The organism is Rhizobium sp. CBN3, from assembly GCF_030518245.1.
Classification (GTDB): domain Bacteria; phylum Pseudomonadota; class Alphaproteobacteria; order Rhizobiales; family Rhizobiaceae; genus Rhizobium; species Rhizobium aethiopicum_A.
Map to the genome: position 1 here is coordinate 109807 of NZ_JAULSE010000010.1, position 52294 is coordinate 162100.

Sequence of the window (52294 nt, forward strand, 5' to 3'; positions counted from 1 at the left end):
GCGGTTGACGTTCCAGGTGCTGACGCCGTTCTTCAGCATCGCGTCGCGCGTCGCATAGTCCATCCAGTAGGCGCGATCACGAGGCGCGGAGATGCCTTCGACGATCAGGCCAGACTGGTTTCGCGAAACGTCGCCGTTCGCACCGCCGCCGAGCCATGCCGCAATGCGGCCCACCACGGCAGCGACCCAGATATAGCCCGGCTCGGCATTGCCGCCATCGGTAAAGCGCGGGACCATCGTCAGGTGCCAGGTGTCACGCGCAAGCGCGAAGGTGACCAGGTTCGTCGACGTGTCTGTCTTCGGATAGAAGGCGTGGCCGTAGAGCTGCTGGATATAGGACCAGCGGCCGGAGACCTCGCCGAGGAAGCTGTTCAGCAGGTCGAGGTTGGTGCCGTCGTCGAAGGCGGAAACGATGATCTCGAAAGGATCGTCGTTCATCGCAGCCAGGATATTGGCAAGCGACGGCGTACCGGCGCCGGCCGTCGTGGTCGCGAACGTGAAGAGGCCGACGAAGGCATTCACGGTATCGAGCACCGGGACGAAAATATCGAGGCCACTGGCATAAGTCCCCTTATGCCGTGCCGTCAGCGTCACGACATTGGTCGCGGCCGTGGCGGTGAACGGCAGCGACATGCCCGTCAGCCGGTTGTAATAGCCGTTGATGGCGGCGGCGAGCGCGGTCGCAACCGCGTTTGCGGTCATACCAGCGGCAAGCTCCAGCGAGATGGACTCCCCGGCGATCTGCAGGATGCCCTGCCCGCCGGCCGCCGGCGGCGCGCCGACGGTGATCGTGCGGATCTCGGCGGTCCCGCTATCGGCGACGCGGCCGATCCAGATTTCCTGCGACGGCGCATTGCGCCTGGCTGCAATGAACATCGCTTCCAGCATCGAGCCGGCGCCGGCGAGCGACCGCGCATCGGTACGGGTGTTGCAGATGGCGATCTGCCCTTCGGCAAGCTTGCCGACCGCCAGGCCATGCGCCAGGATGATCATCCGGGTTTCGCTCTGGAACTGCCCGCCCGACTGTGTATCGAAGGCGAAGATCGGCGCGGTCAGGTTGGCTGGAATGTTCGAAGCCATTTACTTCGTCCTCTTGGCTGTGGGTTTCTGTTCGGGATCGTCCGAGGCCGGTTTCAGCTTGAGCGTGCCGTCGGCGACGAGGCGGGCCTCGTAGGGGCTGGCGAAATTCACCGTCCGCCCATCAGCCGGCCAGTCCGGCTGGTTGCCGGGCATGGGAATGCGCTCCCCCTTCTTGGCGGGGATGTAGATCTTTTCAGACATGGTCGTGATCTCCGGTCGTGACGACGGCTTCAGGTCTCGGGACCGTATGCATCCCCGCCCTCGAAGGGCGGCAGGACCTCGGCCGGGAAATGCGAGGCCAGCGCAGCAAGCTTGGCCTTGGCATAAGATTGGTCAGGCAGCGCCTCATAGAGGCGCCGTATCGGCTGCGGCAGCCCGCCGCCGGTCATGTCGAAATCGTCGTCGCGGATCTCGCAATGGAACCGCATCGTCACGCGCTGCCAGCGCAGCCCGAGGTTCGGCACGGCGAAGGTCTGAGCCTCAATCTTGACGATCCGCCGCACCAACGTCCGCCACAAGCCGCCGTCCTGGCTGCGCTCGAGGTGAAGGCGGACCTGCGCGCAGAGTGCTGCCAACACCAGGCGCGCATCCGAATCCGTCTCCGCCATCGCATCGACAAACTCGCCGTCGTCATCGTCCGCCACGACAGCGAGCTGCGCCACGACATCGAGCACCGCATCGGCCTCGGTATCGTCGGCCGCAGCCATCGGCCCGCGCAGCGCGACACCACTCTCTGCGGTGTGAAGTGTTAGCGTTGGCGTATAAGGCTTCGTCCGATCGAGATCCTCGACCGCGGCAGCCCTGCTGTCATAGACGAGCCGCCCCGCAAGCGTCGGAAACCCCGACCCGGCAAGGCTCGCCGCCGTCGGGCAAAGCACTTCGACGGCAGCAAGGCGCAGCGCCTCGGCAGCAAGCATTATTTATTCCTCACCAGATACCAGGCCGGTCGCGCCGACCCGTCTTTTTCACTGGCCTCGATCCGCCAGGTGACACCGCCGGCAGCAATCTCGATCACCAGATCGCCCCGCTTCGGCTGATAGGGCCACTCCGTCGTCAGTGCCGTCAGCACCGCGTCGTACGCGACCGTACCGTTCTTCACGCCGGGATCGCCGGGCAGATGCCGAGGCATCCGATCCGCCGGCGGCTCCAGGTCGATAGTGCCGAGGAAATCGAACGCCACTCGATCGGGATCGTCGGCGGTCTTGTGATTGACCGAAACGCCACCCGTCCGCGGCTGAATGCGGAGAGGCGTGTAGTCAAAAATCTCGGCGCAGGCTTCCTGAGTGAATGCCCGCGCCGCTTCCCAGTCGATCACTGATCAGCCCTTCAGATCCGCGAGAGCAGCCTTGGCAGCTTCGAGTTTCTGTTCAACGGAAGCCTTGGCGGCAAGATCGGCTCCGGCCGCGTCAAGCTCTCCCTGAGCATCCGCCACCGCCGTCTCGGCAGCAGCGATCTTCGCTGCTTTATCTTCCTTGGCAGCTTTCTTCCTGCTGCTGGCCTTGCCGCCACCATCTTCGCTATCGTCCGCGGTCGCATAGGCGAACTTATCGTCGATCAGGTGGCGACCGTAAGCTTCGGGAACCTCGATCGCCGTATGAGCGGGAACGGGAACGTCCTTCTTCGTTCCCAAGACCGACGCGGGAATGATGTTTCCGTTCGGAAATGCGATGCTGATCTTTCCAGACATTGGAGCTTCCTTTCCTGTTGCCGACAGCCTGTCCAACAGGCGGCGGGAAACAGGAAGCCGGCTTTTCACCGGCCTCCTTCATTTCATTTTGCTGGTCTGCGATCAGGTCAGCGTCAGCTTTCTCAGCACTTGGGGGCGCGTGCAGATCGAAATCGCGTTCATCTGCACTTGCATGTCGCGCCCCTTGCCGTCGGGCTTCTTGAACGTCTTCGCGTAGAACGGAAGGCCGATCGTATTCACGGTTTCCTCGTAGTCTGCCGGTCCGAACCGCGAGATGAACAGATCCGGTACGCCTTTTATGACGACACGTGCTTCGTTGGCGGCGATGTAGGGCGAGCCGAGATCGGAGGTTGCCTTCGCTCCGGTCCTGTACCGCTCCCAGGTAGCGCCACCCCATTCGAACGTGTTCGGGACGTCTTTTCGCAGGACATCCGCGCCGGTGTGGTAGAGGAAGGTGTCGGTGACGGATTTGTGTCTCCAGAGCGAGCGATGGAAATCGCGGCCCGTGAAGACGTGAATGCCATCGTACGCCTCATCCAGAGAGTCTTCGATGGAGTAGACGACGTCCTGCCAGAGCGAGCCGACATCGGTCGTCGTTACATCCAGCTCGAGCGATACGGCTGCCGGCACGGCGATGCCGAACAGATTGTAGAGATCGAGGAGAGTATCGCCGGCCTTCGAGGTGACGATACCCTTGATGGCGCCAACGCGCTGATGCTCAAGGGTCATTGTCAGATCCGCGGCGTGCCGCTGAGCCTTCGAGTTGACGCGCTCTTCGATGGTCTCCAGCATATCTTCGGTGCCGAAGGCGCGAACGCCCTGCACCTCGTCGGCATAGACGGCGTCATCGCGCTGATAGTGCGGAATGATGACAGGGACCTTCCTGCGATTTTCATCGCTCGTGGTCTCGCCCGGACCGCCGCGGGCTGAAGGCTCAACCAGGCCGAGCTTACCGTCCTTGAGTTCGATCGAGATATTGAGCGTCGAGACGCCATCCTCCTCGAAAATCCCGGTGGCCGACACCTGGCCGGGACGATACGGCTTGGCATTGACGGCGGCAGTCAGGCTTTCCAGGCTGAAAGGATCGCCGGTGTGTGCGTTTGGTGCAGTCATGTTGGCGCTCCTATCGTGCCTTGATGTTGACGGCGCGGAGCTGAGTAAGCTTCGCGGTCCGTTTGGTGGCGTCGCTGACGGACGAATGGAAGATGAGCATCGGGTCCTTCACCTCGGCGTCATTGGCGATGACGACGGTGTCGGGAACGTCGGCGCTGGTAGCGTCGACACCGTAAGCGAGGACGGCGATTGCCGTCTGCGATCCATCGGCCGCGGCATCAACCGCAGGCACGTACTTGCCACTGGCCGTGATCTTGGCGAGAACGGTGCCGGCGTCCAGCTTTCCGGAACCGGACAGGATCGTGACCACATCGCGCGACAGCGTGCGCGGGAGTTCGGTCAGAATGAAACCGAGATTCCTCGGCTTTTCGGTTGCAGTTGCCATTGATCAGGCCCCCTTCACGGTTGCGCGGCGAGCCGCGTAGATGGAGTTGCGATCCAGGTTGACTTTCGCAGCCCCGCCACCCGCCGCCTGCGGCTGCGCGAGACCAGCTGCAGAAAGGCGCTGCTGTTCGTAACTCGCCGCCTGCTGCTCAGCGCCGGCCGGAGGGGTTGCAGTTGCGGTCGATGCGGCCGACACATTCGCGGTGACGAACGCAATGACGGCTTCGGCCGCCATGTCGACGGACTGCGCGGCCAGGTCGAGAGCTGCTGCCATGCGCTTGCCGTCGCCCTTGATGCCGTCGGCGCCGAGGATCGCGGTCATGCGGTCCATGGCAGTCTTAAAGCCGTCGGCGCCACCCTTGGAGGTGGCAGCGGCGGCAATGGCTGCGGCCGCAGCACCTGCTGCGCCGGCCACTGTCTGGTTTTCAGACATGTTACCTCCTGTGGGGGTGGGAGCCTCGATATGAGGCGGCTGGGAACTGGATGCCGCAGCATCCGCATCGACATCGAGATCCTCGATGTCAGAGGGGAGCGCTCCGGTGCGGATCGCCGCCCGGATCGCCGAAATAAGGCTTGTCATGGGTTTCTCCTGCGGGGTCAGCCCCGGTTCACTTCCTTGACGAAGGCATCAAATGCCTCCAGCGGATCGCCGATCGCATCGACGAGACCGCGAGCCAAGGCTTCCTTGGCGTCGAAAGCTTCGGCTTCTGTCGCCAGAGCATTCGCTTTCGTAATGCGCCCTCGGCGCCCCTTTGCGACGGTTTCGGCAAACGCCTCCCGCATCACTTCGGCTTGCTTCTGCCAGCGTGCGGCAAGGTCCGGGTGCAGCTGCTCGTAAGGGTTCCCGTCCGCCTTCTTATTGCCGGCGCGGATGATCGTCAGTGCGACGCCCTGCTTCTCCAGCCAGCCGGAATAGTCGGCATGTATCATGATCACGCCGATCGAACCCGCCCCGCCGAACTCCGGCATGACAATCCCGCGGGTCTGCGATGGCAGCAGGTACCCAGCCGAATAGCCAAAGTCAGTCAGGATCGACAGCGTCGGCTTTTCCTTCGAGAGCTGCGCGATCGCCGCCGCCGTTTCAAAACCACCGTTCACCTCTCCGCCATAACTGTCGATCTCGAAGACGACGCCGCGGACAGACGATGCGCGCCGCGCCATGGCGATCTGCGCCTGCAGACCCTGGTAGGAAGTCTCCCCCGAGGCCGATCCGATCCATCCGCCCTTGTGTACCAATGACCCTTCGATCGGAATGATCGCAACATTGTCGACGACGTCGAACGGCAGGCGGTTGACCTGGGTAAAAGCTCGTTCGATGCGGTTACCGATCTTGCCCGCCAATGGCCGGCCATTGGCGCCGGCGACATGATCGACAGCACCACCCGGATTGGTGATGACGACGGTGTCCCCGGCGATCCGGGAGCCAAGCCCATAAAGAAAGGCCTCGGCCTTCCGCTCATCATACATCAGCGGTGTGCCGAACAGCCGCTGCGCGATTTGACCGTAGGCGAAGCTCATTGTCGTTTCCTTAGTAGCGCAATGACCAGCGACGCGAGACGCGGCACTGGCCATTCTTCTGGCGGCAGAGATCGTCAAGCCTGTTGATCTCCGCATCGAGGTCAGCAAGTGACGAAGACGCCACCTTGATCCTCTGGTGCATGACCGGCGAGCGGATCTCACTTTCTTCGACCTGCCCGCCCGAAATCCGCTTATACTTCACGCCACGAAGCGCCGTTGCCAATGCGCAAGGATCTTCGATATCGACAAGCACGCCGTCGATTTTGACCATAGTCGGCATCAGGCGTTCTCCTTGGTGGACGAACGGCTGTCCTTGTTGGCAGGTTCGCTCCCGGTTTTCCGGGCGAAAGGAGACGGCATGCCGGCGTCAAGATAGCGCTTGTGCCAGCGTGCGTTGCTCTCGAATACTTCCTCGGCATCCTGCCCGTTTGCCGAAGCCTCGGCGTCAATAGAGCTCGTGCCGTTCTGGATGCGCTCGCTCGCTGCCTTGGCAGCCTTCTCGTCGTCGGCCGTCGGCTTCGACGGCCCAAGGCAGAGCGCCCAAAGGATTGCATCACGATTGGCCTGAAACACTTCGACGCCGCCCTTGAACGGGATCTCGCCTTCGCCGATCATCTCGTCCAGCCAACTGGCATAAGGCACCAGCACGTGTGGTGCGGCGATCCTGTCCGTCCGCCGTACGGCGACGGGATGGATCGATGCGTTTTCCATCATCGTCGAGGCGTAGGTCGCGTTGGTATAATCGAGCGTATAGCCGCCATAGCTCATCCCGAGCGCTCGCGCCGTCTCCCGGTGAAGAGAGGCCATAAAAGGCTGATAGTCGCGCCCAGGCGTGCTTGGCGTTTTGAACTCCAGCCGTTCACCAGGCGCAAGATGTGAAATTCCGGCGCCGGCTCCGATCCTTATTTCCGATTCCGCAGCACGGTCGAGTTGCGCTTTGAAATAGTCGACGAAGTCGGACGCGATGTCTTCCGCCCCTGCTCCGCCTGCATCCTTTAGTGCTTCCAGCGCTTCGAATGCGTCCGCCGCCGGCCTGTCGCTGGTCAGCGTCGCGGCGTAGATCGTCTGCATGAAGTTCGTCTGAGCAGTGGCGTCGTCGGTATTCTCCGCCATCAGATATTTTCGGAACGTCGGGGCCATTGGCGTCACGCCGCGCACGTCCTCCGCCGAGAACGGATCAAAGGCGTGCATGACAAGCTGCCGTCCGTCCGCGTCGTGCGCCGCATAGTCCCGCTTTACGTCAATACCGGTCTCACGCTCTCTGAAACGATAGTGCGTTGCGCGACCGTTCGCGTCATGGATGATGCCCTGAAAGAGACCTTCCATCTCGTTGGTGTCCTGCACAAGCTTCGAGGGTGAAACCAGCAGGAATTTGGTACCGGACTTGATGCCGTAACGCCGACGCTGCGCACGCGTCATGAAGCTGACGATACCGAGACTTTCTCCGAACCCGAGCCAGTTGCGAAGGCCGATATCGGTCATCTGAGGGATCGTGAATTTCCCCCGGAAATCACACTCGCAGGCATTCCAAGCCCAAGCCTTAAATCGCGCCTTGACCAATCTCACCCACTCGGTCGCCTCGGCCTGATCATAACCGAACCGCGACAGATCTGGCTGTGGGTTGAGCGTCAGCTCGACACCGACGGTATCCGCGATAATCTGGTCGACCGCCCCGCGAAGACGTCCGCTATTGTGTAGCAGGTCTATTGCGAGACCGGCGGCCCGCCACCAGACACGACGCACCTCGTCCCGATGCTCGCGAAGCGAAGCTGGCCGCGAGGCAATGACGCCCGACGGCGTATCGCGCAGATAGCCAGCGCTGGTGCCAGCCTTCACACGGACGCGAGGCTTTACCGTCGTTTCTTCCATCGGTTCTCGGTTTCCGTTTTCTTCGCCGCCGGCGGAGTTGGGGCATTTTCAGCCGTGTCTGTGGCGGCTACTGCGACCGTTCGCACGACCCCGAAAAGGCCGTCCTCAAAGTCGAGTTGAGCGTCAGGCGGATGCGTTTCCCGCTCCAGCTCGAGGCGGTCCCATATCCGGTCGGGAAGGCCTCGGACCCCGTAGAGGATCGCGGCGACCTCTGCCTGGTTCATAGTGTCCAGCATTTCGTTGGCCTGAGCAGGATCCTTCTCCCACTTGTATTCCGTGAAGCCGTCTTTCCGCTTCTTCGGAACACGTCGCTCGGCCGTGAGCTGGCGGTAATATTCGTCTTCGAGGCCGGTCGGGAAACCGACATAGCCGCGATCGAGAGGATCTTCCTTCGAGACGTTGCGATATAGCGCCATCTTCAGGATGCTCGCGTTGAAGTTATAGAACCGCCGGGAATATTTGAGCAGCTTGCCCGTCCGGTTGTTCCGTTCCTTCTTCACCCGCGCCGTCAGTGGCGCGCTCTCGGTATTGCTGCCGCGGACCATGACGACGCGCGAGGCAGGGTGCCGTTTTGCCCACTCCCAGACTTCCTCAGTGTAGGCATTGCCATCGATCGCGACCTTGTCGGGTGCGATCTTCTGCCCATATCGGTTCGGCCAGGTCTGCACCGTCAGCGCGTCCAGCCGCTCCTGGCAGGTCTTGTCGGAGATGTGGCCAGGGATGACGCCGCAGTCGACAACCCAGCGCCGATATTCCCTTCCGAAAGCGACGAGCTGCCATTCGACGCGGTCCTGTTGGCAGTCGATGCCAAGGGTCAGGATCAGTCCGCCAGTCGGGATGCGGCCGCGCGCCTCTTCCGATCTCGCGCCGCGATCTCTGAGAACCTCCCAGGGCGGCGCCTCGCCGGCCGTCACATAGGCGATGCCGACTGTATCGTTGAGGAATGTTTGCTCCGAGGCGGGGTCGCCTCTGGCACTCAACCACTCTCGAGCAATACGCTCCCAGCTCTGAAGGACCGAATAGGCCGACCAGATGTAGAACGATCGGTGCTGTCGCTTTGCCTTCGGATTGTGAGCCCGGAACTCGAGGCGGCGCATCATCTGCGGCCGATGATGCTCCAGGATTTCGCAACCGCACTCGACGCATGTGAAATGGGCGTTCTCTGGCTTGTCCTCATCGAGGTTCGCCAGCATGTTTTGCCATTCCAGCACCTGGAAATGATCGCAGTGCGGGCAAGGCACATACGGGTATTCCTGGCTGCCGTCTTCGAAGTTCCTCGTGATCCTGCAGCCCGGCATGACGAGCGGCGTCGAGATCTTGAGGATCTTCGCGAACTCGTGCGCGCGAGACCGGCTGTCTGCCTGCGTTTCCGGATCGCCGCCGGAATTGTTCTCCCACTTTGACAGGTCATCCTGGACCTGTCGTTTCATCGTCACCTGCGACAGCGACGCCGGCGAGTTTGCGCCGGAAATCTGAATGGCGCCGCGGCCGTCGACGCGCTCCTTGTAGAGCACGGAATCGAGGCCGTCCCTGTTCTTCATCGGGAACAGCTTGGCGAGCGATGTCGTATTGCGAAGCATGGGAGCAAGCTTCATCTTGCTCCAGCGTTGCGCGTTATTTTCGGTCGGATGGACGTAGAGGAAATCCCCCGGGTCCATATCGATCGAGCCGCCGGTAAAAATATTGGCGACAACGGTACCGCCGATCTGTGCCGACTTCGCGATCGTCACGACGCGGCAAGGGTCTTCCGGCGAAAGCGCCCGAAGAACCTCATCGAAATAGGCGAAAAGGTTCCGATTGTAAGGCCCCGGATAGGGGCTCTCACGCTCGGAGAAGATGATATTCTGCTCGGCCCATCCGAGGTAGTCGACCTCGGGCGGCGGCGTCAGAACCTGAGCCATGACGTCATAGCCGACGCGCTGCGCGTTGGCGGTGTCGACGATGACTGAAGTCATGTCAGTTCAGGCTCTCGATATCCTCGGCGGCGATCTCGACAGACGCCGTCTCCGGCATCTCGATCGACATCGTCTTCATCTGCCGAGCGGCGGTTGCCCGGATCTGGCGGAACTGCTTCCGCAGCAAATGCAGGACGTCGCGCTGCGGCAGTTTGAATTCCGCCGCGACGGCGGACGCCAGGTCGGTCAACCCGCCCTCGAAAACCTGCAGCATGCCGGCCGCGATGCGGGTCATCTCGGCCCGCGACTGTTCCGTCTCGATCAACTGGCCGCGCGACTGCGCATCGGCGATGGCAGCGTTGCGGTTAACACGCCGGATCTGCTCCAGCTTCTGCTGCTTGATCTCATGATCAAGGCCGCCCGCGATGGGCAGCGTTACCGTACCAGTCGGCGACTGTTGCGGCGGAACCGAGATTTCCTGTTCCGCATCGAGCCTTGTGTCGATGCCGTTGCCGAGACGCTGCGACACATCGAGGCTGAGCCGCAGATCAGCCTTCGCACGATCGACATTGATCTTGGCGCGCTGGCCGGTACCGACGATGGCTGCAGCGCTGATCTGACCCGCCGCAATGAACTGTGAAACTCGCCCGGGCGAAACATTGATCATCGCCGCGAACTCGCTTTTCGAAACTTCCATCGCCTAAAGCTCGACCTTTAATCCTTTAGCCAGTTTTAGAAGTTTTAGGCTTCAGTTTTACTCTCAGACTGGCCAGATTTCGGGGTCGCCCCGGCCCGCAGGCGGCAGGATCGTCCATACGGTCCCTTGACCCGGGGGGGTACCCCCCCCGACCCCTCGCGGTCGCCCCCCCGCCTATCGGGGCAGGAGGCGGTCGATCTCGTGGAGGACGCGCGGGGCGAGGTGATCCTCGATCAGTTCCGACAGGACCTTGAGGAATTCCTCAGGGTTATTGGTCACGTCGTGCGCGGGGTTCGGCCCGAACAACTCTCTGATCGGCAGCCGCTTCTTTCCGACACGCTTCATGACGCCGCGGTGACCGCTCTCCATCTCGGCGATGAAGGCCGATCGATATGATCCGCGCGCCCTGACCTTCACCCCCTTTGCGTTCTGGGTCGCGCCCAGATCGTAGAGCGAAATCCATCCTGACTTTTCGACCACATCGATCGTGTTGCCGCCAGCGTTGAAGAACGCCTTGGTGAGCGCGGCCACCTTGCGGGTCGGAAGATCGGTACGCTCGGCACTGCGCTTGACGATCCGTGTCCGGGCCATGTCGCGCATGCGGCGCATGGCGCTGGCCATGGCCTTTGCCTTGATCTGGCCCGGCAGATTGTTAATCGCGCGGGAAAGCTGCAGGATCTCGCTGGCATCGATATGAAGCTCGGCGGTCACATCGCAGCCTCCAGAAATGCGAAACCCGCCGGGCCATCGCCTAGCGGGTTTTTTGAACCTTTTTCAGTGTTCTTAGGGTAGTCAAGCGCGTGCCGCATCTCAAGATGCGGTTTCGAATATTTTCTCAGCCGTTTTCAATGACTTGTGAAGATGTCTGCCGAATTTGAAGGCGCGCCCATGGCGCCCTATCCGGGGAAAAAGGCAGCAAATCATTCGCCTTGAGGCGGCCTGAGAGGTCGTTATGGAGGTGATGGAGCGCGTCCTGCCAGAGCTGCCAGTCCAATCGGGAGAGAATTGCGCCACGGATCGAGGTGGAAAGCTCGTGTTTGCGGTAGGCGCCCTTCATCGGGCGCTGTTTCTTCTTGTCAAAGCCGTCGGCCTCGTAGTGATAGATCCGGTTGAGCGCATCCCGGCCCTTCTTGGCGACGAACCATGCCGGCTTGCCCGACTTCATCACCATCCTCACCGTCGGCTGCTCGGCCGTCCAATCCGGCCCACGGCCGAGGATGGCGTGCCGGGTGACGAGATTGACGACATGGCGGCCGTTCAGTCGCTCGCCCTTCAGCCTCAGCGTCTCGTCGACGCTGGCGACCTCCGCCGCGATCAGGCCGAGATCGTCGTTCCACTCCGGGAATGGGTTCCAGACGCCGTCGCCGCTATAATCGAAGCTGCCGAACTCCTGCATGGCGCGGACGGCGTCGCCGACCTTCACCGCATCGGGATGTGGATCGGTTGCCGCCGAGACGTAATCCGGGATGACGCCATAGACGTTCGGATTGCGGTCGATCAGCGTTCCCAACGCCGCAACCTCGCTCATCATGTTCCAGGCGACGCTGAAGCCCCGTCCGGTATCAGCCATTGGCGCACCAACCTTGCACAGCTCTTGTGTGAAAGCCCAATTCAACAGCTGTTCAATAGATACCTTTTTCATCACTCTCAGCCTTTGGATAGTTTGGATAGTTGTTTGGATAGTTGTTTGGATAGTTTTATTGTTATTATTCAGGTGGTTAGATAGTTCGGATAGTTATCTCGCATTAAGGGAGTATTTTATTGAAACCCCTTTCCCCCGCTTTTTCACGCGTATAGGCGCGCAAAAACTATCCGAACTATCCAAGGCATTGATTTTCCTCCCCTCACCCCTCCGTAAACTCTCCAGAAACCTCCGAAAAACTATCCGAACTATCCGGCTTTGGAGCGTTAGCGATGGCACGGGTGGGGTTGCGGGGATCATTCGTACACCTCCGGCAAAGGCGCGTCGTCGTCGAAGCGACCGGGTGGCGGCTGCGGAATGTCGTCGTGACGAGGCTGTGGCACGTCTCGAAGGCGGATGCCGAGATAGAAGACGTTGCCGGACGTCTCCTTTTTGAATTTCTTCGACATCGCCCGCCCAAAGGCCGTGACGTTCATAGGCTTGCCGCCTTCGTCCTCGGTGAACCGGCAATAGGCCGCATAGAGGAATTTCGACTGCAGCGGCGGCGCGTCATCCTCCTTGACCACACAGCGCGCCACGAAGGCCGACGTTCGGTCCATATCGTCACGGTAGTCCTGCGTCGCAGCCTTGACCGCCTCGGGAATGACCAGGCCCTCGCGCAGATAGATGCGCACACCCTCGATCAGCCAGTTAAGGATGCCGGGATACTCCTGTCGGAAATATGCGATCATCTCGTCAAACGGCCTCCGCTCGGCCTCCGGCACCTTCACCGGCCAATGTACGACGGCCATGCGTCGCCATATGCCGTCGTCATTGCCGGTGATGCGGGGATAACCGTTCCCGCTCATCTGAACGACGAAGATCGGATCGAAATCCATATAGCCCTGAAACAGGTCGCGCGCCGTGATCGTCTCGCCACCAGTCAGCTCCTTGACCAGGTTCTCCTTCAAATCCTCGCCTTCTGGCAGCTCCTTGACGCGCAGCAGCCGGCGACCGAGCAGTCGGGCAAGGTCGGGCGAGGCACCGCCAGAGGATCCGCTCTCGCCGATCAAGCTCGTAGCCGGCAGGGTGACCGCCACCTCTCCCAGCAGCCGGCATAGCGTTTCCATGTAGACGGATTTACCATTGGCGCCGTCGCCATAGTGAAAGAACAGCTTCTGCACCGTCAGCCCGACCAGGCCGAGGCCTGACGATACTTGCACCAGCCGGCGAACATCGGCATCCGGCAGCATCGTCTCGAGGAATCTCATCCACCGGGGGCACTTTGCCTTAGGCTGGTAGTCGACCGGCACGACATGGGTGATAAGATCCTCACGCCGATGGCCGCGATGAACCTTCACATCCGCCTCGATGCAGACGTCGACCGTTTCCGGCACATTTGGCGTCTCGGCCGGGCTGACAAATTTGGGGTTCTTTCGTCGCTCCATCCGTGACTGAAAGCTGATCGTGGCATTGTGCACGGCAAAGCGCATGCGATCGGCGTTCAGATCGTCGGGCGAGCGGATGATATGCGGCGCAGCACAGGCGAGCGCCGCGTTCATGCGAGCGACGTTCTTCGATGATACCGCATGATCGAGCCGGCGCTTCACGCGTTTGGAAAAGGCATCGAGCGCCTTCTCGCGGCTGGCGATCAGCCGCCGCTTGGTGACATCGATCTCCTCACCGGCCGCTTCGGCATCGGCCGCTGCCTTTCCAGCATCGATCGCCTCCTGTTCCTTCTGGGTCGGCTTGATGTAGTGCCGCTCCAGCATGATGCGGTCGCCGAGCTGCTGGACGATCGCCAGTGATTTCGGGCCGCCATTGGCGATATCCCAATGGGTGCCAGTCCAGACGGCATAAAGCGCAGCCTTCGCCTTCTCCTGGCTGACGACAAGCAGATCGTCACCGAAGTGCTTCAGCAGTCTCTTACCGTTGTCCGTATCGGAATGGTCGAGACCGGCGCAATATTCGAGCGCCTGCTTAAGGGTATCGCCATCGTCGGGCGGCGCTGCGCCATCGTCGAGAGTTTCGGCATGGTCATCTGCGACGGGTGGGGTTTCGGGGTCGAGTTCGCCTCGCTGCACCATGGCAGCCTGGATGATCTCTTTGAGGCCATCCGGCATTTCAGTCGATACATTGTCAAGCACGCCCTATGCCTTTCCAGAAAGCAGGCTGGCGAAATCCGCGCCCTGCGGAGGCCACCAGATATTGATCGCTCGGCCGGGGCGAGACAGCCGGGCTTTTGCCCGGGTCATCGCGGCCGCGGTAAAAAGAAATTCGCTGTCGCCATCGGCGAGCAGCACGAGGCCGGTGACGTGATCCGGCACCTGGACGGCATCGGACGCATCCTGGCCTGGCTTCGGATGGGAATAGACCCTCACCTTCTGGCCATTGGCCGCGACATGCGTCTCACTCTTGCCGGCGCCGCGATCGGCCGGCCCTGCAAGATTGCCGAGATCGCCCGCCGCGAAATAGAAGGTGCCGGGATCGAAACGCTCGTAACCGGCAACAGCAGCCACGGTCTCGATTCCTTCGCCGCCCAGCCAGCGCCGCGCGCTCATGTCGCCGCAGACCGGGATCAGCCCGCCGCTCTTGGCGCCGCGCATCTTCTTGGTCGGCAGCCGCTCGCCCTTCTCGTCCATGCCGAGATCAGGGCGAAACTTCGGTGCACGGCCGAGGTCGATCCATGTCGAGTGGCTGCCGATGATCTTGCCGGCGAGATCGACGAAGGGCGCCACCATCGCATAGCCGGAATAGATCGATATCGGCCGCCCGAAATCGTCGAGGCCATGCCAGTAGCTGAGACGCGGGTTGAAGCGCAGGCATTCAAAAACAGCGTCCGCCATCTCGAAGCCGGCGCGAAGCCTCAGATATTCCCGCAGCGGCCGATCTTCGGCATGCGGCGCGATCGTGGCATGGAGATAGATACCGCGCGCCTTATCGATCTCACGCTGGCGATGCCGGTTCTGCTCTTCCTGTCGCGCCGCTTCCTTCGCCTCACGCTCGGCCTTCGCCTTCGCCATCCGCTCCAGCCGCGCCGCGCGCTCTTCATCCGTCTCGCGCTCGGCATCGTCGGGCAGCGGTTCGCCAAGGGCGGTTGCGCAGGCGTCGAGGAATTCGGCGCGCCGGCTGAGATCGAGGCCGTTGGCGAAGCCGACCAGGCCGATGCCGGTGCGCCCGCCAATGTTGCAGCCACGGCAGTTCCAAGCTCCCTTGACCAGATTTACCGAGAACCGATCCTTACCGCCGCAATGGGGGCAAGGCTGTCCTTTGTCGCCGCGTTTGATCTGCAGGCCGAGCCGGTCGACCGCTTCGGCGACCGTGACGCTTTGGGCGCGCTCTACGAATTCATCGATGATCGGATTGCTCATGTGACCCTCACACCAGCAGCGGCTGCACGGAACCGTCGGCGAAGACGGCGTCGAGGGGCGTGTCGGCGCGGGGTTCATCACCATCCCACTTGTCCGGCCAAGTCTTGAGCGCGATCAATTCCCGGATCCTCGCCTCTTCTTCCGGATTAAGGATGTCGACCAGCGGCCGGCCGAGACGGATCGCAGCCTCGTTGCATTCGGCCTGAATGGCGAGCACCCGATCGAGCGCGTAGAGGCGGGCCTCGAGCGTCAATGGTCCCATGCGCTGCGGATTGGCGGCGATGCTCCCGTCCTTCAGCCGCTCGACACCTGATTTGCGCAGACGGTTCTGCGGAAGCCGAAGCCAACGATAAAGCGGCTTAAGACCAAGCAGCGGCGCGAGATAAGACCAGCGCAGGATGCGGATGACGGTCTCCAGGCCGAGATCCTTGGCGGCAAGCGCGCAGCCTATGCAGCCGGTGCGGGCATTGATCTCTTCGGCCTCCTCGCCGCCATAGGCGTCGGCGACCATGGATGTTTCCCATGCGCCGTATTCTGCCATCGGCGCATAGATTTTCAGCCAGTCAAAGACATTGCAGACCCGCCAGTGCAGGAGCGGCGCAAGTGTTGCGATCCTGCCGCGAATTCCCTTGGCTTCTGGAAGCACCTGCTGATACCAGCCCTGCCCGCATTCGGCGCCATCCTTGCCGCACGACATGGCGATGCGACCGTCACGAATGGCACTTTCACCCTGCCGGACACCGGTAATCATCAGAATGGAGCCATCCAGCTCACCGATGCGACGCTCCAGCGCTGCCGTCATCGGATCGACCTTGATCTGGCGGGTGCACCAACGCAGCGTATTATTGTTCGGTGGCGGAATGCCGCGGCCGAGCATGTAAACATAAAACCGCTTGTCGAGCGGCGCCATTACCACTTCGCAATAGATGCCAATGGCTCTAAGGCGATCAAAGAGAAGATTGGCCGATATCGAAAGGGGCGTAAGCTCCATACGAGTGTCAGCGTACAGAACCGAGATTGATCTCGGCCGCGGAAGTCTACCGACCTCGATCAAGTGGAGAATCACAGTGACCGTCGACCAACTGTCCTTTCCACCCGAGAAAGCGAAAACCCAATGGTCATGCGCCGGCCCGTAGGCCTGCATGGACTGCAACGTCAGCTCGACAGCCTCGTCATAAACGAGGCGCGGGCCGCCGCCGAATAGTGTGGGCTGGTCGAAACGGCTGCTCATGCCGCCACCTTCCTTTCGGTGGCGACCAGGTGGTTGCAGTTTGCGGCAACCAACGCCTTAGCGACGGGCGGCGAGACAGAATTGCCGACGCACGAGACCTGCAGACTTTTCGAGAACGGCACCCACTCCGGTTCGCCCCCGCTCTCCGGCGCGGCCCAGCCGCCGTCGATCACGTAATCTCTCGGGAAGCCCTGCGCGTTGTACAGCTCCCGCGGCGTCAGCATGCGCATGCCTATATCGACGATGACGAGCGTGATGCCGTCGACCTCGAAGGTGACAAATTCCCGTTCGTCCCAGAGTCCATGCGCCCGCATAAAATCGGCGACTTCTCGTGCCCTCGCGGCCTGCTCTTCGGTGAAAGGAGGAATATCGACGACGGCTTCCACATGGCCGAATCTCGGCTTGGTCGTCAGCGTGTGGAAAGGCTCGGTTTCCGGCGTATCCTGATCAGAGCCGTAATAGGCATGGAGGTGCGGCGATACCATGGTCAGCCCCGCGCCGCCGGCAGTGATGACATGAACCGGCTTATCCACCTCGTTGTAAGGTTTGCCGGAATTGCGCATTGTCATGATGTGCGGCGCGACCGCCGTGAACTTTTCGCGCGCGCCGAATGTATGGGCTGGCTCGTCAGCCCTCTGCGCGTCCGACTTTCCGTACATCTTGGAAACGACCGGGGCGACGACGGCCGAGTGATTGGCAGCCGCCAGGATCGTGGGGTGCGGGGTCAGAGCGTCGCTATCGCGACGATCGGATCCCTTCATGCTCATCAGGTGAGCCGCGATCACTCCCTGCTGAGACCCGCTGGCAGTGGCTGTCGACAACGGCATGTCCGCCGGTCTGCCAGGATTGACACCGCCCTCACGGCGCTTGTCGTTGTTGTGCTGCGCCACGAATGCCGCCGCCATGCCGTTCTGGTCTTTCCTGCTCGCGGCGATCGTGTGCAGCGGCACGGTCGAGGGCCTAACAGACCCGCCGTGCTGGGCGGCAGTGACGATTGGCGAGACAAGAGCCTTTTCGCCGCGATGCGCGCCAGTGATGACATTGGTCGGCCGATCGACGCTCTCAAGCCGCGCGCCATGCGTCAGATTGACGAGGAACGGCCGTGAGGCCATCAGCACATACCGGCTGACGCCGCGCGCTACCCTGGCAAGCGTGTTGACAGCCAACGGCCGGATCGCCTTCAGCCCGAACATCGCCTTGATCTGTTCAGACGTGTCAAAGATCGAAGGGCAAGGCAACGACCAGTCGATATTGTCAGCCGCCGTCACCCATGGAAGTTTCCGGCCAGCGATCACGTCGCGATCGTCGGGTGCGCCATGCGTCGGCTCCGGCCAGACGATGGGCTGGCCATCGAAACGGATGATGATGAAAAGCCGCTTGCGGATCGTACCGGCGCCGTAGTCGCAGGCCCGCAGCTCGCGCTTTTCGATGCGGCCGCCGAGCTTGCGCAGCGCCTTGCACCATTTCTGGCGCGTCTGGCCCTTGCGCTCGGGATCTGGCATCAGCCCCTTGGGCGTCGTGATCAGCGGGCCGTAATCCCAGAATTCCTCGACGTTCTCCATGATCACGACGTCAACCTTGCCGCCGCTGCTCTGGATGCGTTCGATCCAGCCGGGGATGATCCAGCAGAGATCGCGAATATTTCGTTCGACCGGCTTGCCACCCTTGGCTTTGGAAAAATGCTTGCAGTCCGGGCTGAACCAGGCGAGGCCGACATGCCGGCCGTAGAAGTGGTTGAGCGGATCGACCTTATAGACGTTTTCCGAAAGGTGGACCGTCTCGCCGTGGTTGGCCTCATGCAGCATCAGCGCTGGCTTGCTGTGGTTGATCGCAAAGTCGGGCGATCGGCCGAGCGCCTGCTTTATGCCTTCGCTGGCCCCGCCCCCGCCGGCGAAGCTGTCGAAAATGATCGGCTCGCCCCAGCCCTTGCGTTCCGCAAATTCATGTATGTCGTCGATGGACATGCCATCAAACAGCGTCGGCATGACGGTCATTGTTGGCCCACTCCCGCTTTCGAGATGTGCCGCGCCGCATTCAACGTACGGCACACCGCGTCCTCGCCGACGTCGAGCAGCTTGCCGATGTCGAAGGTGTCGAACTGCCCGGAATTCCAGAGAACGATCGCTGCCAAGGCTTGGCGATCGTCGATCTTCCCACTCATTGCGGAAGAGGTGGCCCGTCGCGGATCCGCTCTGTCCAGCATCAGGCCCTCGCCTTTTCCCGGAGATGATCGAGATCGCGATCGCTGGCGATCCGCAGCTGCCCGCCGATCGTCAGCGCGTCCAGGACCTTGTCGAGCGCCTCGGGCCAGCGCTCGCGGTGGAGTGCAATGAAGGGCGTGGCGCGGCTCCAGCCGCGCAGGTGATATGGATTGCAGACGAAGCGCATTTCGCCGACATGCAGCATGTTCAGCCCGAAGGCCTCTACGGTCTTGAAGCACTCGAATTTCGAGGGCGCGACGACGAGCAGGATGCGGGTGCGCTCCTGTTTCATGGCTGCACCGCCTCGGCTTCCGGCTGGCTGACGAGATTGCCGTCCAGCGGAACGTGCGGGCGGCCGGTGATCTGCTGCAGCCGCTCTTCCATGTTGCGGGCCTCGATCTCGAAGCCGCGCAGAATGAGCGCCTCGCCGACTTTGCCGGCTTCCTGTTCCTTGCTCTGACGAAGGATGCGGATCGAATCGGAGAGCATCCATCATGCCTCCGCCTTGGCCGCAGACGCCGCCTGCGTCAGCAGCACCCGGCCCATCGGCGTCACGCAGTAGCAGGGCGCCTGCCCGCGGCCATGAACGCCGAGCCTGACGGCCAATCCTTTGTCGAGCACTTCGCTCATCGCCCGCTCCAGCGCCGTCTCGTTGAGGCCGGTTTCCTGCGAAACCCGCTCCTTGCCGGCCGTCCAGCCTTGCCGTTCGCGGCCGATGCGGCGCAACAGCAGCAGGCCGTTGCGGCTGATATCGACCTTTTCCAGCACGGCGGAGGGGATCTCTTCCGGCGCGACCCGCTCTTCCACCGCCCTCGGGATGCTATAGAGGTGCCGCGCTTCGAGCAGCCGGCTGACGACGCCGGTGCCGATCCCGAGCATGGTGCCGATCGTCAATTCGCTCTTGCCGGTCTCGCGCAGCAGCGCCAGGCATTCGCTGCGCTGGTGCGGCGGCATTGCCATCAGGCTTTCGCGCGTCACGGCCACCGGCTGGGAGCCGAACAGGATCGTATCCATCAATGCCACCTCGATTGTTTGGGGAAGATTGCAACCTTGTCGCCCTTGACCGCGTGAGCCGCCGCCTGCGCATTGGCGATTTCGGAGAAGGGGATCAGCGGCCCGTCTGAAAGTTCGGCCACAGCCTCAGCAAGGATCTTCGACTCGGCCGCGCGGCGCTTCTCGTTCCATTCATCGATGCGTGCAAAGAAGGCGAGGCTGATACCCTCGATATCGCCGGCGCCCCTGCGAAACTCCCACGCCATCTGCGCCTCGTCAGGCCGCCGGTCCGACCAGGCAAACCATTGACCGATGCAGCGCGCCTTTTCCGGGATCGCACGGATGTCGTCCGCCTCAGTCAGGATGCGCACGAAGGGCGGGCAATCGGCGAGGCTGCAGGACATCACTGCAAGGCAGGCCCGGGCCGGGTCGTCGGTCACGATGAAGAGGCGCACGGGCTCGGTCACTCGGCCGCCTCCGCGAGGTCGGCAGGTGCCCCCATCAGGTCGAAGAGGCTCGGCATGGCCTTGGCCCGCGCTTTAGCCTCGACATATTTGCAGCCGTCGAGGAAATAGGCTGGGTTGAGTTCGACAGCCTCACCATTCCGGCCGAATTCCAAGGCCCGGTAAGGCACCGTCATCAACCCGCCGAAGGGATCGAACACGGTTTCGCCGGGCTCGCTGTATTGCAGGATCGCACGGTCAACGATGTCGAACTGCAGCGGGCAGAGGTGAAGCTCGCGACCGGCGCCGGCCTGCAGCGTGTTCATCGACAGCATGCGGGTGACATCGGTCCAGACGTCGTCATGCTTCGAGTGCGGCGGCAGCAGCATGAAGGTCGATGGCAGCATGCCGCGCTCTTCCAGCGCTTCGGCGATCTTCACGTGATGCTCGAAATCATAGACTGTCTCGAGCTGGTACTCTTTCCAGAGCCGGAAGATCTGCCTCGCATCGAGGCCGAACAGCTCTTCCGGCATCAGCAGCCGGTTGCCCGACGACGGCATGAAGCCGTGAGCATCCAGCTGCCAGCGGGCGCGGGAATAACCTTCCGGATTTTCCCACTCACCTGTCTCGGCGACATGCTTGCGCTTGGCCTTCTTCACCGGCCGGTCGGCATAACCGTTCGAAGCATCCGACGGTGGCTTGCGGAAGATCAGCAGATATTCCGGCATGCCGTTGCCCATGCGCGAGCCATCCTTGCATTGCTCGGACCAGCCGAGCCTGTAGGTCTGGTTGTTCTCGCGAACGACATCGGTGGTGATGGTCTTGCGCGACAGGAAGGCGAAGCCGTGCTTCTTGAAGCGGGCAACGCAATCGTCGGAAAAGGGATAGACGGTCTGAAAGCCGAGCCCGGTCATGCCGCCCGGCACGATCCGGTCCTTGACATGGATCGCTGCGATCCGGCCTGGCGAAAGAATGCGCAGCAGCTCGGGGATCAGGAAATCCATCTGCTGCCAGAAATGATCATTATCGTCGGTATGGCCGAAATCGGCATAGTTCGGCGAATATTCGTACTGCGTCGAGAAGGGGATCGAGGTGACGATCAGGTCGACGCTGTCGGCCGCCATCCGCTGGCATTCGAGAACGCAGTCGCTATTGACCAGCCGATAGCCCTCGCCCTTCACCTCAATCCGCTCGACGCCCATGGCGCGCTGCAGGCTGGAAGCCATGGCGGCGGCCGACAGGCCATATTCCTTGATGAGACCGGTCATGATCGCCCTCTGTTCGTTGTGGCGCCGCCACTTGGCCTGCATGTTGTCGCGCGCCGGCCGCTCGGCCTCGGTGTAGATGAGGTCGATCCGCACGGTATGCGCCTGCAGGAATCTTTGGAGGCGATGAACGGCCTGGATGAAGCTGTTGAATTTGCAGTTGATGCCGAGGAAGATCGCCCAAGAGCAGTATCGCTGGTAATTGCCGCCCGACCCGATCATGTCGGGCTTGCCGGCCATCTCCGGCAGCTCGCCGTTCGAAAAGGCGACCATCGTCCGCTCGCGCGCTTCGAGATCCTGCGAACCATAGACGGTCGCAATGCCTGGAATAGCCTTCTCGATCGCCGCCCGCTCAGCCTCAAGGTCATGCCAGATCAGCCGGTGTGCATCCGGATCTTCAGCCCTTATCTCCATCATCTTGGCGATGCGGGCATCGATGCTGTCACGCTTTTCGCGGGCGGCGTCCGGCAGCGATGCGGCGGCATTGCGCAGCAGCCTGCCCTGTCCGTTCCGCTCCAGGCCGGCCTTGGCGTGATCGGACGGCAGCTCGTGCCAGTTGACGATCATCTCCGGCAGGTCATAACCTTCATCGGAGAAGCCGAGATCCGACGGCTTCTCGACGAACAGGCCCCAGCTCGCCACCCACAGCCAGAACTCGCGCTCCTTGTGCGGGTGGATCGTCAGCGTGTCGGCCTTCTCGCTGTTGCGTTTGAAGAACCTCGTCTTTGCCTGCCCGACATCCATGATCTCGAGGAATGCAGAATAGGCGAGCATCTCGATGAATTCGTTCGGGCTCGGCGTCGCCGTCGCCACGAACTTGTAGGGGATGCCGTCGAAGAGCCGCATGAACTCGCGGAAGGTTTTCGAACCGCCGAAGCCGCGAAGGCAGGCCGCCTCGTCGAGGCTTGCCGCCATGAAGAGGCGGGGATCGAGCTTGCCTTCACGAACCGTCTCGTAGTTCGCCATGTAAAGGCCGGTCTCGCCAGCCTCGCCGATCGAGCGGATAAAGGTGAGCGACGGGATGCGATCGGGATGGCCTTTCTGCCAGGCATAAAGCTCGGCGCGCTGCGCATCTGTGATCTTGTCATGGATGCCAGTCGCCAGCATCTCGCAGTCGCGCCGGAACTCGATGCGCACGCCGAGCGGCAGGACGATCAGCCCGCGCCCGCCGAAGCGGGCGGTGATGATGCGCAAGAGCTCGATCTGCATGACGGTCTTGCCGAGACCGAAGGCGGCGAAGATGGCGCGCCGCCCGCCAAGGCACGCCCATTTGATGATGGCCTTGTGGTGCGGCAGCAGGATCGGATTGATTTCCTCATCGGAGACGACGAAGCCGCCTTGCGGCGCCATCTGGATTTTCGCGTGAAGGAAAGAGCCGTAGTCCATCCTATCGCCCCTCACCCCTGGAAGCCGCGGCATGGCCCGCGCAATAGGCGCTGTTCGGCTGGTCGCCACCCCGGCGCGGCAGACCGCAGCACGGCATGTCCGGCCCGTCGGCATCCCCGAAATCGGTAAGCGGCCAGGCGCACTGGCGCGACGTCAGGTCGACGAATAGGATGCCGCCGGGCGCCCCCCCATGGAGGGCCGCGCCACGATGCGGGAACGGCTGCGCCGACGACGGCTTCGGCGCCTGGACGCGGACGCCGAGACTGGAGAGCATCGCCGACGGCTTCGTCGCCCTGAAATTCAGCGTCGAACCGCCGGACGGCTTTGCGGTCTTGGCCGACTTTTCAGCTTTCGGCTTGGGAACGCGCGGAGCCTTCGGCTGGCCAGCTTTCGCGCCGCGCAGGGGAAATCGCTCGCGATGGCGGTTCATGACCCCGAGCACGGCATTGCGGCTGATACCGGGAAGCCGGGCTGCAATCGCAGTAGCGGTCTTGCCGTCTTTCCACATCCGCTCTGCGAGATCGATACGCTCGTCTGTCCAGACGCTAGGCTTGTTGTTCATCACGCGTCCGCCTTTTTCACCGCATCTGCGAGCGCAGCGATGCAGGTGACGCCATGCGCGCCATCGAACCACGCCTTGACCAAACGGCGCGCCGCCTTGGCGATTTCCTTGTTGGCCGCGCCGCGCTTCTGGCGGATGCGGTCGCGATCGGATTTCTGTTTCGGCCCACCGTGATCCATCAGAGGTTCACCTCACGGGGAGCGATGTTGCCGCAATGGGCGCAATAGCGTTCGATCACCTCTGCGATCGCGAGAACGCGACGGCATTCCGGGCATTCATGGGTGGCAACGGATGCGCCGGTATGCAGGCCGATCCCGTGTTTTGCGGCGATTGCGTCCAATTCCTGCGGCAAGATGCGAAGCTGGCGTCTTTGCGATATCATCGTCTCAGCCCTCCACCGTGCGCACGCGGGCAAGCACGTCCTGCACTTCCATCAGGTGCGTGCTGAGCTTGCGTTCGATTTCGCGCTTCTCGCCTTCGTCGACATGCTCGTCGGCGACGGCCGCATGAATGGCGCTGACGACATGCATCAGACCCTCGAGCAGCCGCACCGTGTCCTTGACGCCGATCGGCGCGGAAACAGCGCCGTCGACCGGAACGAGCCGATAGCCCTGGATCGAAGCGAGCGCCTGTGTGATGATCGGCGCGCCGGCCAGAAGCTCGGCGTCCAGCACCACGTCGAGCGGCATGAAATCGGGATAGGCCGGGCCGACATATTTGTTGATCTGGCTTTCGCTGACCCGGGTTCCCGACGCGAGCTGCGCCGCGGTTCCCGCCTGGGTGACGACGGCGCGCGTCGCGGCCTTGAGCCGGCCCTGCTGATGTTCGTGCGATGCGCGCATGGTTTTCCCCTCGAAAAAGTCAACGAAGTTTTTCGGCCCCGAACTTCGTTGGCGCGGGGGCGATCGGTCGTTAGCAATGGTGGCGAGGCGTCAGAGAGCTGACGCGGTCCGGCTTACGGAGGTCCGCATGCAAGACGAACGAAACTGGTTGCAGGGGCAGGATTTGAACCTGCGATCTCGTGGGTATGAGCCACGCGGGATGACCGCTTCCCTACCCTGCTCAAGAAAAGCCGACCGACGCGCCTGGAGAACCGCGCGCCGGTCGGGAGTTGCGCCGAGTGAGGGCGGCGCTGGGAGAACATCGGTGCGGAAGTCACCATCATTGGGCGGCCTCCTTTTTGAGCACAGAGAGGAGACGCTCCACAGGACCGCTCGGCGATTGGCCGTTTTCCATCCTGGACACGCTTGACCTGTCAACGCCGAGATAATCGGCAAGACGGTCTTGCGTCCAACCAAGCTTTTCCCGGAGCGATCGAATGTCAAGAGTGTCTTCCATACTCCTTAATGTGCATAACGCACACCAAACTGTCAAGGCGAAACGCACACTGATTTCGTGCAAAATGCACACCATGGAATATGACGACAGACCGGAACCGGCGAAGCGCCTGGAAAAGGCTCGTATCGCTCGTGGATTTGACGAAGCCAAGAAAGCGGCAAGCTTCTTCGGCTGGAACTACAACGTCTATGCGCAGCACGAAAACGGCACCCGAGGCATATCGCGAGCTGCCGGCGCATATGCCAAGGCCTTCAGGGTCAGCGAGGCCTGGCTTCTGACTGGGGAAGGCGCCGGCCCGGGAGAGACGACAGCAAATGTCCCGGGCTTGCGCAGGGTGACCGTCGCCGCGCACATCCAGGCGGGCGTCTTCGAGGAAACATGGGAGTGGGATGAACACTCGCAGTATCCAGTCTATGTGCCTGACGATCCAGAGTATGCGCCTTTCCAGCTGTATGCAGGCGAGACCAGGGGGCCGTCTATGAACAAGCGATATCCCGAACGGACCGTTCTCGTGTTCACCAATGTCGAGGAAACGCAGGAGCAGCCGATCCCAGGCAAACGCTACATCGTCGAGAGGCGCCGATCGAGTGGAGAGGCCGAACATACGGTGAAGCTTCTTCACATGGATCAGGAGGGGAAATACTGGTTGCTGCCGGAGAGCGACGACCCTCGTTTCCAAGTTCCGATATCCATTGAGGAAGGCACCGGTGACGACGATATCGTTGCCATTATTGGCCGCGTTGCCTACGCGGTTACACGAGAGTGATTCTCTAACCACTTGAAATCAAAACGCACATCGCCACTCGCACTGGGTGGCGATGTGCTTTTTGCACATTATGATTGACAGTTTAACGTGCGTAATGCACATTACGGTGGTCTCAATTCTGGAGCCCATCAATGCGCGTCTCTCTTCCCACTACTGAAACTGCCCGCGCCGTCATCGGTCGCGACATTGCCGGCGAAATGGCGTCCTTCATGCGCGCCCATCCGGGCTGCACCTATGAAGACCTTCGCGACGAAGGCTTCACCGCCCGCCAGATCGGCCGCTACCAGCTCGAAGCAAAGAACCTCGCCGACCGCCTCTCGACGCGCCGCATCGCCTGACCCGCGATCGGCTTCGTCATGGCCCGCCCGTCACCCCTCGGGCGCGGCCATTGCGAAACCGATGAGAGGGTTTTCCCATGGATCATTTCACGCCCTTCGGCGCACGGGTCGAACCGCTGCCCGTCATTCATGTCGCCTTGCGCCCGCGGCCGCCCTTCTGGCTCGTCGCTCTGATCTGCAGCTTTGCCTGGGCGATAGCTCTTCTGTCCCTGCTCGCAGCCGGCGTTTCGACCTATTACGGGCTGACGAAGACAGAACAGCAGATCGCCTGGCAGGCGCGCGTCTGATGGACGCCACCGCCATCGCCGCCGTCGTCGGCTGGGCTCTTGCCGCGCTCTTCCTGGTCTTGTGGCTCGTCAGCAACCGCCTGCGCGACTATGCCATTTATGACCGCGAGGCCGCCCTGCTCGCAGAGATGACCATCGCCGTCGAATTCGCCAATCACTTCGTTTCGCCTGGAAGGAAGGGCGCCTTCGACGCGATCGAATTCATGCTGGCATGGGTGAGGCGTGACCGGGCCGCCATTGAAGACACCTGGCCGCAGTGGCGTCCATATCTCGCTGCTCGCCGCGCCGGCCGGAAATGGGTACCGGGCGCATGATTGCCGTTCGTCTCACCAAGGATCCGATCTTCGCCAATCTCGGCCCCGGACGCCGCATTGATATCGGCCTGGTCGATCCCGACGCCGTTGATTTCGGGCTGATGGCATCGACACTGTCGAAACAGGCACGCTTCGGCGGGCGGCATGAGGGCGCTTATGCGCTCTCGGCCGCCCAGCACGCCGTCCAGGGCGCGCAGGCGATCGAACGCGAGACGCGAGACCTGCGCCTTGCCGGTCTCTTCCTGCTGCGCGACGGCCATCAGCTCTTCATCGACGGCCAGAGCCGCCCGGCCGAGCAGCTGATGCACGTCAAGTCCGGCACCGATCTCGACCTCATCATCCGCAACATCAAGAGCGCGTGGGATCTGGCGATCTATCAGGCCGCCGGCATGCAGACGCCCGACGCCTGGACGAAGCAGACGCGCGCAGCCCTGCAGATGATGAACATCCGAATGACTCGGGCCGAGGCGATCACCCTCTTCGGCGAACAGGCCGCGGCTGATTTCCCGCGGGTCCCGACCCCGCAGACGATCGGCTCGCTGCATCCATGGGCACCGGCCAAGGCCGAAGTCGCCTTCATCGAATTTTTTCAGCGCGCCACCGGCCGCTCCAGCATCAGGTAGGAACGACATGGCCGGATCCATGAACCGCGCAACGCTCATCGGCCATCTCGGCGCCGACCCGGAAACCCGCCGCACGCAGGACGGCAGGCCGATCGTCAGCTTCAACCTCGCCACGTCGGAGACCTGGCGCGACAAGCACACCGGCGATCGCAAGGAAGCGACCGAGTGGCACCGCATCGTCGTCTTCAACGAAGGCCTTTGCGACGTCGCCGAAAAGTACATCAAAAAGGGCGCCAAGGTGCTGATCGAGGGCTCGATCAAGACTCGCAAATGGCAGGACCAGCAGGGGCAGGATCGCTATGCCACCGAGATCGTCCTCTCCGGCTTCGACAGCAAGCTGCTGATGCTCGACCGGCAGGGCAGCGGCCGAGCGCCGCCGCCCGAAGGCAGCGACGATTATGGCAGCCCGTCCAGCCGCACCAACAGCTACGGCGGCGGCGCGCCGGCCGGCAGCTTCAGCAGAGATCTCGACGACGACATTCCCTTTGCGCCCGAGTGGCGCTGATCATTCGACCGGTTTTCTTTGAAAGGGCAAACCATGCAGACAATACGCGATGCGCAGGCCCTCGTTGGCATGCTCGAACGAGGCGAACTCAATCAGGAGATGACGGAGAAGGTTGAGGCCGTCGTCGAAAAGCTTCTCGAGCACTCCAATGAGCAGCCGAAGGCCACTTTCAAGGGGCAGGTCTCGCTCGTCCTCAACTTCGTGATCAAGAATGGCGTCGTCGAAGTCACCGCCGACATCCCTCCGCCGAAGCTCCCGAAGATCCCGCGCAAGTCCAGCATCTACTGGGCCATCGAGGGCGGCAAGCTGTCGACTGAGCATCCCCAGCAGCACGACATGTTCCCCGGTCCCCGAGTGATCGACCGGTCGCAGCAGTAACCCCTTCAACCTGAGGAAAAACCATGGATCAGCTATCCGAAACATCCGTCAATGCCGTCGCGGCGCTCGCGAAAAAGAATGGCGTCAAGCTCGATTTCCTTAATACACCGGCTGATGTTCCCGGCCTGCCGCGCGAGGTGCCGTTCGTCCTCGATCCGGAAGAAGGCGTCGCGCGCAGCGTCAAGACCCTCGTCGAGGAATGGCGGATCGCCCCGCTGCGCAAGTCCGGTACCGCCAAGGTTCTGACGCTCGAAAGCTTCGTTGACCTGGTCGAGCGGCACAAGACCGAGCATTCGGTCATCTTCGCCGATACCGATTGGAAGAAGCCGTCGCTCACGGCCGTGATCGACTATCACGACAAGACCAATGGCGGCGCGGCCGACAACGGCGAGCATCGCATTCACTACGAATTCCCGCTGTCGGACAGCTGGAAGGCATGGATCAAGATCAACGGCGAACCGCTCGAGCAGCTGAAGTTCGCCGAATTCATCGAAGATCACATCGCCGATCTCGCCTCGCCCGATACGATGGAAGAGGAAGACTGGCGGCATAAATTCTCCTTCCGCGTCGCTTTCCCGAACGAGCTCGTCTCGCTTTCGCGCGGCCTGCAGGTCGCCTCCGAGATGAAGGTCAAAAACGTCGTCAACCTGCAGTCGGGCGCAGCGCAGATCAACTTCGAGGAAGAGCACCGTGACACGGCCGGCAACAAGCTTGACGTGCCGGGCATGTTCATCCTGTCGGTCCCGCCCTTCTTCCGGGGCGAGCAGACCCGCATCCCGGTCCGCCTGCGCTATCGCCTGTCGAGCGGCAAGCTATTCTGGATCTGCCAGCTCTATCGCCCCGACGTTCACATCACCGAGCAGGTGGTGCGCGACATGGAACGCGCCGGCGCCGACACCGGCCTGCCCTATTTCCAGGGCGCGCCGGAGATGCAGGCCTGACCATGACACAGCCGGTCCGCCTTCAACTGTCGCGGCAGACAGGGTTTGATCTTCAAGCCCTGTCGCGCTCCACGAACGGCCTCGATGCCGTCAACGTCGCGCGCCCGTCTGCCTTCGGCAATCCATACGTCGTCGGCGGACCGGTCGACCGCAAATCGCTCAGCCGTTGGGGATGGAAGTTCCACCATCTCGGCTACGTCGCGACCGACAACAGCGATGCAGTTCGTCGCTTCGCGGCCTGTCTCGCCCGCGATGAAGCAATCCATCAGCACGTCACGCAATCGCTCCGCGGCCGCAATCTCGCGTGCTGGTGCGCAGCTGACGAGCAGTGCCACGCGGACGTTCTTCTGCGTTTCGCCAATCGCGAGGTTACAAATGTTCAAGGCTGAAAAGTCCGCCCTGCTTTCCGCGCTCGCCCTTGTCGGCAGTGTCGTCGAAAAACGCAGCACCATACCGATCCTGCAGAATGTGCTGATCGAGCGCGAGGAAGATCGGCTTGTGGCGCGGCTGACGAATCTCGATATCGAGGCAAAGACCTATTTCAAGGCGATCGTCATCGATCCGGACTTCGAGGCATTCACTGTCCCGGCGGGGCTCTTCGCCGATATCGTCCGGAAGCTGCCGGATGGTGCCGAGGCTTCGATCGAGCGGCCGAAGGACGGCAAGCTCGGCAGCATCCTGCTGAAATCCGGTCGTTCGAAATTCAGCCTGCAGGTGCTGCCGGCATCCGATTTCCCCGAGATGAAGATGCCGGCCGATGCGGTCCGTGTCACCATCCCGGCCGATGAGCTTGACCGCGCGATCGGCGCCTGCGGCCATGCCATGTCGACCGAGGAGACACGCCACTATCTCCAGGGCATATTCCTCCATCAGTCCGCCGGCAGCGAGGACGCGACCTTCGTCGCCACCGATGGTCACCGCCTGGTGAAACGGCTGACGCAGGCCGAGATCGGAGGAAGCTTCAAAGGCGTCATCATCCCGCGCAACACCGTGCGCGTTCTTCCGAAGATCCTGCCGGATGCCGGCGATATCGAGCTGATGGTCACGGACACGGTCGTCCGCTTCGTCGGAGGATCTTCGATCCTGATGACGAAGCTCATCGACGGCACCTTCCCGGATTATCAGCGCATCATCCCGACCGATGCCACCATGGTTGCGACGATCGGTTCGAAGGCGATGGCGTCTGCCGTCGACCGCGTCGCCACCGTCTCCGGTGAACGCGGCCGCGCCGTCGCCTTCTCCTTCGCCGACCAGCAGCTGCGCCTCAAGGTGTCAAACCCGGACGCCGGCGACGGCGAAGACGAGGTCGCCTACGAAGGTGAGGCCACCATCGATATCGGCTTCAACGCCAAATACATCGCCGATGCGCTCGCCAACCTGCCCGGTGACATCATCACCATGTCGCTCACCGAAACCGGAGCTCCGGCCGTGCTGCGCACCAACGGCGGCAATCCCGAAAACCTGATCGTGATCATGCCGATGCGCGTGTGAGGAGAAAGTCATGCCTGAACCCGTGATGACGAACGACCCCGCCCGGTCCCCTTTGCCCCGGACCTTGTCCTTCACCTACAAGAATTGGCGAGGCGAGACCTCCCTGCGGCAGGTTCTACCGATCCGCATCGAGTTTGGCCCAACCGACTGGCATCCGGAGCCGCAATGGCACCTGGTCGCGCACGATCTCGATAGAGGCGCAGCGCGCTTCTTTGCGATGAAGGACATCACCTTCGGCGACGCCGACGGGGAAACGCAGACCAGCATCAACGAATGGATCACAGCAACCTTCGGCGAGGCTGGCAGCAATATTTCCGTCGCCGCGCGCGCCAACAAGGAAATGACCGAATTGCTGATGGCTTTGGCGATCGATGACAATGATCCCGAAGCCGTGGTCGAGGCCGCCGATATCGTCATCATCCTATATCGCCTCGCTCATCGCTTCGGCGCCGACCTCAATGAGGCGGTCAATCGCAAGATGGCAATCAACCGGGCGCGCAAGTGGAACGTGGCCCACGGCCATGGCTACCATATCAAGGAAGCATCGCCTTCGCAGCAAGTCGTGACGCGAGCTGCCGTAACAGATGAGGAACTTGAGCAGTGGGCGAAGCTGCGGGCGGATGATGCCGGGCGATTGGCCCGCGAGCTTGTCACGTATCGCCGGGCCAACCCTGCGCCGCAGGCACAAGTTACGCTCGGACCGGAACACACCGGCTTGCGCGTCGATTATCGCGGCTTGCTGGCGAGCGCTCGCAGAAGCATGCCACGCGACCCGGGCACCGCCGAGATGCTGCGTCAGTTTGAAGAGCATCTAACCGAGCTGGGACAGCGCTGGTATGCCGGCGACGCCACCGTGGTCGACGAGCTTCTGCAGCTTTACTGTATCGAGAACGGCGCTCGCGCCGCCCTCACCGCGGAAACAGCGGAGGCACCCGAATGACGCTTCCAGTTCTCACCATGACCGGCGTCGACGCCAAGACGGATCCGATGTGGATCAAGGCGATGCTTCGCAAGTATATCCTCAAGACTGGCTATAGCGGTCTTGAGTTCGCGATCCTCCGCTCCCCCAAGGTAGATCAGTCACCGCGCTATCCGAAGCGCGATATCATCAAGCGACTGATGAGCGAGGCCAAAGCCGGTGATTTCGCCTATCACCTTTGCGGTCGATATGCCCGCATGGTGCATGATCGGGAATGGGCGGAGTTGTGCGACATCATCGATTTCAGCGATGTCGGCCGCGTGCAGGTTAACTCTGCCGAGGCAGATGAAAAAGCCATCCTAAACCTCTGGCGTTTCAGCGTGCACATCGGGAAGCCTGTCGTGATGCAGTGGCGCGAAAGCGATTTCCCAGCGGTTCCGGGCATTCACCTGCTGCAGGATCGCAGCGGCGGCCAAGGTATCGCCGAAACGACATGGTCCACGCCGGATGCAACATGCATTAAAGCCAAGAGCTTCATCGGCTATGCGGGAGGCCTCGGCCCGGAGAATGTCGAACAGGCATTGAAATCCATCATCCCGGCGTCACGCGGGCGCCGCTTCTGGATCGATTGCGAAAGCAGCTTGCGCACCGACGATTGGTTCGATCAAGCCAAGGCCGAGAGAATGGCACAGGCCGTTCATGCTGCTCTGCCTCATATGTTTCAGGAGGTCAGCGCCGATGACTGAGCATCCTCCTCGCAAGCGGTGCGAGAACTGCTCGAAGTGGAGCAGCACGGATAAAGTCTGGGGTCATTGCACGTATGCATCGTCACGCGACGACGACCACAGCAAGATCGCGCACGCGACATATGTGCGCCTCGGCGATGAGCACCAGGCCGAGCTCGAAACCAAATTCAACTTCAGCTGCGTTCTTTGGTCCTCACTGAAGGCCGCCGTCAAAAAGGTTTCGCGATGACCACGATCTATTCCGGCAGCATCGCCGATCTTCCCGATCTCGCCCTATCCACCCGCCAGCCATGGGCGCACGCGATCGTCAATGGCTGGAAGGATATCGAGAACCGCAAGTGGAACACCACCCAGCGCGGCATGGTCTGCATTCACGCCAGCGCCTTCAACAAGCGCAACTATGACAACGATTTCGCCGATTATGAAGAAGTCGTGTCGGAATATGCGGCGCCCTCGAACGCTCATCGCTTGCTTGAGGTCGATCCTTCGAACCTCACCTTCGGCGCCATCATCGGCGTCGCCCGCATAGTCGACGTGACCATGCGCCATTCCAGCCCGTGGTTTTTCGGAAAATACGGCTTCGTGCTGGCAGACCAGCAGATCCTTGCCGATCCGATCCCGGTCAAGGGCGCCCTCGGCTTCTTCGATTGGCGCCCGCGCAAGATCGTCGCCCCGGAACTGCCGGCGCAGCCGGTATCCGCACAAGGGAGCCTGTTCTGATGCAGACGGACCTTTTCCCATCGGATGCCAAGCCTGCCGCGGCCATGACTATGTCGGCAGTCCTCTCAGGCGAGCCCGAACCGCTCTACCGCCCGGAGCTGCGCCGCATCTGGGACAATACTCTCCCGATCCTCGTCGTCTGCATGCTGAACCCGTCGCGCGCTGACCATAGCAAGAACGACCCGACAGTGCTGGCGCTGATCCATTTTGCCAAGCTCTGGGGCTATGGTGGCATTCTGATCGTCAACCTCTTCGACTTCCGCTCCTCCTCGCCGAAGGAGATGATGGCCCACGCTTCACCGATCAGCGCCGATAATACCCGCTACATCGACGGCGCCTTCATCATCGCCCGCCACACGAACAAGCCGGTTCTCGCCGCATGGGGCAGAGACGGATGCCATATGGATCGGGACGCATGGTTCATCGCCCGCGCCCGTCATCACCTCGTCGACCTGGTCTGCCTCGGCCTGACCAAGGACGGTTACCCGAAGCACCCGATGGCCCGAGGCGCCCATCGCATTCCTCGCGATCAACAGCCGATTCTCTGGAAGTCGGCGCAGGCGGTGGAGCCATGACGTCGTTCGCCAACAAAGCCGAAACGAAGCGCGACCCTTTTGCGGACGAAATAGCAATGCGCCTCGCCATGAGGAGGCTCGCCCGTGCGCAGCCGAAGGATCCTGCGACGATGACCATGCCCGAGATCATCCACGCGCTCCAGCGGCTCGCTGCGACCGCCAGGAGGATTTCGCATGGCTAACACACGTGCCTACATCGACAAACTGAGTTCTCAACACCGCTGCCCGGTCTGCGGCGGCGACGCCGCCGAACTGAAGATGTCTCCCGCAGAAGCCACCTTCCCGCTGGCTGACCTGAGGTTCTCCTGTGGCGCCCGTTTCTGGGCGGATGGCCGCAGCATCATCTCTTCCTCTCCGTGCCGCTCTGGCTCGCTGCTGGCGGCGAAACTGATGTGTGTCGAGGCGGAGGGCCGCATCCGATGAGCCACGCCCCGAAAGCGATCAGCCGCATTGTCCCGCGGCTAGGCCTTAATAGGGCTGAAGTCGCGCTCGCGATCGGCTTCAGCGTGAATTCAGTTGACCTAATGGTCGCAGAAGGCTTTCTTCCTAAGCCGAGGATCTGGCATAGCCGCAAGGTCTGGCTCGTTTCCGAGATTGAGGCATCGATGTCGGAATGGCCCGAGGACGGCTTGCCACTAGGCAAGGGAGAAAAGGACGCTGACGATGGCGACATCTGGAGGGCGTCCGCATGAACGACGTGGCGAATATCGATCTACCCTATGTCGAAAAGAACAAGAGCCGACACCTGACGGTGCGATACTACTTGCGCATCGACGGCAAGCGCATCTGCAGACTTCCCGACGACATTAACAGCGAAGAATTCTCAAAAGCCTATTGGAAGGCGAGGAACGCAGCCCTCCCTGCAGATGGTGAAGCAAACACCGCCAAAACGATTTCATCGATCGTCAAGCCCAACACCTTCCGCTGGCTCTGCATGGAATACATGCGGTCCGAGGCCTTCAAGACACTCGACGTTTCGACGCAGGAGGCTCGGCGCCGCATTATGGAGGCGATGTGGATCGAGCCGGTGAAGCACGGCGGAAAGCTCCAGTTCGGCGACATGCCGTTGCCACACATGGATCACCACAATATCGAGGTGCTGCGCGATCGGAAAAAGGAAACTCCCTTCGCGGCCGATGAGCGCCTGAAGGTGCTTCGCCAGGTCTTCGACACGAAGAAGGACGGAAAGAACATCGTCCCGAATGTCGCCAGATTGGTCGATCCCTTCGCGATCCATACCGACGGCCATGCAACAGCTTCGCCCCAGGACCTCGCACAATATATCGAGCACCACGGAATTCGCTCGAAGGCCGTTCTTGGCCTCGCTATCCTCATGTTCACCGGCTTCCGCGTCTCCGACGTTTCCCAGCTCGGCCCGCAGCATCGCCGCAAGGACATGTTCAAGCTGCGCCTCTTCAAGAACCGAAACCGCAAGCCCTACGATATCGAGATCGCCATTCACCCGATCCTCGAATCGGTGCTCGCCATGCACAAGGTGACGGCTCTGACGTACCTGGTGACCGAATTCGGCAAGCCATTCTCGATCAAGGGGCTTGGGAACAGGATCTCGGATTGGTTCCGTCAGGCCGGCCTCCCGCATCTGACGGCGCACTCGGTCCGCAAAGGGCTAGCAAACGACGTCGCACACAACGAGGCGACGGACAGCATGCTCGAAGCGATGTTCGGCTGGCGTGACGGAAAGACCTCAAAGATCTACACGCGAAACGCCGATCGCGCCCGCTTGGCGCGCCAGACTGTCGCCCGAATTAACTGGGACGGCGTCGGTACGAAGCTGCTCGCAATCGTCGACGATGCTGAGGCCGCAGAAGGGTGAACGGGGAACAGACTGCCACACCTGCTTTTTGGTGTGGCGGAACGGTTCAAGTCCAAACTGCCACACCAATGAAAAAGCACAGCAAAATCAACTGCTTCCCGATGTGGTGAGAAAATATTGGAGGCCTCGCCCGGAATTGAACCGGGGTACAAGGATTTGCAGTCCTCTGCGTCACCACTCCGCCACGAGGCCTCACCTGTGACCGACATCGAAAAATATCGTGTGGTGGCCGCGATTTAGACCAGCTCTAGAATGAGCGCAAGACCTTTCATTCTGAATGTGATCCTTTTTTCATTCCGACTAGGCGTTTGCGGACAATCCTGCGTGACCGGCTCTATGCTTGGATGATGATAGCCGGTTAACTACATACCAATAAAAGTCCGGCCCTTCGGCATCACCCCAAATAGTTACGATTGTAATGCGAACCGATTTGGTTGATCCCCATCTTCTGGGGAGAAATCATGCACGACGCGACATTCGGCGGGACCGCCAAAGACATCTTCTTTTCACTGCTCGCCACGCTCAAACGCATCTCGATGATCTATGTGAACGGAGGCAAGGAAGACGAGTGGGGCTATGCCCTCGTTACCGAACCTGTCACCGACATCAACACGAAGATGCCGATCACCGGCCACGTGATGCGCAAGGTCGTCGACGGCAAGTTTGTTCACCGCCAGATGACCGCGGAAGAGTGCGAAGATTTCGACGCCAGCCGATCCTGGTGAATTGCCTGCCACTCGGGACACGAAGAACCACCGGCGGCATTCGAACAAATTCCCAACTTGACTTAGAGCGCCTGCCCGCCATCTTATCGCCGTGGGAGGGATAGGAGCTGCGATGGAATGGGCTGCCCTCAAAGAAAGGCAGGGACGTGCGGCATATGATGCCGAGACCCGGGATCTCCACGTAAAGTTCGCCGGTTCCGCGCCGGTGAGACATGCGAACATTCCGCCACATGTCTACCAGAACCTTCTGGAAACGGACGATCCACACTTCTATTACCGGTATTATATCGCGCCATCGCGGGTCTCACCGGCCCGTCGACAACCGGTCTCGATGGTCGTCCACGGACTGAAACTCGTTCTGCTTCTTGCCACCTGCAGTCTGCTGATGGCAACCGAACTCGATCCTGGCCATGGCGGGATTTTCGAGGAAAGCGAACTGAGATCGAATTAGAATCGCATTCATCCGGATGCATGCAGATCGAACTCGACGACCGGGCCTGCGTGATCAGCCAACGATAATACCAACGCTCTCAAGCGAGGTCCTGTTCTGGGAACGGAAGCGGCGATCGTCCCGACCACGGTCGTTCCTGCCGTCACGCTCGTTACGGCCGTTAAAATTGCGATAGTTGCGAGGCCCGTTATAGCCACCTTGGCCTTGATCGATGACGCAGCCTTCGGGGCGGCGGCAGATACCGCCTGCGTCAAAACCGCGGCTGTCTACGGCTTGGGCCTCGGCTGATGTGGCTGAGAGAATTGCCGCCACCGACAGGACTGCAACAAAAAATGGCTTCATATCCTCACCCGACCATCGCGGCGCGTTTCAGCTCCAAACCACCAATGCAGCAAACGATCCACGGTTCCGCAGGGCGCCTCCGGCGACCGCGCTACCCGGCCGGCTTTCCTCGCCTGTGCCACCAGACTGCGAGCCGGCGCCGAAGCCTCCGGGCGATGGAAAGATCATGCGAGAGCACAAGGAGGCCGAGCGGCAGCATCCAGAAACCAAGGACCGGCAGGAAACCCAGCAATCCACAGAAAACGAGGGCCGTGCCGATTGCCATCCGCCCGATGCGTGAGCGCGGCATGCCGATGCTGAAAGAGCCGAGCACAAGCCTGTGGTTTACGTGGTCGATACCGAAGCGCCCTGCCCGCCTTCTGCGCTTCTCGTTGCCCCTTGTCTCTTGGCGATCGTTACTATTTGTCATTTCCCAGAGATGGGCGCAGACCGTCCAAATACAAGTTCATTTCATTTTTTTGAAAAAACCGCTTGGCAAATCGGGCAAGCATTTGTATTAGCCCACTCACACCGCGCCAAGCAGTGATCCCTGGTAGCTCAGCGGTAGAGCATTCGACTGTTAATCGACAGGTCGCCGGTTCGAATCCGGCCCGGGGAGCCATTTCTAGAGATATCTGTCTTTGTTGAGAAATCCGAAGGCAGGCAGTTACTTCTCGAAGAACACATCAGAAAGCGTCGTCGATAACGCACCTAGTGGTGAAGACTCCAAACATGACGCCTTCTATGCCTCGTGTTGGACGTATGTTCGGAAGCGTTTAAAGGGAAATCATAATTTCGCGCAGTCGTGAGCTCGGCATCGATGGCAAGTGTGAACGAACCGCTCAACGAGATTCGCCATCAAGCGGTGCAATGCCGGGCGGCCAGGTTGTCGCGCGCCGGCAGGTGAGGCCGGCGGCGCGCTTTTTGGGCCCTGGCACTGGCGACTAAAAATCGAAATACACCGTCACACCTGATCTACGACGATAGGGATAATCGTCGCGATAGCCGTAATAGTCGCGGTGGCCGTAATATCGCGGACGATAGCACGAGCCGTAATACCGGCAGTCGCGGTAAGCGTACCGGTGTTTCTTCCAGTGGCCATACGCATGTCCATTACCGTGGCGACGATAATGGACCAGATCGATGTCGGCGGCGTGCATTGCTACCGCTTTTGGCACGACAATCGGCGTGGCGCTTAGCGGCAGGGCGAAAGATGCAGACAAGACAATGGCTGCAAGTGAGGAAAAAAGCATCTTCATCGGCGCATCCTTTCAGGCTGCGATTCTGGGTTAATAAGCATTAACCTCCGATGAACGACTGCCCGCTCATAGAGAACACCAGCCGACGCGCAGCTTGTGTGCTCGCGGGTGGTGCTCGAGCCGGCCATTAGTGTTCATGCTGTGTACAGGCGACAGAGCAAGCGCCCACGGGCAGTCAGCCGGCGGCGACCGGCTATCGACGCGGCGCGGACGGCGCTGCTGCCTTGCCGCCGGCATGTCCGATAATATGTGAAAATGGCACGCCCATTAAGTTGGGCGTGCCGAGTTACCGATCCGTTCTCCGATAAAGCGACTTACCAGGTCTGGCGATTATACCAATCATCGATGTCTCTGCGCGTCCGGTCTTTCTCGTAGCCGTACCGCTCCTGGATCTTGCCTTCGAGCTGATCGCGCTTGCCGTTGATGACGTCAAGATCGTCGTCCGTCAGCTTGCCCCACTGCTCCTTGACCTTGCCTTTCATCTGCTTCCAATTACCTTCGACGCGGTTCCAATCCATGGCTTATTCCTCCTGTCGTTAGGAAAGAGGAACGGAGACGAGCGATAAGGGTTCCGCTTCGGCAAACCGCCAACCATTGCAGAACCAAAATTCTTCATGTGGGCAGCGAGTGACAGGATTCGCCCTCGCTCATGCCGCCGGAGGGCTCGATATGGGATTCAGTATGCCCGCATCAGATTTGAAGCGGCGCAGGCCCTAATAGCTGCACGAACGCCCATCGCCGGGTCGGAAGCCGTCGGCGCAGGCCGGGTTCATCGAATCGCCCGGCTGATACCCCGATGCCGAGCCATATGAATTCGGCGGCGTCGAGCACGCTGAGGCAATGACCGTCACAAAAATGGCTGCGGCTGTTAAAGATGCGCGAAATCTGCTCATGAAATACTTCTCCCATTCCGCTGCGGTCGGTAAGCGAGAGCCCCTCCTTCGAGAATACGGGAGCATTTCCCGAGCTCATCTCCCCGAAATCACTTTACACCTGAAAATATAGGCGCTCTCCTCGACGGACATCAGCTTCAGTCGCGAAAATTCTGCCCGCCTTTATAAATTAGGATGCCAGACCGGGGGTATCGCCGGCTAATCCGGCGGCATTACCAGAAAGCACCCGACGCATGCCCCGGAAGCGATGCTGACTTCCGGGGCAAGTCGACGAAGCGGCTCGAGCTTTCACTGGCATGCATTTGCCGCATCGGGTTGTGTCGAGCTATCGCCGGATGTGGGAGCCGGGTTGCCGGTGCCGCCGGCCTGCTGGCGCTGGCAGTCGTTCGGATCGCCGCCGGATCCGTTCGCACCGGTCGCACCGGCGCCGGTAGTCTTATTTGCGCCGGCACCGCTGGAGTTGGTGTTGCCGGAACCGCTAGCATCCGAACCAGACATGGTGCCGCTGCCGGAACCTGAAACTCCGCCGCTGCTGCCGCTGCCCGATCCCGAGCCTCCACCTGATTGCGCCATTGCCGACGTTGCCAGGCCAATCGTGATTGCTGCTACTGCCATCATTCTCAGAAGCATTGGATTTCCTCCTCGCTGCTTCATTGCCGATAGGCAGCAAACAAAAGCCTCTGGAGATTGTTTCAGTTCGAAAACGTACACGAACGTTCCTGCGTCGCGCACCGCCTCGGATGATGAGCGAACGGTTCTCGGAAACGCCCTTCATTCTTGACTCGGAAGCCAATGAGAACATAATAGGAACATCGGCGAGGCGGCAGGTGAAAATCGGATTGGAAGCTCTGAAGGAGATCGAGGTCGTGCGTCCGCAGGCAGCCGAGAAATTGGCAGAAGAAACGTTGAAAGGAGAAGTCGACGCAGTTGTCGCTTTTCACCAAGGGGACGTCCGCGCCGCCATTACGACGCTGCTGCTGGATTGCCATCATCTCAGACTGCAGCTTGCCCTGAGAGATAAAGGCGTGAGCCGCGGCATGGCCTGTGAACGGACAACACGTTTTGAAGGACCATGAGACATCGTCGCGGTATCGGCCTCGCGCCCCCTGATCGCCACGCAGTCGAAATCGAAGAGGCAACATTGGCGACGTTACCGGAGTGGTTCGTCATTTACGGCCGTTGCCGCGCATGTCGCCGCCAGATGTTTATCGACCGACGGGATATTGCCCGGCGCTGCGGCCAGAACCTGTCTCTCGCCAGTCTGGCCAAACGCCTTCAATGCCAAGGATGCGGCAACCGCTCCGGCAATCTGCTGCTCCTTCAAATGCTGCCGCGCGATTGACAGGAACCGCGCACTTCAAACCGACCGCTCCCACCAGCCGGGAACAAACACCGTGCTTAAAAGTTGTGTGGCATCAACCACGTAACGTCGCCTTTGACAGGAGGTCTCTCATGGGTCGCGGTATTCTACTCTGGCTGCTTGGCGTTCCACTGCCTATCATCATTCTTTTGGCCCTGTTTATGCGATAGGAACGGATCATGTCGGTTTCAATGACAGGTTCCGGAGAGGTTGCTGCTCCGGTCGAATCCTCCAAATCCGCCATGACATGGGGACCCATCTTCGGTGGCGCGGCCGCCGCCATCGGAGTAACCCTCATCCTTCTTCTTCTGGGATCCGGGCTTGGGTTGACGATGGTGTCGCCCTGGTCAGGACAAAGCAGCTCGCTCGGCACGCTCGGTATCACAGCGGCGATCTGGCTTGTTCTCGTGCAATGGCTCTCCTCCGCGCTCGGAGGCTATGTAACCGGCCGCTTGCGCACAAAATGGGCCGCCGTCCACACCGACGAGGTTTTCTTCCGCGACACCGCGCATGGTTTCCTAAGCTGGGCTCTGGCAACCATCTTCGTCGCCGGATTCCTTGCGTCGTCGCTGACGTCGCTCGCCGGCGCCGGTGCACAGGCGGTAGGATCGGCCGCGCAAGCCGTAGGCTCGACCGCCGCGGCCGCCGGTACGGCAGCAGCAACGTCGTCAACCTCGCCGCTGGATCTTTCCACCGCCTATTTTACCGACGCATTGCTACGCCCTGACCAGGCGCGTGCGGCAGCGACATCCAACGATGCTGCGGCAACGTCGGAAGTCTCCCGCATCCTCCTCAATGGCGCTGCCGAAGGGCAAGTTCCAGATGAGGACAAGGCCTATCTTGCCACCATCGTCTCTGCGCGGACCGGTCTCTCCGAAACCGATGCACGCGCCCGCGTGGATGCTGTGCTGAAGCGTATTGACGACGCTAAGGCCGCCACGCAGAAGGCTGCCGACGAGGCACGAAAAGCCGCCTCGGCCACGGCATTGCTGGGATCCTTGTCGCTTCTGGTCGGCGCCTTCATAGCCGCTGCGGCTGCGGCTCTGGGAGGATCGCAACGCGACGCAGAGGAAGATCTCGTCGTCACATCCCGCCTCTAACTGAGGGGGGCGCGATCTCAACGGCGCGCCCCAGTCCTCGGCTCGGCAGTCAGCCTGACTAAAAGCACGCACGTCACGCTAAAGCCGGTAGAGGAGCGTATGAAGACGTGAAACGCCAAAGCGCATCTGAATAATCGCCACACGCCTGGTGATGGACACGGCTACGATCTGCTCCATCTTCCTTTATGGGACTGTGGAGAGCCATATGCGCTGGCGCTTTCGACTGATTTCCGACCTCGCCGTTTCATGGGCAGGGCACCGTGTGGTTCCTGTCGCGCTGATTGGGTTCATAACTCTATGGACGGCAGTCGGTTTAAGATTTTCCTTTCCCCGGCAGTGGTTTCTGCTGACCAACATGGTGGGCACGCTCGTCACATTCCTTATTTTGCTGCTGCTGCAGCACTCCCAAAATCGGGACATGAAGGCACTCCATGCCAAGCTCGACGAACTAATCCGATCAAGCGAGGCAGGAAACCATTGGATTGCAGCCGAGAAGAAAGATGCCGACGCCATTGAAGAGATGCGGCAGCAACATCAAGACCAGATTTCGGCGAAGCGAGTGTGAGGAGATGGGCGCCTCTAACCGGACGTTGCCTCTGCGCCGGATTTCTCGTCCGATTTCTCATCCGCCTTCTCCTCGACGCTTTCGGCCTTTTCTGCAAGCGTCTTGCTCATTTCCCTGAGCTCGCCCTCGTCGAGCTTTTCGATGCCGACAAATTTATTGGCGGCCTGACTCGTCAGAATGAGCTCGTCAAGCTTGGCCTGCAAAGCCTTTCCGTCACGGTTCTGGCTGTTCTGCAACACAAACACCATCAGAAAGGTGATGATGGTGGTCGTCGTGTTGATCACGAGCTGCCACGTTTCGGAATAATCGAAATATGGCCCGGACACTGCCCAGACGAGGACGAGCATCAGAGCTGCGATAAAGGTGAACGGCCTTCCCGACAGCTCGGCGACGGCGGTTGCGAAGGAAGAGAAGAAGTTGGATTTGTTCGACATTCGAGAAGGCTCCCGCGGCATCAATGCTGTCAATCGACAACATCAACTCCACATCCGGGCGGAAGTTCCTCATGCCGTCGAGGTCGATCCGGACGGCATGCTCAATGCATGAGATTGCTGGTCAGACGCGTCGGATCAAACCCGATGAATCAGCGTTTCTGCGATTTGGCAACGGCCTGCCTCTGATGGCTGAGGACTAGTTCGATCTGGACATCTTGCTGAAACTCCATCACCCGCTGACCGACAAGGCTCTCCGGCATTCCCGCCGCTAGAAGCTGATCGGCAAGCCTGCGGCACTCGGCCTTCCAGAATTCGATCGCGTTCGCGCCATGCCGGCGGCCGAGTTCCCGAGCGCAGCGCTCGACATTGGCAGTTCCGGTTGCGGAGGGAAAGGCAATAACCTTGCCTTCGTGAGAGGCAGCGGGGCGGCGGGTCGTTTCAGTGGCCATCGAACACAGGTTTCCTTTGATCCTATATGTTGTCTACGGGAGGATGGTTAATGCTTTCTATTCGTTCGCCTCTTTCAATGGCGAGACTCTGCGTCACTGCTGTCAGATCACCGCATCTTCGGCCTTGACGCCGCCACGCCGATGCGCCGACAGTCCCCATCATGATCGACACCTTGAGGCAGCAGAGACCAACGATGACGATAACCGCCCCCCGCGATTTCCTGAAAAGCTTGTTCGACGCGGCGGTTCGCGCCGCCGATCCGCTGACCGGCATCAAATCGCACCTGCCGGAGAAACCGAAGGGAAGAACCGTCGTGATTGGCGCCGGCAAGGGTGCGGCTCAGATGGCGCGGGCGCTCGAAAGTGCATGGGATGGACCGCTCGAGGGCCTAGTGGTCACCCGATACGGCTATGGCTGCGAAACGCGCTTCATCGAGATCGTCGAAGCAGCCCACCCGGTGCCTGACGCTGCGGGGCTCGCGGCGGCCAAGCGGTTGACCGAAACGGTGAACCGGTTGACCGAAGACGATCTGGTGATCGCGTTGATCTGCGGCGGCGGCTCGGCGCTGCTGCCCGCTCCTCCGGAGGGGCTGAGCCTCGAAGACGATATTGCGCTCAGCGAAATGCTGCTCGCTTCGGGCGCGCCGATCTCGGCGATGAATGTGGTGCGCAAACATCTCTCCACCATCAAGGGCGGCAGACTTGCGGCGGCGACGAAAGCGAGAGTCGTCAGCCTGATCGTTTCCGACATTCCAGGTGACAACCCGGCCCATGTCGCCTCCGGGCCGACGGTGCCTGATGGTTCAACACGGCAGGAAGCGCTCGAGATTATCAGGCAATATGGATTGCAGCTGCCGCAGGCCGCGCTCGACCACCTGAACTCGCCGAAGGCTGATGCGCCGCGGCCGGACGATCCGGTATTCCTGCGGCACGAGCATCACATCATCGCCTCTGCCGGCGTTTCGCTGGCGGCGGCGGCCGCCAAGGCGACATCGCAAGGGATCACGCCGGCAACCCTTTCAGATGCCATAGAAGGCGAATCGCGTGACGTGGCGCTGGTGCATGCGGCCATCGCCCGCGAGGTCCTGGGGCGGAACAGGCCATTCTCGAAGCCGGTCGTCATCCTTTCCGGCGGTGAGACGACGGTGACGCTGAGAGCCAAGGGCGGCAAGGGCGGGCGCAATGGCGAATTCACCCTTGCCATGGCGCTTGCGATCGATGGACAGGACGGCATTGATGTGCTGGCTGCCGACACGGACGGGATCGACGGCTCGGAAGACAATGCCGGCGCCTTTGCCGATGGCGGCACGGTGAAACGTCTTCGCGCCGCCGGGCTCGATCCGCGCCGGCTGCTCGACGGCAATGACAGCTACTCGGCGTTCAAGGCGATCGGCGATCTCTTCGAGACCGGTCCGACCGGAACCAACGTCAACGATTTCCGAGCGATCCTCATCCGTTAGAGCCCATGAACGATTAACCGGCGGTCAGGTCTTGAGCAGCCCCTGCCCGACCAGCCAGCCGACCGATTCCTGCACCGCCTGCAGAGACGTATATCTCGGGGCGTAGCCCAACAGGTGCCGGGCTTTGGCAATCGAGCAGTTCGGACTGCGGGCGATGTGCTCCCATGTCGCCTCCGCGTCCTCGGACGTCTGGCCTTTCGCCCAGACGTCGAACGGCGCGAAGGTGAGCTTCGGGTCCCGCCCGAACCACCGCGAGATGGATTCGGCATAACCGCGAAGCGTCAGGGCCTGATCCGATACTGCATGGAAACTTTCGCCGATCGATGCGTCCCGATTGGCGATCGCATCCATGAACATCGCCGCCACGTCATCGGCATGGACATGATGAACGGTCTCCAGACCGAAATTGGGCAGCGCCAGAGCCTCGCCGCGGGCAAGGGTCGAAAAGACCTGCAGATTGAAATTGCCGGCCGGATTGAGCGGCGCCCATCCGGGGCCGACAATGTGGCCGGGATGGATGATGGTCGCCGGAAAGCCCCGGAGTCTTGCCTGCTGCAGCAGATAAGTTTCGATCGCGGCTTTTTGGATGCCATAGTCACCGAAGGGAAACTTCGGCGCTTCCTCCCGCGCCGGCACGGCCACCGGGTATCCATGTGTCCAGATGGTGCCGGTATGCAGGAAATGGCCGACATGCCCTGACAGCGCCGTCACCAGCTGCTTGGCGCTTTCCAGCGTGAAGCAGATCATGTCGATGACGATATCGGCTTTCACTCCCCGCACGGCCGGGCCGAAATCACCGGTCCGCTCCATCTCTACCCGGTCCATCTGGCGCTGATCGACGGAGGCCCAGGCGCGGTTTGCCGTATAAGGCTTTGCCGCGCCGCGGCTGATGGTGATGACGTCGTGACCCGCCTCCACCAGACGGGGAATGAGATAGGTTCCGACATGGCCCGTTGCCCCGATGACCAAAACGCGCATTGTCTTCCCTCCCGATGGCATGATCCGCTGCGACTATGCTGCGCCGTCCAGCGATCCTGCAAGCAGACTTTTCATTGCGAATGGGGGAGGCCCGCTATTGGTTCCTGAAAACGAGGCAGGTACCGCCGTGTCTGCGGATCTGACTGCAGACATCGTTGGCCTCCATGCGTGTCTGCCGGGCGATGCGAGCGGCATAACGCGGCCGAAAACCGAAGCTGCGATCGCGCTGGCGCAAGATCAACGGCTGCTCCGCATTCAATGGCGCCGGTAGATCCTGCACGGCATCGCGAAACATGCGCCGGGCCACTGCGACATCGGCATTCGCCGCCAGCTGGACGCCCCAGGGAGCCCAAATGCCCTCCTGACGCCAAGGCGTGTCCTTCAATATTCGGCTTTCGGCAAGCGCCACGCAGCCATCGAGGAAGGGCTTTTCCTTGTCGAGCGGGACGGCCGCATCCTCAGGCGGATTGTCCTTCCACTCCTCGACCGTATGCGCGGTGATCGCCATCACGTAGCCGCGCGTCTCGTAGGGTAACCTGCCTGACGTAAGATAAATCGCAAGACCGTTTTCGCCGGCATTATAGGCGGCGGCGGCAAGGCCGAGATTGCCGAAACGGTTGCGCAGTTCATCAAGATATTGCGCCGATTTCCTCAAGGCTTCCAGCGCCTGATAGCTGTCTTCGAGACCGCGGAGTTTCGCCGTTCCGGGCATGAACTGCGCAATGCCCTGCGCGCCCTTGAAGCTGACCGCGTCGGGGCGAAACGTGCTTTCGCGCCAGATGAGCCGAGCGAAATAAGCCGGCGGCAACCGATTGGCCTCGGCGAAATGCTCGATCGCATTGCAGAGGTCACGATTGAAACTGTCCTTGCGGATGCAGAGCCGCTCGCCTGAACCGGAAGCCGAGGGTCCCGAATAGAGACAGGCCGGCTCGGCAGCACTCTCTTCCGGCCGAGCTTTCGGCGCATCGATGACGGAAAACAGAAAACAGAGCGAAAGCAGGGCCTTCGCCGATCTCCTCAAAATGCCGGACTGACGCTTTCGCCCTATCATCGGATCTCAGCAGGTTAACTTCCATCGCGACGGTCATGTTAGATAACATCGATCACGGCGCGAAGCTTCCCCATTTCGCAATGCCGGCATGAAAAAAGCCGCCGGGCAATGGCCGCGGCGGCTTCGGGAACGGGTTTGAAAGCCGTCTTCAGGCCGACGGCTGCTTCGTCTTCCTAAGATAGGGCAGAACCGTATCGAAGGAGCCGAAACGCGCGATCGCGTCGTCGTTGGAAACGGCGGCGGTGATGATGACATCTTCGCCCTGATTCCAGTTTGCCGGCGTCGCCACCTGGTGCTTGGCCGTCAGCTGGATGGAGTCGATGGCGCGCAGGATTTCATTGAAATTGCGGCCCGTTGTCATCGGATAGGTCAGGATCAGCTTGATCTTCTTGTCCGGGCCGATGACGAAGACCGAACGCACCGTCGCGTTGTCGGCAGGCGTGCGGCCTTCGGAACTGTCGCCGGCGCCGGCCGGCAGCATGTCGTAGAGCTTGGCGACCTTCAGGTCCTTGTCGCCGATCAAGGGATAATCGACGTCGAAGCCGGTTGCGGTCTTGATGTCACCCTTCCACTTGGCGTGGCTTTCGACCGGATCGACGGAGATGCCGATGATCTTGACGCCGCGTTTGGAAAACTCGTCGGCGAGGCCGGCCATGGCGCCGAGCTCCGTCGTGCAGACAGGCGTGAAATTCTTCGGGTGCGAGAACAGCACGGCCCAGCCGTTGCCGATCCAATCATGGAAGCTGATCGGTCCCTGTGTGGTGTCGGCGGTAAAATCGGGGGCAATATCGTTGATACGTAAGCTCATGGTCGGCCCTCCAAAGCCTTGTGTCTAATCTTATTCATCTCAAATCGAGGCCATGGGATCAGCCGCCGGAAACGGCCGTGAGATTGCGACCTTTGGAATCGCACCGGCCGAAGGCAAATTTTCCCAGCCCAGGATTTTAAGTAAGTCATATACCACGATAACCGAAGGCATGCTCTTTCGATTTCCGGCCTGCTGCGGCATTATTTTTCCGGCAGAGATGCGCGACGAAAGAGACGCGGGCGAACGAACGCCGCCGCACACGACCAGCGCTGACCGCACGGTGATGATCGACTTCGCCGCGAGCCCGAAACTGCGGCATCTGATTATTTTTTATGCAAACTATTTTATGCACATTTTTGAGGCGAACACCTTGCAAAAATTGCTGCAGCGCGTCATAAATATACGAATGACGCATCGCGATCTGACAATTCTGGTGATCGACGAAAATGCCATACGCGCCTCCATCATCGAGGAAGGACTGCGCGAGGCAGGGCATGCGCGTGTCACCGTCGTGCATGAGGTCAACGGCATCGCGCGAACGATCGAAACGCTGATGCCCGACGTGATTATCATCGATATCGAGAATCCCAACCGCGACATGATGGAACATCTGTTCCAGCTGACGCGCACGGTCAGCCGCCCGATCGCCATGTTCGTCGATCGCTCGGATACGGCGTCGATCGAGGCCGCCGTCGAGGCCGGCGTCTCGGCCTATATCGTCGACGGCTTGAAGAAGGAGCGGGTCAAGCCGATCCTCGACATGGCCGTCAGCCGCTTCAATGCCTTCAGCCGGCTGCGGCGCGAGCTCGCCGATGCCCGCTCGGCGCTCGAAGAACGCAAGCTCATCGAGCGCGCCAAGGGCATACTCATGAAAATGCGCGGCCTCTCCGAGGAAGAGGCCTTCGCCCTGTTGCGCCAAACGGCAATGAACGAAAAGAAGAAGATGTCGGAGATCGCCCAGAGCGTCGTCACCGCCGCGGGGCTTTTGATGTGATGGCCGATATTGCGAATTTCCGGAGGAAGCCGGAGTGGATATGATGACGAAGACAGCCAATTCCGGCGGGCTGCCTTTGCCCGCACGCGTGAACAACGAAGGCGCGAAGGTGCTGCGGGCGGGATTTATTCCGCTTGTCGACGCATCGGTGCTGATTGCGGCGACAGAATTCGGTTTTGCACGGAAAGAGGGGCTGACCCTCGACCTCGTCAAGGACGTTTCCTGGGCGAATGTTCGCGACCGCCTGGCGTTTCGCCAATTCGACATCGCCCATATGCTTTCGCCGATGCCGGTCGCTTCGATGCTCGGCCTCGGCTCCAACCCGTCGCCGACGATCACGCCTTTTTCGTTGGGGCGCGGCGGCAACGCCATCACCCTATCGGCCCGGCTCTTCGAGAGGATGCGCGAGGACGCCCGCTTGCCGGAAACGGCAGGCGCGCTCGACAATGCCCGCGCCTTGGCAAAGACATTGGCGGCAATGAAGGCGCGCGAAGAGCCGCTGCCGACCTTCGGCGTCACCTATCCTTTCTCCTCCCACAATTACGAATTCCGTTACTGGCTGGCGGCCGGCGGCATCGATCCCGACAAGGACGTCAAGCTCGTCGTCGTGCCGCCGCCCATGACATCAGACGCGTTGGCGGCCGGTGCGATCGACGGGTTCTGTGTCGGCGCCCCGTGGAATATGGTTGCCTCCGAGCGCGGGCTCGGCCGTATCGTCGCCGCCAAGCAGGATATCTGGCCCTCGGCTCCTGAAAAGGTGATCGGCATGCGGCCGGATTGGGCCGAAAGCCATCCCGAAAGCGTTTCCCGATTGATCGTGGCGCTCGACGCTGCAGCGCGCTGGTGCGACCGCCCGGACAATCACGACGCGCTGGCGGCCGCCCTTGCCGATCCTCGTTATATCGCCGCCCCGGTAAACATCATCCGCCGCGTCCTCGCCGGCGAATTCAATCTCGATGCCAGGAGCAACCGCCGCGTCATCCCTGAATATTTTCAATTCCACTCCGGTTTCGCCAACTATCCGAGGCCGAGCCATGCCCTCTGGATTTACAGCCAGATGATCCGTTGGGGGCAGGCGGATACCAGCCTCAACAAGGCACGGGCCGCCACCTCCGCCTACCGCCCGGATCTCTATCGCGCAGCTCTAGGTGACAACAACGCGCCCGTTGACGCCGATATTCGTGTCGAAGGCGGCGAAGAGAACGATCGCTTCATGGATGGTCGGATCTTCGATCCCGCAGAGCTGCCGGATTATGTCGCGGGCTTTGCCGTCAGGAGCACCCTGCCCTTCTTCACCGGCAACGACGAAACCTGATGCCAGACCGGCCTGCACAAAACGCCAGCACGGATCGGCGCTCGCCCTATCGCAACGCACAAAAGATTTGCACCTCTGCCGCTGCTCGAAAAACAGGCAAGGCTAAATCTCCCTCGAAAAGCTTTGATTTCAAAGACTTGAGTAACACGTAGAAAATTGGCACGCGGTTTGCATTGCTTGTATTGCACAGATCAACGGCGATCGGGGCAGAATGGGCACACGCAGGCGCTCATAAGACACGGGCTACGTTGCGATATGCACGCAAACAGTAGTCGATCAAATTTTCAGCAATCCGGTATTCGGATTGGTAGATAGGCCGGAAGGCCAATGATTGGGCGTCCAACGGCGGGCGCCACCAGCAAAGCCGCTGATCAGGATATTCGCGCGCCCCGTGCAAGCGCGTCCTGACCAGCGGCTTTTTGTTTTAACCTCCAGCAATGGATCGGCACGACCTTGTCGGGCCACGGAGAAGCTATGTCTGCCATCGAGAAAGTGCAGCCCATGTCAGCCGGCGAACCAGCCAAAGCACTGTGGATCTCCACTGTGGCCTTCACCCTCTGTTTTGCCGTGTGGACGATCTTCGCGATCATCGGCATCCGCATCAAACAGGAACTCGGGCTGAACGAGGCGGAGTTCGGCCTGCTGATCGGCACGCCCGTGCTCACGGGTTCGATCGTGCGTATCGTTCTCGGCATCTGGACAGGGCGTTACGGTGGCCGTCTCGTTTACACGCTGACGATGCTTGCCGCGGCATTGGCGACGTTCCTGCTCTCCTACGCCCACACCTATACGCAGATGCTGATCGCCGGCCTTGGTGTCGGCCTTGCCGGCGGCTCCTTCGCAGTCGGCGTCGCCTATGTCTCGCCTTTCTTCCCGGCCGAGAAGCAGGGGACGGCGCTCGGCATCTTCGGCGCCGGTAACGTTGGCGCGGCCGTCACCAAATTCGCAGCCCCCTTCGTTCTGCTCGCATGGGGCTGGCAGGCAGTTGCCGAGATCTGGGCCGTCTGTCTGGCGCTGATGGCCATCGTCTTCTGGCTCACCACGACAGATGATCCGGCCTTCAGCCTTCGCCGCGAGCGCGGCGTCGCCTCCAAGAGCCTGGCCCAGGAATTCGCGCCGCTGCAGAACGTTCAGGTCTGGCGCTTCTCGCTCTACTATTTCTTCGCCTTCGGCGGCTTCGTCGCCCTGTCCTTGTGGCTGCCGCGCTATCTCGTCGGCGTCTATGGCTTCAACCTGGAAACGGCCGGCATGATCGCGGCCGCCTACTCCATCCCGGGCAGCATCTTCCGTGCCTTCGGCGGCGTGCTGTCGGACAAGAAAGGCGCGCGCAGCGTCATGTACGCGATGTTTGCGGTGTCGGCTGTGGCCACTCTCATCCTTTCGCTGCCGGCCACCGCGATCACTCCGGTCATCTTCATCGTCGTCATCTTCGTGCTCGGCTTCTTCATGAGCCTCGGCAAGGCCGCCGTCTACAAGCACATTCCGGCCTATTACCCCGACAGCGTCGGCGCGGTCGGCGGCATCGTCGGCATGATGGGCGGGCTCGGCGGCTTCATTCTGCCGATCGCCTTTGGGCTCCTCAAGGACATGACCGGCCTTTGGTCCAGCTGTTTCCTGCTGCTTTTCGCGATCGTCGCGATCTCGCTCATCTGGATGCACCTGTCCGTTAAGCAATTGTCGCGCCAGGGGCACTCTGCGCCCGTGGCTGCAACCTGATCCAAGGACTGTAAATATGACTGAAAAACTCGTTATCATCGGCAATGGCATGGCGCCCGGGCGCATGCTGGAGCACCTCTTCGAACAGGCGCCCGGACGCTATGAAGTGACGATCTTCAATGCCGAGCCGCGCGTCAATTACGACCGCATCATGCTGTCGCCGGTTCTCTCCGGCGAAAAGGACTACGAGCAGATCATCATTCATGGTGACGGCTGGTATATCAAACACGGCATCACGCTCTACAAGGGCCACAGGATCGTCAATATCGACCGTGACGCCAAGACCGTCACGTCAGACCATGGCGTCACTGAAAGCTACGACAAGCTGGTGATCGCCACCGGTTCGGTGCCCTTCATCATCCCGGTTCCCGGCAAGGATCTGCCCGGCGTCATCACCTATCGCGACCTCGACGACGTGCAGGCGATGCTGCTTGCCGCCCAGGCGCGTGAAAAGGCCGTCGTCATCGGCGGCGGCCTGCTCGGCCTGGAAGCAGCGGCCGGTCTTGCCCAGCGCGGCATGGACGTCACCGTACTGCACGTCATGCCGACGCTGATGGAGCGTCAGCTCGATCCCGCCGCCGGCTATCTCCTGCAGAAGGCCGTCGAAGAACGCGGTATCAAGGTCATCTGCAAGGCCAATACCAAGGCGATCGTCGGCAACGGCAGGGTCGAGGGCATCGAGCTCGATGACGGCCGCATCATTCCGGCAACATTGGTCGTGATGGCCGTCGGCATTCGTCCTAGCGTCGGTCTGGCAAAGGATGCCGGCCTTGCGGTCAACCGCGGCATCGTCGTCGATGCCGGCATGCAGACCTCGGACGGCGACATTTTTGCGCTCGGCGAATGCGCCGAAGTGGGCGGCATGGTCTACGGCCTCGTTGCCCCCCTTTATGAAATGGCCCGCGTCGCCGCGGCGCATCTCTCCGGCGATCGCTCGCCCGCCTTCGTTCACGCGGATACGCCGACCAAGCTCAAGGTCACCGGCATCGAGCTTTATTCGCTCGGCGACTTCGCCGATGGCGACGATCGTGAAGAGATCGTGCTGCGCGATGCCAGTGCCGGCGTCTACAAGCGCCTGGTGCTGAAGGACAACAAGATCATCGGCACCGTGCTTTACGGCGAAACCGCCGACGGCGCCTGGTTCAACGACCTGAAGAAGAAAGCGACCGATATTTCGGAGATGCGCGAGACGCTGATCTTCGGTCAGGCCTACCAGGGAGGGTCACCGCTGGACCCTATGGCGGCCGTTGCAGCCTTGCCGGATGACGCGGAAATCTGTGGCTGCAACGGCGTATGCAAGGGCAAGATCACTTCGACGATCACG

Annotated in this window: 72 protein-coding genes and 3 tRNA genes (2 of these 75 running past the window's edge); 31 read left to right on the top strand and 44 right to left on the bottom strand. The window is 61.1% G+C overall.

Translation table 11 applies throughout. The features are described from left to right. The 31 genes from QWJ46_RS16755 to QWJ46_RS31275 all read right to left on the bottom strand — a co-directional run. On the bottom strand, nt 1–1080 hold the 5' portion of the coding sequence (locus QWJ46_RS16755; protein WP_302752191.1) for a phage tail sheath subtilisin-like domain-containing protein. It extends 411 nt beyond the left edge of the window; the window shows 1080 of its 1491 coding nt (coding positions 1–1080); the start codon lies at nt 1078–1080; its stop codon lies beyond the left edge, outside the window. Then, complete coding sequence (locus QWJ46_RS16760) at nt 1081–1281, bottom strand: hypothetical protein (RefSeq protein WP_302752192.1); 201 nt, start codon at nt 1279–1281, stop codon at nt 1081–1083. Nucleotides 1282–1310: 29 nt separating this feature from the next. Then, the gene (locus QWJ46_RS16765; RefSeq protein WP_302752193.1) at nt 1311–1997 is read right to left on the bottom strand and encodes a hypothetical protein; all 687 of its coding nucleotides are present in this window, start codon (nt 1995–1997) and stop codon (nt 1311–1313) included. Continuing rightward, complete coding sequence (locus QWJ46_RS16770) at nt 1997–2395, bottom strand: hypothetical protein (RefSeq protein WP_302752194.1); 399 nt, start codon at nt 2393–2395, stop codon at nt 1997–1999. Before QWJ46_RS16770 ends, QWJ46_RS16765 begins: the two co-directional genes overlap by 1 nt. Before the next feature lie 3 nt (nt 2396–2398). Next, a complete protein-coding gene (locus tag QWJ46_RS16775) occupies nt 2399–2767 on the bottom strand; it encodes a hypothetical protein (RefSeq protein WP_302752195.1) in 369 nt (122 codons plus the stop codon). Between the two features lie 102 nt (nt 2768–2869). Then, nucleotides 2870–3880 carry a major capsid protein gene (locus tag QWJ46_RS16780; protein ID WP_302752196.1) on the bottom strand — a complete coding sequence of 337 codons (1011 nt, stop codon included), beginning with the start codon at nt 3878–3880 and terminating at the stop codon, nt 2870–2872. Nucleotides 3881–3890: 10 nt separating this feature from the next. Further along, on the bottom strand, nt 3891–4265 hold the full coding sequence (locus tag QWJ46_RS16785) for a head decoration protein (RefSeq protein WP_302752197.1): 375 nt from the start codon (nt 4263–4265) through the stop codon (nt 3891–3893). Nucleotides 4266–4268: 3 nt separating this feature from the next. After that, entirely contained in the window at nt 4269–4844 is a 576-nt protein-coding gene (locus tag QWJ46_RS16790) for a hypothetical protein (protein WP_302752198.1), read from the bottom strand. A 17-nt stretch (nt 4845–4861) separates the two neighbouring features. Beyond that, on the bottom strand, nt 4862–5782 hold the full coding sequence (locus QWJ46_RS16795; protein WP_302752199.1) for a S49 family peptidase: 921 nt from the start codon (nt 5780–5782) through the stop codon (nt 4862–4864). Between the two features lie 10 nt (nt 5783–5792). Beyond that, nucleotides 5793–6062: a hypothetical protein gene (locus tag QWJ46_RS16800; protein ID WP_302752200.1), complete on the bottom strand. Its 270-nt coding sequence runs from the start codon at nt 6060–6062 to the stop codon at nt 5793–5795. Then, nucleotides 6062–7651, bottom strand: coding sequence for a phage portal protein (locus QWJ46_RS16805; RefSeq protein ID WP_302752201.1), 1590 nt, complete (start codon nt 7649–7651; stop codon nt 6062–6064). The genes QWJ46_RS16800 and QWJ46_RS16805 overlap by 1 nt, the downstream gene beginning before the upstream one ends. Further along, nucleotides 7633–9606: a phage terminase large subunit family protein gene (locus QWJ46_RS16810; RefSeq protein ID WP_302752202.1), complete on the bottom strand. Its 1974-nt coding sequence runs from the start codon at nt 9604–9606 to the stop codon at nt 7633–7635. Before QWJ46_RS16810 ends, QWJ46_RS16805 begins: the two co-directional genes overlap by 19 nt. A 1-nt stretch (nt 9607) precedes the next feature. Beyond that, the gene (locus QWJ46_RS16815; RefSeq protein ID WP_302752203.1) at nt 9608–10243 is read right to left on the bottom strand and encodes a hypothetical protein; all 636 of its coding nucleotides are present in this window, start codon (nt 10241–10243) and stop codon (nt 9608–9610) included. Between the two features lie 174 nt (nt 10244–10417). After that, nucleotides 10418–10954 (bottom strand): hypothetical protein, encoded by a 537-nt coding sequence (locus QWJ46_RS16820; RefSeq protein WP_302752204.1) that lies wholly within the window; start codon nt 10952–10954, stop codon nt 10418–10420. A gap of 124 nt (nt 10955–11078) precedes the next feature. Next, nucleotides 11079–11813 (bottom strand): hypothetical protein, encoded by a 735-nt coding sequence (locus QWJ46_RS16825; protein WP_302752205.1) that lies wholly within the window; start codon nt 11811–11813, stop codon nt 11079–11081. Between the two features lie 368 nt (nt 11814–12181). Further along, complete coding sequence (locus QWJ46_RS16830; RefSeq protein ID WP_302752206.1) at nt 12182–14011, bottom strand: phage/plasmid primase, P4 family; 1830 nt, start codon at nt 14009–14011, stop codon at nt 12182–12184. A 3-nt stretch (nt 14012–14014) separates the two neighbouring features. Continuing rightward, nucleotides 14015–15235: a primase-helicase zinc-binding domain-containing protein gene (locus QWJ46_RS16835; RefSeq protein ID WP_302752207.1), complete on the bottom strand. Its 1221-nt coding sequence runs from the start codon at nt 15233–15235 to the stop codon at nt 14015–14017. 7 nt (nt 15236–15242) lie between these two features. Further along, complete coding sequence (locus QWJ46_RS16840; protein ID WP_302752208.1) at nt 15243–16466, bottom strand: phosphoadenosine phosphosulfate reductase; 1224 nt, start codon at nt 16464–16466, stop codon at nt 15243–15245. Continuing rightward, complete coding sequence (locus tag QWJ46_RS16845; RefSeq protein ID WP_302752392.1) at nt 16463–18430, bottom strand: DNA cytosine methyltransferase; 1968 nt, start codon at nt 18428–18430, stop codon at nt 16463–16465. The genes QWJ46_RS16840 and QWJ46_RS16845 overlap by 4 nt, the downstream gene beginning before the upstream one ends. A gap of 26 nt (nt 18431–18456) precedes the next feature. Next, on the bottom strand, nt 18457–18669 hold the full coding sequence (locus tag QWJ46_RS16850) for a hypothetical protein (RefSeq protein ID WP_302752209.1): 213 nt from the start codon (nt 18667–18669) through the stop codon (nt 18457–18459). Beyond that, nucleotides 18669–18959 (bottom strand): hypothetical protein, encoded by a 291-nt coding sequence (locus QWJ46_RS16855; RefSeq protein WP_302752210.1) that lies wholly within the window; start codon nt 18957–18959, stop codon nt 18669–18671. Before QWJ46_RS16855 ends, QWJ46_RS16850 begins: the two co-directional genes overlap by 1 nt. Next, nucleotides 18956–19156: a hypothetical protein gene (locus tag QWJ46_RS16860; RefSeq protein WP_302752211.1), complete on the bottom strand. Its 201-nt coding sequence runs from the start codon at nt 19154–19156 to the stop codon at nt 18956–18958. The genes QWJ46_RS16855 and QWJ46_RS16860 overlap by 4 nt, the downstream gene beginning before the upstream one ends. A gap of 3 nt (nt 19157–19159) precedes the next feature. Then, complete coding sequence (locus QWJ46_RS16865; RefSeq protein ID WP_302752212.1) at nt 19160–19681, bottom strand: hypothetical protein; 522 nt, start codon at nt 19679–19681, stop codon at nt 19160–19162. Further along, entirely contained in the window at nt 19681–20127 is a 447-nt protein-coding gene (locus QWJ46_RS16870) for a hypothetical protein (protein ID WP_302752213.1), read from the bottom strand. The genes QWJ46_RS16865 and QWJ46_RS16870 overlap by 1 nt, the downstream gene beginning before the upstream one ends. Then, on the bottom strand, nt 20124–22754 hold the full coding sequence (locus tag QWJ46_RS16875; protein ID WP_302752214.1) for a DNA methyltransferase: 2631 nt from the start codon (nt 22752–22754) through the stop codon (nt 20124–20126). The genes QWJ46_RS16870 and QWJ46_RS16875 overlap by 4 nt, the downstream gene beginning before the upstream one ends. A 1-nt stretch (nt 22755) precedes the next feature. Beyond that, nucleotides 22756–23316 carry a GcrA family cell cycle regulator gene (locus QWJ46_RS16880; protein WP_302752216.1) on the bottom strand — a complete coding sequence of 187 codons (561 nt, stop codon included), beginning with the start codon at nt 23314–23316 and terminating at the stop codon, nt 22756–22758. Continuing rightward, nucleotides 23316–23495, bottom strand: coding sequence for a hypothetical protein (locus QWJ46_RS16885; protein ID WP_302752218.1), 180 nt, complete (start codon nt 23493–23495; stop codon nt 23316–23318). Before QWJ46_RS16885 ends, QWJ46_RS16880 begins: the two co-directional genes overlap by 1 nt. Then, nucleotides 23495–23698: a hypothetical protein gene (locus QWJ46_RS16890; protein ID WP_302752219.1), complete on the bottom strand. Its 204-nt coding sequence runs from the start codon at nt 23696–23698 to the stop codon at nt 23495–23497. Before QWJ46_RS16890 ends, QWJ46_RS16885 begins: the two co-directional genes overlap by 1 nt. A 4-nt stretch (nt 23699–23702) precedes the next feature. Further along, on the bottom strand, nt 23703–24158 hold the full coding sequence (locus QWJ46_RS16895) for a hypothetical protein (protein WP_302752220.1): 456 nt from the start codon (nt 24156–24158) through the stop codon (nt 23703–23705). 145 nt (nt 24159–24303) lie between these two features. Further along, nucleotides 24304–24379, bottom strand: a tRNA-Met gene (locus QWJ46_RS16900). Nucleotides 24380–24477: 98 nt separating this feature from the next. Then, nucleotides 24478–24729 (bottom strand): helix-turn-helix domain-containing protein, encoded by a 252-nt coding sequence (locus QWJ46_RS31275; protein ID WP_368046090.1) that lies wholly within the window; start codon nt 24727–24729, stop codon nt 24478–24480. On the opposite strand from QWJ46_RS31275, the gene QWJ46_RS16905 reads away from it, so the two are divergent. The 19 genes from QWJ46_RS16905 (at nt 24635) to QWJ46_RS16995 (ending at nt 35091) form a co-directional block, all read left to right on the top strand. Next, nucleotides 24635–25420 (top strand): S24 family peptidase, encoded by a 786-nt coding sequence (locus tag QWJ46_RS16905; RefSeq protein WP_302752221.1) that lies wholly within the window; start codon nt 24635–24637, stop codon nt 25418–25420. The two genes, QWJ46_RS31275 and QWJ46_RS16905, sit on opposite strands and share 95 nt — an antisense overlap. Before the next feature lie 131 nt (nt 25421–25551). Next, a complete protein-coding gene (locus tag QWJ46_RS16910; RefSeq protein ID WP_302752222.1) occupies nt 25552–25758 on the top strand; it encodes a hypothetical protein in 207 nt (68 codons plus the stop codon). 77 nt (nt 25759–25835) lie between these two features. After that, on the top strand, nt 25836–26045 hold the full coding sequence (locus tag QWJ46_RS16915) for a hypothetical protein (RefSeq protein ID WP_302752224.1): 210 nt from the start codon (nt 25836–25838) through the stop codon (nt 26043–26045). Further along, nucleotides 26045–26359, top strand: a complete 315-nt coding sequence (locus QWJ46_RS16920; protein WP_302752226.1) for a hypothetical protein — start codon at nt 26045–26047, stop codon at nt 26357–26359. Before QWJ46_RS16915 ends, QWJ46_RS16920 begins: the two co-directional genes overlap by 1 nt. Beyond that, nucleotides 26356–26982 (top strand): hypothetical protein, encoded by a 627-nt coding sequence (locus QWJ46_RS16925; protein WP_302752227.1) that lies wholly within the window; start codon nt 26356–26358, stop codon nt 26980–26982. The genes QWJ46_RS16920 and QWJ46_RS16925 overlap by 4 nt, the downstream gene beginning before the upstream one ends. 7 nt (nt 26983–26989) lie before the next feature. Then, the gene (ssb, locus tag QWJ46_RS16930; RefSeq protein ID WP_302752228.1) at nt 26990–27487 is read left to right on the top strand and encodes a single-stranded DNA-binding protein; all 498 of its coding nucleotides are present in this window, start codon (nt 26990–26992) and stop codon (nt 27485–27487) included. A gap of 33 nt (nt 27488–27520) precedes the next feature. Further along, nucleotides 27521–27865 carry a hypothetical protein gene (locus QWJ46_RS16935; RefSeq protein ID WP_302752230.1) on the top strand — a complete coding sequence of 115 codons (345 nt, stop codon included), beginning with the start codon at nt 27521–27523 and terminating at the stop codon, nt 27863–27865. 23 nt (nt 27866–27888) lie between these two features. Then, nucleotides 27889–28806: a DUF2303 family protein gene (locus QWJ46_RS16940; protein ID WP_302752231.1), complete on the top strand. Its 918-nt coding sequence runs from the start codon at nt 27889–27891 to the stop codon at nt 28804–28806. A gap of 2 nt (nt 28807–28808) precedes the next feature. Continuing rightward, a complete protein-coding gene (locus tag QWJ46_RS16945) occupies nt 28809–29195 on the top strand; it encodes a DUF4326 domain-containing protein (RefSeq protein WP_302752233.1) in 387 nt (128 codons plus the stop codon). Beyond that, on the top strand, nt 29182–30297 hold the full coding sequence (dnaN, locus tag QWJ46_RS16950; protein WP_302752235.1) for a DNA polymerase III subunit beta: 1116 nt from the start codon (nt 29182–29184) through the stop codon (nt 30295–30297). The genes QWJ46_RS16945 and dnaN overlap by 14 nt, the downstream gene beginning before the upstream one ends. 10 nt (nt 30298–30307) lie before the next feature. Next, entirely contained in the window at nt 30308–31237 is a 930-nt protein-coding gene (locus QWJ46_RS16955) for a dATP/dGTP pyrophosphohydrolase domain-containing protein (protein WP_302752236.1), read from the top strand. Between the two features lie 17 nt (nt 31238–31254). After that, the gene (locus tag QWJ46_RS16960) at nt 31255–31962 is read left to right on the top strand and encodes a hypothetical protein (protein ID WP_302752237.1); all 708 of its coding nucleotides are present in this window, start codon (nt 31255–31257) and stop codon (nt 31960–31962) included. Further along, on the top strand, nt 31955–32191 hold the full coding sequence (locus QWJ46_RS16965) for a hypothetical protein (protein ID WP_302752238.1): 237 nt from the start codon (nt 31955–31957) through the stop codon (nt 32189–32191). Before QWJ46_RS16960 ends, QWJ46_RS16965 begins: the two co-directional genes overlap by 8 nt. Beyond that, nucleotides 32188–32682 carry an ASCH domain-containing protein gene (locus QWJ46_RS16970; protein ID WP_302752240.1) on the top strand — a complete coding sequence of 165 codons (495 nt, stop codon included), beginning with the start codon at nt 32188–32190 and terminating at the stop codon, nt 32680–32682. The genes QWJ46_RS16965 and QWJ46_RS16970 overlap by 4 nt, the downstream gene beginning before the upstream one ends. Beyond that, nucleotides 32682–33257 (top strand): DUF1643 domain-containing protein, encoded by a 576-nt coding sequence (locus tag QWJ46_RS16975; protein ID WP_302752242.1) that lies wholly within the window; start codon nt 32682–32684, stop codon nt 33255–33257. Before QWJ46_RS16970 ends, QWJ46_RS16975 begins: the two co-directional genes overlap by 1 nt. Then, complete coding sequence (locus QWJ46_RS16980) at nt 33254–33439, top strand: hypothetical protein (protein WP_302752243.1); 186 nt, start codon at nt 33254–33256, stop codon at nt 33437–33439. Before QWJ46_RS16975 ends, QWJ46_RS16980 begins: the two co-directional genes overlap by 4 nt. Continuing rightward, nucleotides 33432–33680, top strand: a complete 249-nt coding sequence (locus QWJ46_RS16985; RefSeq protein WP_302752244.1) for a hypothetical protein — start codon at nt 33432–33434, stop codon at nt 33678–33680. Before QWJ46_RS16980 ends, QWJ46_RS16985 begins: the two co-directional genes overlap by 8 nt. Further along, nucleotides 33677–33949: a hypothetical protein gene (locus QWJ46_RS16990; protein ID WP_302752246.1), complete on the top strand. Its 273-nt coding sequence runs from the start codon at nt 33677–33679 to the stop codon at nt 33947–33949. The genes QWJ46_RS16985 and QWJ46_RS16990 overlap by 4 nt, the downstream gene beginning before the upstream one ends. Continuing rightward, nucleotides 33946–35091: a tyrosine-type recombinase/integrase gene (locus tag QWJ46_RS16995; protein WP_302752248.1), complete on the top strand. Its 1146-nt coding sequence runs from the start codon at nt 33946–33948 to the stop codon at nt 35089–35091. Before QWJ46_RS16990 ends, QWJ46_RS16995 begins: the two co-directional genes overlap by 4 nt. Before the next feature lie 118 nt (nt 35092–35209). On the opposite strand, the gene QWJ46_RS17000 is transcribed toward QWJ46_RS16995, so the two are convergent. After that, nucleotides 35210–35283 (bottom strand) — tRNA-Cys (locus QWJ46_RS17000). 269 nt (nt 35284–35552) lie between these two features. Between QWJ46_RS17000 and QWJ46_RS17005 the strand changes: the two genes are divergently transcribed. Beyond that, complete coding sequence (locus QWJ46_RS17005; protein ID WP_302752250.1) at nt 35553–35816, top strand: hypothetical protein; 264 nt, start codon at nt 35553–35555, stop codon at nt 35814–35816. 112 nt (nt 35817–35928) lie between these two features. Continuing rightward, nucleotides 35929–36267, top strand: a complete 339-nt coding sequence (locus QWJ46_RS17010) for a KTSC domain-containing protein (RefSeq protein ID WP_302752252.1) — start codon at nt 35929–35931, stop codon at nt 36265–36267. Between the two features lie 54 nt (nt 36268–36321). Here QWJ46_RS17010 and QWJ46_RS17015 read toward each other — a convergent pair whose 3' ends face one another. Both QWJ46_RS17015 and QWJ46_RS17020 read right to left on the bottom strand, forming a co-directional pair. After that, nucleotides 36322–36609 carry a hypothetical protein gene (locus tag QWJ46_RS17015; protein WP_302752254.1) on the bottom strand — a complete coding sequence of 96 codons (288 nt, stop codon included), beginning with the start codon at nt 36607–36609 and terminating at the stop codon, nt 36322–36324. A gap of 91 nt (nt 36610–36700) precedes the next feature. Next, entirely contained in the window at nt 36701–37018 is a 318-nt protein-coding gene (locus QWJ46_RS17020; RefSeq protein ID WP_302752256.1) for a hypothetical protein, read from the bottom strand. A gap of 117 nt (nt 37019–37135) precedes the next feature. On the opposite strand from QWJ46_RS17020, the gene QWJ46_RS17025 reads away from it, so the two are divergent. Next, a tRNA-Asn gene (locus QWJ46_RS17025) sits at nt 37136–37210 on the top strand. A 322-nt stretch (nt 37211–37532) separates the two neighbouring features. On the opposite strand, the gene QWJ46_RS17030 is transcribed toward QWJ46_RS17025, so the two are convergent. The 4 genes from QWJ46_RS17030 to QWJ46_RS17045 form a co-directional block, all read right to left on the bottom strand. Next, nucleotides 37533–37847 (bottom strand): hypothetical protein, encoded by a 315-nt coding sequence (locus QWJ46_RS17030; protein ID WP_302752258.1) that lies wholly within the window; start codon nt 37845–37847, stop codon nt 37533–37535. A 314-nt stretch (nt 37848–38161) separates the two neighbouring features. Then, nucleotides 38162–38365 (bottom strand): CsbD family protein, encoded by a 204-nt coding sequence (locus tag QWJ46_RS17035; protein ID WP_009986102.1) that lies wholly within the window; start codon nt 38363–38365, stop codon nt 38162–38164. 195 nt (nt 38366–38560) lie between these two features. Continuing rightward, nucleotides 38561–38740 carry a hypothetical protein gene (locus QWJ46_RS17040; protein ID WP_246717676.1) on the bottom strand — a complete coding sequence of 60 codons (180 nt, stop codon included), beginning with the start codon at nt 38738–38740 and terminating at the stop codon, nt 38561–38563. A 288-nt stretch (nt 38741–39028) separates the two neighbouring features. Then, nucleotides 39029–39370 (bottom strand): oxidoreductase, encoded by a 342-nt coding sequence (locus tag QWJ46_RS17045; RefSeq protein ID WP_184452600.1) that lies wholly within the window; start codon nt 39368–39370, stop codon nt 39029–39031. Here QWJ46_RS17045 and QWJ46_RS17050 point away from each other — a divergent pair. The 3 genes from QWJ46_RS17050 (at nt 39370) to QWJ46_RS17065 (ending at nt 41765) form a co-directional block, all read left to right on the top strand. Further along, complete coding sequence (locus QWJ46_RS17050) at nt 39370–39816, top strand: hypothetical protein (RefSeq protein ID WP_246717677.1); 447 nt, start codon at nt 39370–39372, stop codon at nt 39814–39816. The genes QWJ46_RS17045 and QWJ46_RS17050 overlap by 1 nt on opposite strands. Nucleotides 39817–40279: 463 nt before the next feature. Next, nucleotides 40280–41200 carry a hypothetical protein gene (locus QWJ46_RS17060; RefSeq protein ID WP_302752268.1) on the top strand — a complete coding sequence of 307 codons (921 nt, stop codon included), beginning with the start codon at nt 40280–40282 and terminating at the stop codon, nt 41198–41200. 205 nt (nt 41201–41405) lie between these two features. After that, nucleotides 41406–41765, top strand: a complete 360-nt coding sequence (locus QWJ46_RS17065; protein ID WP_085777912.1) for a low affinity iron permease family protein — start codon at nt 41406–41408, stop codon at nt 41763–41765. Between the two features lie 14 nt (nt 41766–41779). Here QWJ46_RS17065 and QWJ46_RS17070 read toward each other — a convergent pair whose 3' ends face one another. Next, complete coding sequence (locus QWJ46_RS17070; protein ID WP_085777911.1) at nt 41780–42199, bottom strand: low affinity iron permease family protein; 420 nt, start codon at nt 42197–42199, stop codon at nt 41780–41782. Here QWJ46_RS17070 and QWJ46_RS17075 point away from each other — a divergent pair. After that, complete coding sequence (locus QWJ46_RS17075) at nt 42183–42311, top strand: hypothetical protein (RefSeq protein ID WP_302752269.1); 129 nt, start codon at nt 42183–42185, stop codon at nt 42309–42311. The two genes, QWJ46_RS17070 and QWJ46_RS17075, sit on opposite strands and share 17 nt — an antisense overlap. Nucleotides 42312–42348: 37 nt before the next feature. On the opposite strand, the gene QWJ46_RS17080 is transcribed toward QWJ46_RS17075, so the two are convergent. Next, nucleotides 42349–42648: a DUF6074 family protein gene (locus QWJ46_RS17080; protein ID WP_302752271.1), complete on the bottom strand. Its 300-nt coding sequence runs from the start codon at nt 42646–42648 to the stop codon at nt 42349–42351. 194 nt (nt 42649–42842) lie between these two features. Here QWJ46_RS17080 and QWJ46_RS17085 point away from each other — a divergent pair, with 194 nt between their 5' ends. After that, nucleotides 42843–44108, top strand: coding sequence for a glycerate kinase (locus tag QWJ46_RS17085; protein ID WP_302752272.1), 1266 nt, complete (start codon nt 42843–42845; stop codon nt 44106–44108). A gap of 24 nt (nt 44109–44132) precedes the next feature. Here the strand turns inward: QWJ46_RS17085 and QWJ46_RS17090 are convergent, their stop codons facing one another. From QWJ46_RS17090 to QWJ46_RS17105, 4 genes are all read right to left on the bottom strand, one after another. Then, nucleotides 44133–45086: an NAD(P)-dependent oxidoreductase gene (locus tag QWJ46_RS17090; protein ID WP_302752273.1), complete on the bottom strand. Its 954-nt coding sequence runs from the start codon at nt 45084–45086 to the stop codon at nt 44133–44135. A 94-nt stretch (nt 45087–45180) separates the two neighbouring features. Then, nucleotides 45181–46137, bottom strand: coding sequence for a lytic transglycosylase domain-containing protein (locus QWJ46_RS17095; protein ID WP_302752275.1), 957 nt, complete (start codon nt 46135–46137; stop codon nt 45181–45183). Between the two features lie 148 nt (nt 46138–46285). Then, nucleotides 46286–46945 carry a peroxiredoxin gene (locus tag QWJ46_RS17100; RefSeq protein WP_221122776.1) on the bottom strand — a complete coding sequence of 220 codons (660 nt, stop codon included), beginning with the start codon at nt 46943–46945 and terminating at the stop codon, nt 46286–46288. Between the two features lie 145 nt (nt 46946–47090). Next, entirely contained in the window at nt 47091–47360 is a 270-nt protein-coding gene (locus QWJ46_RS17105) for a hypothetical protein (protein WP_302752277.1), read from the bottom strand. Between QWJ46_RS17105 and QWJ46_RS17110 the strand changes: the two genes are divergently transcribed. The 4 genes from QWJ46_RS17110 to nirB form a co-directional block, all read left to right on the top strand. Further along, entirely contained in the window at nt 47352–47939 is a 588-nt protein-coding gene (locus tag QWJ46_RS17110; RefSeq protein ID WP_302752279.1) for an ANTAR domain-containing response regulator, read from the top strand. The two genes, QWJ46_RS17105 and QWJ46_RS17110, sit on opposite strands and share 9 nt — an antisense overlap. A 34-nt stretch (nt 47940–47973) precedes the next feature. Then, nucleotides 47974–49254: a CmpA/NrtA family ABC transporter substrate-binding protein gene (locus QWJ46_RS17115; RefSeq protein WP_302752281.1), complete on the top strand. Its 1281-nt coding sequence runs from the start codon at nt 47974–47976 to the stop codon at nt 49252–49254. 474 nt (nt 49255–49728) lie between these two features. Then, nucleotides 49729–50970 carry a nitrate/nitrite transporter gene (locus tag QWJ46_RS17120; protein WP_302752282.1) on the top strand — a complete coding sequence of 414 codons (1242 nt, stop codon included), beginning with the start codon at nt 49729–49731 and terminating at the stop codon, nt 50968–50970. A gap of 16 nt (nt 50971–50986) precedes the next feature. Further along, nucleotides 50987–52294 carry the 5' portion of a nitrite reductase large subunit NirB gene (gene nirB, locus QWJ46_RS17125; RefSeq protein ID WP_302752283.1) on the top strand. The gene runs 1143 nt beyond the window's last position, so 1308 of the gene's 2451 nt are visible here — the first part of the coding sequence; the start codon lies at nt 50987–50989; its stop codon lies off the right edge, out of view.

Bases quoted from the DNA above. Each gene is read 5' to 3' on its own strand.
- QWJ46_RS16845 (WP_302752392.1), bottom strand. From the start codon at position 18,430: ATGTCCATCGACGACATACATGAATTTGCGGAACGCAAGGGCTGGGGC.
- QWJ46_RS16975 (WP_302752242.1), top strand. From the start codon at position 32,682: ATGCAGACGGACCTTTTCCCATCGGATGCCAAGCCTGCCGCGGCCATG.
- QWJ46_RS17085 (WP_302752272.1), top strand. From the start codon at position 42,843: ATGACGATAACCGCCCCCCGCGATTTCCTGAAAAGCTTGTTCGACGCG.
- QWJ46_RS17100 (WP_221122776.1), bottom strand. From the start codon at position 46,945: ATGAGCTTACGTATCAACGATATTGCCCCCGATTTTACCGCCGACACC.
- QWJ46_RS17070 (WP_085777911.1), bottom strand. From the start codon at position 42,199: ATGTCGAACAAATCCAACTTCTTCTCTTCCTTCGCAACCGCCGTCGCC.
- QWJ46_RS17040 (WP_246717676.1), bottom strand. From the start codon at position 38,740: ATGAGCAGATTTCGCGCATCTTTAACAGCCGCAGCCATTTTTGTGACG.
- QWJ46_RS17090 (WP_302752273.1), bottom strand. From the start codon at position 45,086: ATGCGCGTTTTGGTCATCGGGGCAACGGGCCATGTCGGAACCTATCTC.
- QWJ46_RS16790 (WP_302752198.1), bottom strand. From the start codon at position 4,844: ATGACAAGCCTTATTTCGGCGATCCGGGCGGCGATCCGCACCGGAGCG.
- QWJ46_RS16925 (WP_302752227.1), top strand. From the start codon at position 26,356: ATGATTGCCGTTCGTCTCACCAAGGATCCGATCTTCGCCAATCTCGGC.
- QWJ46_RS16935 (WP_302752230.1), top strand. From the start codon at position 27,521: ATGCAGACAATACGCGATGCGCAGGCCCTCGTTGGCATGCTCGAACGA.
- QWJ46_RS16865 (WP_302752212.1), bottom strand. From the start codon at position 19,681: ATGGATACGATCCTGTTCGGCTCCCAGCCGGTGGCCGTGACGCGCGAA.
- QWJ46_RS16905 (WP_302752221.1), top strand. From the start codon at position 24,635: ATGTCAAGAGTGTCTTCCATACTCCTTAATGTGCATAACGCACACCAA.
- QWJ46_RS16815 (WP_302752203.1), bottom strand. From the start codon at position 10,243: ATGGAAGTTTCGAAAAGCGAGTTCGCGGCGATGATCAATGTTTCGCCC.
- QWJ46_RS16890 (WP_302752219.1), bottom strand. From the start codon at position 23,698: ATGATATCGCAAAGACGCCAGCTTCGCATCTTGCCGCAGGAATTGGAC.
- QWJ46_RS16990 (WP_302752246.1), top strand. From the start codon at position 33,677: ATGAGCCACGCCCCGAAAGCGATCAGCCGCATTGTCCCGCGGCTAGGC.
- QWJ46_RS17095 (WP_302752275.1), bottom strand. From the start codon at position 46,137: ATGATAGGGCGAAAGCGTCAGTCCGGCATTTTGAGGAGATCGGCGAAG.
- QWJ46_RS16940 (WP_302752231.1), top strand. From the start codon at position 27,889: ATGGATCAGCTATCCGAAACATCCGTCAATGCCGTCGCGGCGCTCGCG.
- ssb (WP_302752228.1), top strand. From the start codon at position 26,990: ATGGCCGGATCCATGAACCGCGCAACGCTCATCGGCCATCTCGGCGCC.
- QWJ46_RS17020 (WP_302752256.1), bottom strand. From the start codon at position 37,018: ATGACAAATAGTAACGATCGCCAAGAGACAAGGGGCAACGAGAAGCGC.
- QWJ46_RS17060 (WP_302752268.1), top strand. From the start codon at position 40,280: ATGTCGGTTTCAATGACAGGTTCCGGAGAGGTTGCTGCTCCGGTCGAA.
- QWJ46_RS16795 (WP_302752199.1), bottom strand. From the start codon at position 5,782: ATGAGCTTCGCCTACGGTCAAATCGCGCAGCGGCTGTTCGGCACACCG.
- QWJ46_RS17005 (WP_302752250.1), top strand. From the start codon at position 35,553: ATGCACGACGCGACATTCGGCGGGACCGCCAAAGACATCTTCTTTTCA.
- QWJ46_RS16855 (WP_302752210.1), bottom strand. From the start codon at position 18,959: ATGAAACAGGAGCGCACCCGCATCCTGCTCGTCGTCGCGCCCTCGAAA.
- QWJ46_RS16910 (WP_302752222.1), top strand. From the start codon at position 25,552: ATGCGCGTCTCTCTTCCCACTACTGAAACTGCCCGCGCCGTCATCGGT.
- QWJ46_RS17010 (WP_302752252.1), top strand. From the start codon at position 35,929: ATGGAATGGGCTGCCCTCAAAGAAAGGCAGGGACGTGCGGCATATGAT.
- QWJ46_RS16985 (WP_302752244.1), top strand. From the start codon at position 33,432: ATGGCTAACACACGTGCCTACATCGACAAACTGAGTTCTCAACACCGC.
- QWJ46_RS16995 (WP_302752248.1), top strand. From the start codon at position 33,946: ATGAACGACGTGGCGAATATCGATCTACCCTATGTCGAAAAGAACAAG.
- QWJ46_RS16945 (WP_302752233.1), top strand. From the start codon at position 28,809: ATGACACAGCCGGTCCGCCTTCAACTGTCGCGGCAGACAGGGTTTGAT.
- QWJ46_RS16800 (WP_302752200.1), bottom strand. From the start codon at position 6,062: ATGCCGACTATGGTCAAAATCGACGGCGTGCTTGTCGATATCGAAGAT.
- QWJ46_RS16970 (WP_302752240.1), top strand. From the start codon at position 32,188: ATGACCACGATCTATTCCGGCAGCATCGCCGATCTTCCCGATCTCGCC.
- QWJ46_RS16765 (WP_302752193.1), bottom strand. From the start codon at position 1,997: ATGCTTGCTGCCGAGGCGCTGCGCCTTGCTGCCGTCGAAGTGCTTTGC.
- QWJ46_RS17105 (WP_302752277.1), bottom strand. From the start codon at position 47,360: ATGCGTCATTCGTATATTTATGACGCGCTGCAGCAATTTTTGCAAGGT.
- QWJ46_RS17015 (WP_302752254.1), bottom strand. From the start codon at position 36,609: ATGAAGCCATTTTTTGTTGCAGTCCTGTCGGTGGCGGCAATTCTCTCA.
- QWJ46_RS16915 (WP_302752224.1), top strand. From the start codon at position 25,836: ATGGATCATTTCACGCCCTTCGGCGCACGGGTCGAACCGCTGCCCGTC.
- QWJ46_RS16875 (WP_302752214.1), bottom strand. From the start codon at position 22,754: ATGGACTACGGCTCTTTCCTTCACGCGAAAATCCAGATGGCGCCGCAA.
- QWJ46_RS17120 (WP_302752282.1), top strand. From the start codon at position 49,729: ATGTCTGCCATCGAGAAAGTGCAGCCCATGTCAGCCGGCGAACCAGCC.
- QWJ46_RS16760 (WP_302752192.1), bottom strand. From the start codon at position 1,281: ATGTCTGAAAAGATCTACATCCCCGCCAAGAAGGGGGAGCGCATTCCC.
- QWJ46_RS17045 (WP_184452600.1), bottom strand. From the start codon at position 39,370: ATGCTTCTGAGAATGATGGCAGTAGCAGCAATCACGATTGGCCTGGCA.
- QWJ46_RS16980 (WP_302752243.1), top strand. From the start codon at position 33,254: ATGACGTCGTTCGCCAACAAAGCCGAAACGAAGCGCGACCCTTTTGCG.
- QWJ46_RS16920 (WP_302752226.1), top strand. From the start codon at position 26,045: ATGGACGCCACCGCCATCGCCGCCGTCGTCGGCTGGGCTCTTGCCGCG.
- QWJ46_RS16840 (WP_302752208.1), bottom strand. From the start codon at position 16,466: ATGAGCAGCCGTTTCGACCAGCCCACACTATTCGGCGGCGGCCCGCGC.
- QWJ46_RS17035 (WP_009986102.1), bottom strand. From the start codon at position 38,365: ATGGATTGGAACCGCGTCGAAGGTAATTGGAAGCAGATGAAAGGCAAG.
- QWJ46_RS16860 (WP_302752211.1), bottom strand. From the start codon at position 19,156: ATGCTCTCCGATTCGATCCGCATCCTTCGTCAGAGCAAGGAACAGGAA.
- QWJ46_RS16835 (WP_302752207.1), bottom strand. From the start codon at position 15,235: ATGAGCAATCCGATCATCGATGAATTCGTAGAGCGCGCCCAAAGCGTC.
- QWJ46_RS17065 (WP_085777912.1), top strand. From the start codon at position 41,406: ATGCGCTGGCGCTTTCGACTGATTTCCGACCTCGCCGTTTCATGGGCA.
- QWJ46_RS17110 (WP_302752279.1), top strand. From the start codon at position 47,352: ATGACGCATCGCGATCTGACAATTCTGGTGATCGACGAAAATGCCATA.
- dnaN (WP_302752235.1), top strand. From the start codon at position 29,182: ATGTTCAAGGCTGAAAAGTCCGCCCTGCTTTCCGCGCTCGCCCTTGTC.
- QWJ46_RS16885 (WP_302752218.1), bottom strand. From the start codon at position 23,495: ATGGATCACGGTGGGCCGAAACAGAAATCCGATCGCGACCGCATCCGC.
- QWJ46_RS16955 (WP_302752236.1), top strand. From the start codon at position 30,308: ATGCCTGAACCCGTGATGACGAACGACCCCGCCCGGTCCCCTTTGCCC.
- QWJ46_RS17080 (WP_302752271.1), bottom strand. From the start codon at position 42,648: ATGGCCACTGAAACGACCCGCCGCCCCGCTGCCTCTCACGAAGGCAAG.
- QWJ46_RS16965 (WP_302752238.1), top strand. From the start codon at position 31,955: ATGACTGAGCATCCTCCTCGCAAGCGGTGCGAGAACTGCTCGAAGTGG.
- QWJ46_RS16880 (WP_302752216.1), bottom strand. From the start codon at position 23,316: ATGAACAACAAGCCTAGCGTCTGGACAGACGAGCGTATCGATCTCGCA.
- QWJ46_RS16785 (WP_302752197.1), bottom strand. From the start codon at position 4,265: ATGGCAACTGCAACCGAAAAGCCGAGGAATCTCGGTTTCATTCTGACC.
- QWJ46_RS31275 (WP_368046090.1), bottom strand. From the start codon at position 24,729: ATGGTGTGCATTTTGCACGAAATCAGTGTGCGTTTCGCCTTGACAGTT.
- QWJ46_RS16895 (WP_302752220.1), bottom strand. From the start codon at position 24,158: ATGCGCGCATCGCACGAACATCAGCAGGGCCGGCTCAAGGCCGCGACG.
- QWJ46_RS16825 (WP_302752205.1), bottom strand. From the start codon at position 11,813: ATGGCTGATACCGGACGGGGCTTCAGCGTCGCCTGGAACATGATGAGC.
- QWJ46_RS16780 (WP_302752196.1), bottom strand. From the start codon at position 3,880: ATGACTGCACCAAACGCACACACCGGCGATCCTTTCAGCCTGGAAAGC.
- QWJ46_RS16850 (WP_302752209.1), bottom strand. From the start codon at position 18,669: ATGCTGGACAGAGCGGATCCGCGACGGGCCACCTCTTCCGCAATGAGT.
- QWJ46_RS16960 (WP_302752237.1), top strand. From the start codon at position 31,255: ATGACCGGCGTCGACGCCAAGACGGATCCGATGTGGATCAAGGCGATG.
- QWJ46_RS16775 (WP_302752195.1), bottom strand. From the start codon at position 2,767: ATGTCTGGAAAGATCAGCATCGCATTTCCGAACGGAAACATCATTCCC.
- QWJ46_RS16810 (WP_302752202.1), bottom strand. From the start codon at position 9,606: ATGACTTCAGTCATCGTCGACACCGCCAACGCGCAGCGCGTCGGCTAT.
- QWJ46_RS17030 (WP_302752258.1), bottom strand. From the start codon at position 37,847: ATGAAGATGCTTTTTTCCTCACTTGCAGCCATTGTCTTGTCTGCATCT.
- QWJ46_RS16805 (WP_302752201.1), bottom strand. From the start codon at position 7,651: ATGGAAGAAACGACGGTAAAGCCTCGCGTCCGTGTGAAGGCTGGCACC.